The sequence below is a fragment of the Polaribacter sp. MED152 genome (assembly GCF_000152945.2).
Lineage (GTDB): Bacteria > Bacteroidota > Bacteroidia > Flavobacteriales > Flavobacteriaceae > Polaribacter.
Window position 1 is genome coordinate 1,946,886 of the sequence record NC_020830.1, and the last position, 57,061, is coordinate 2,003,946.

At 30.1% G+C, this 57,061-nt stretch carries 65 protein-coding genes (2 of these 65 only partly in view); 24 read left to right on the forward strand and 41 right to left on the reverse strand.

Annotation, left to right across the window (positions count from 1 at the left end; all coding sequences use genetic code 11):
- The 18 genes from MED152_RS08540 to gdhA form a co-directional block, all read right to left on the reverse strand.
- Positions 1–349 carry the 5' portion of an AraC family transcriptional regulator gene (locus MED152_RS08540; RefSeq protein ID WP_015481464.1) on the reverse strand. The gene continues 524 nt to the left of window position 1, outside the view, so the window shows 349 of its 873 coding nt (coding positions 1–349); the start codon lies at positions 347–349; its stop codon lies beyond the left edge, outside the window.
- Positions 350–385: 36 nt separating this feature from the next.
- Positions 386–835 (reverse strand): 3-oxoacyl-ACP synthase, encoded by a 450-nt coding sequence (locus MED152_RS08545; protein ID WP_015481465.1) that lies wholly within the window; start codon positions 833–835, stop codon positions 386–388.
- Complete coding sequence (locus tag MED152_RS08550; RefSeq protein WP_015481466.1) at positions 835–1,389, reverse strand: 4'-phosphopantetheinyl transferase superfamily protein; 555 nt, start codon at positions 1,387–1,389, stop codon at positions 835–837. Before MED152_RS08550 ends, MED152_RS08545 begins: the two co-directional genes overlap by 1 nt.
- Positions 1,386–1,640, reverse strand: coding sequence for an acyl carrier protein (locus tag MED152_RS08555; RefSeq protein WP_015481467.1), 255 nt, complete (start codon positions 1,638–1,640; stop codon positions 1,386–1,388). The genes MED152_RS08550 and MED152_RS08555 overlap by 4 nt, the downstream gene beginning before the upstream one ends.
- A gap of 9 nt (positions 1,641–1,649) precedes the next feature.
- Positions 1,650–2,921 (reverse strand): beta-ketoacyl synthase, encoded by a 1,272-nt coding sequence (locus MED152_RS08560; RefSeq protein WP_015481468.1) that lies wholly within the window; start codon positions 2,919–2,921, stop codon positions 1,650–1,652.
- Position 2,922: 1 nt separating this feature from the next.
- Complete coding sequence (locus tag MED152_RS08565) at positions 2,923–3,363, reverse strand: 3-hydroxyacyl-ACP dehydratase FabZ family protein (protein ID WP_041383533.1); 441 nt, start codon at positions 3,361–3,363, stop codon at positions 2,923–2,925.
- A 1-nt stretch (position 3,364) separates the two neighbouring features.
- Positions 3,365–3,742: an ester cyclase gene (locus MED152_RS08570; protein WP_015481470.1), complete on the reverse strand. Its 378-nt coding sequence runs from the start codon at positions 3,740–3,742 to the stop codon at positions 3,365–3,367.
- A 3-nt stretch (positions 3,743–3,745) separates the two neighbouring features.
- Positions 3,746–4,543: an SDR family oxidoreductase gene (locus MED152_RS08575; protein WP_015481471.1), complete on the reverse strand. Its 798-nt coding sequence runs from the start codon at positions 4,541–4,543 to the stop codon at positions 3,746–3,748.
- A 55-nt stretch (positions 4,544–4,598) separates the two neighbouring features.
- Positions 4,599–5,651, reverse strand: coding sequence for a type III polyketide synthase (locus MED152_RS08580; RefSeq protein ID WP_015481472.1), 1,053 nt, complete (start codon positions 5,649–5,651; stop codon positions 4,599–4,601).
- Entirely contained in the window at positions 5,652–6,362 is a 711-nt protein-coding gene (locus MED152_RS08585; RefSeq protein ID WP_015481473.1) for a methyltransferase domain-containing protein, read from the reverse strand.
- Positions 6,362–7,498 carry an NAD(P)/FAD-dependent oxidoreductase gene (locus MED152_RS08590; RefSeq protein WP_015481474.1) on the reverse strand — a complete coding sequence of 379 codons (1,137 nt, stop codon included), beginning with the start codon at positions 7,496–7,498 and terminating at the stop codon, positions 6,362–6,364. Before MED152_RS08590 ends, MED152_RS08585 begins: the two co-directional genes overlap by 1 nt.
- Before the next feature lie 47 nt (positions 7,499–7,545).
- Positions 7,546–9,948, reverse strand: a complete 2,403-nt coding sequence (locus MED152_RS13410; protein WP_051058585.1) for a chondroitinase-B domain-containing protein — start codon at positions 9,946–9,948, stop codon at positions 7,546–7,548.
- Positions 9,949–10,023: 75 nt separating this feature from the next.
- Complete coding sequence (locus MED152_RS08600; RefSeq protein ID WP_015481476.1) at positions 10,024–11,133, reverse strand: FAD-binding oxidoreductase; 1,110 nt, start codon at positions 11,131–11,133, stop codon at positions 10,024–10,026.
- Positions 11,134–11,580: a GNAT family N-acetyltransferase gene (locus MED152_RS08605; protein ID WP_015481477.1), complete on the reverse strand. Its 447-nt coding sequence runs from the start codon at positions 11,578–11,580 to the stop codon at positions 11,134–11,136.
- A 56-nt stretch (positions 11,581–11,636) separates the two neighbouring features.
- Positions 11,637–12,719, reverse strand: a complete 1,083-nt coding sequence (dinB, locus tag MED152_RS08610; RefSeq protein WP_015481478.1) for a DNA polymerase IV — start codon at positions 12,717–12,719, stop codon at positions 11,637–11,639.
- A gap of 53 nt (positions 12,720–12,772) precedes the next feature.
- Positions 12,773–13,612 carry a S9 family peptidase gene (locus MED152_RS08615; RefSeq protein WP_015481479.1) on the reverse strand — a complete coding sequence of 280 codons (840 nt, stop codon included), beginning with the start codon at positions 13,610–13,612 and terminating at the stop codon, positions 12,773–12,775.
- A gap of 171 nt (positions 13,613–13,783) precedes the next feature.
- Positions 13,784–14,404, reverse strand: coding sequence for a LysE family translocator (locus MED152_RS08620; RefSeq protein WP_041383536.1), 621 nt, complete (start codon positions 14,402–14,404; stop codon positions 13,784–13,786).
- Positions 14,405–14,486: 82 nt separating this feature from the next.
- Entirely contained in the window at positions 14,487–15,830 is a 1,344-nt protein-coding gene (gene gdhA, locus MED152_RS08625) for an NADP-specific glutamate dehydrogenase (RefSeq protein ID WP_041383949.1), read from the reverse strand.
- A 209-nt stretch (positions 15,831–16,039) separates the two neighbouring features.
- Here gdhA and pheS point away from each other — a divergent pair, with 209 nt between their 5' ends.
- Positions 16,040–17,059: a phenylalanine--tRNA ligase subunit alpha gene (gene pheS, locus MED152_RS08630; protein ID WP_041383951.1), complete on the forward strand. Its 1,020-nt coding sequence runs from the start codon at positions 16,040–16,042 to the stop codon at positions 17,057–17,059.
- A 20-nt stretch (positions 17,060–17,079) separates the two neighbouring features.
- The gene (locus MED152_RS08635) at positions 17,080–17,475 is read left to right on the forward strand and encodes a hypothetical protein (protein WP_015481483.1); all 396 of its coding nucleotides are present in this window, start codon (positions 17,080–17,082) and stop codon (positions 17,473–17,475) included.
- A gap of 1 nt (position 17,476) precedes the next feature.
- Here MED152_RS08635 and MED152_RS08640 read toward each other — a convergent pair whose 3' ends face one another.
- On the reverse strand, positions 17,477–18,952 hold the full coding sequence (locus MED152_RS08640; protein WP_015481484.1) for a Na+/H+ antiporter NhaC family protein: 1,476 nt from the start codon (positions 18,950–18,952) through the stop codon (positions 17,477–17,479).
- A 76-nt stretch (positions 18,953–19,028) separates the two neighbouring features.
- Here MED152_RS08640 and glpK point away from each other — a divergent pair, with 76 nt between their 5' ends.
- Genes glpK through MED152_RS08655 form a run of 3 tightly spaced genes read left to right on the forward strand, consistent with a single transcriptional unit; the run spans position 19,029 to position 22,727 of the window.
- A complete protein-coding gene (gene glpK / locus MED152_RS08645) occupies positions 19,029–20,513 on the forward strand; it encodes a glycerol kinase GlpK (protein ID WP_015481485.1) in 1,485 nt (494 codons plus the stop codon).
- 21 nt (positions 20,514–20,534) lie between these two features.
- A complete protein-coding gene (locus MED152_RS08650; RefSeq protein ID WP_015481486.1) occupies positions 20,535–21,077 on the forward strand; it encodes a pyridoxamine 5'-phosphate oxidase family protein in 543 nt (180 codons plus the stop codon).
- Positions 21,078–21,080: 3 nt separating this feature from the next.
- A complete protein-coding gene (locus tag MED152_RS08655) occupies positions 21,081–22,727 on the forward strand; it encodes a glycerol-3-phosphate dehydrogenase/oxidase (protein WP_015481487.1) in 1,647 nt (548 codons plus the stop codon).
- On the opposite strand, the gene MED152_RS08660 is transcribed toward MED152_RS08655, so the two are convergent.
- The gene (locus tag MED152_RS08660) at positions 22,728–23,432 is read right to left on the reverse strand and encodes a TIGR04283 family arsenosugar biosynthesis glycosyltransferase (RefSeq protein WP_015481488.1); all 705 of its coding nucleotides are present in this window, start codon (positions 23,430–23,432) and stop codon (positions 22,728–22,730) included.
- Positions 23,433–23,454: 22 nt separating this feature from the next.
- On the opposite strand from MED152_RS08660, the gene MED152_RS08665 reads away from it, so the two are divergent.
- Entirely contained in the window at positions 23,455–24,219 is a 765-nt protein-coding gene (locus MED152_RS08665; protein WP_015481489.1) for a DUF547 domain-containing protein, read from the forward strand.
- On the opposite strand, the gene MED152_RS08670 is transcribed toward MED152_RS08665, so the two are convergent.
- Genes MED152_RS08670 through MED152_RS08680 form a run of 3 tightly spaced genes read right to left on the reverse strand, consistent with a single transcriptional unit; the run spans position 24,216 to position 27,186 of the window.
- On the reverse strand, positions 24,216–25,484 hold the full coding sequence (locus tag MED152_RS08670) for an MFS transporter (RefSeq protein WP_015481490.1): 1,269 nt from the start codon (positions 25,482–25,484) through the stop codon (positions 24,216–24,218). The genes MED152_RS08665 and MED152_RS08670 overlap by 4 nt on opposite strands.
- 3 nt (positions 25,485–25,487) lie before the next feature.
- Positions 25,488–26,147 (reverse strand): hypothetical protein, encoded by a 660-nt coding sequence (locus MED152_RS08675; protein WP_015481491.1) that lies wholly within the window; start codon positions 26,145–26,147, stop codon positions 25,488–25,490.
- A 43-nt stretch (positions 26,148–26,190) separates the two neighbouring features.
- Positions 26,191–27,186, reverse strand: a complete 996-nt coding sequence (locus MED152_RS08680) for an NAD(P)H-dependent glycerol-3-phosphate dehydrogenase (RefSeq protein ID WP_015481492.1) — start codon at positions 27,184–27,186, stop codon at positions 26,191–26,193.
- Positions 27,187–27,277: 91 nt separating this feature from the next.
- Here MED152_RS08680 and MED152_RS08685 point away from each other — a divergent pair, with 91 nt between their 5' ends.
- A complete protein-coding gene (locus tag MED152_RS08685; RefSeq protein WP_015481493.1) occupies positions 27,278–28,141 on the forward strand; it encodes an alpha/beta hydrolase in 864 nt (287 codons plus the stop codon).
- Between the two features lie 5 nt (positions 28,142–28,146).
- The gene (gene dut, locus MED152_RS08690; RefSeq protein ID WP_015481494.1) at positions 28,147–28,578 is read left to right on the forward strand and encodes a dUTP diphosphatase; all 432 of its coding nucleotides are present in this window, start codon (positions 28,147–28,149) and stop codon (positions 28,576–28,578) included.
- Between the two features lie 7 nt (positions 28,579–28,585).
- On the opposite strand, the gene MED152_RS08695 is transcribed toward dut, so the two are convergent.
- Both MED152_RS08695 and recA read right to left on the reverse strand, forming a co-directional pair.
- Complete coding sequence (locus tag MED152_RS08695; protein WP_015481495.1) at positions 28,586–29,122, reverse strand: GNAT family N-acetyltransferase; 537 nt, start codon at positions 29,120–29,122, stop codon at positions 28,586–28,588.
- A gap of 73 nt (positions 29,123–29,195) precedes the next feature.
- Positions 29,196–30,203, reverse strand: coding sequence for a recombinase RecA (gene recA / locus MED152_RS08700; RefSeq protein ID WP_015481496.1), 1,008 nt, complete (start codon positions 30,201–30,203; stop codon positions 29,196–29,198).
- Positions 30,204–30,315: 112 nt separating this feature from the next.
- Between recA and MED152_RS08705 the strand changes: the two genes are divergently transcribed.
- Positions 30,316–31,107: an aldose 1-epimerase gene (locus MED152_RS08705; RefSeq protein WP_015481497.1), complete on the forward strand. Its 792-nt coding sequence runs from the start codon at positions 30,316–30,318 to the stop codon at positions 31,105–31,107.
- A gap of 4 nt (positions 31,108–31,111) precedes the next feature.
- Positions 31,112–31,681, forward strand: a complete 570-nt coding sequence (locus MED152_RS08710; protein ID WP_015481498.1) for a pseudouridine synthase — start codon at positions 31,112–31,114, stop codon at positions 31,679–31,681.
- Here the strand turns inward: MED152_RS08710 and MED152_RS08715 are convergent.
- From MED152_RS08715 to MED152_RS08725, 4 genes are all read right to left on the reverse strand, one after another.
- Entirely contained in the window at positions 31,678–32,118 is a 441-nt protein-coding gene (locus tag MED152_RS08715; protein WP_015481499.1) for a GNAT family N-acetyltransferase, read from the reverse strand. The two genes, MED152_RS08710 and MED152_RS08715, sit on opposite strands and share 4 nt — an antisense overlap.
- Positions 32,118–32,552, reverse strand: coding sequence for a ribose 5-phosphate isomerase B (gene rpiB, locus MED152_RS08720; RefSeq protein WP_015481500.1), 435 nt, complete (start codon positions 32,550–32,552; stop codon positions 32,118–32,120). Before rpiB ends, MED152_RS08715 begins: the two co-directional genes overlap by 1 nt.
- A 574-nt stretch (positions 32,553–33,126) precedes the next feature.
- Complete coding sequence (locus tag MED152_RS13735; protein ID WP_015481501.1) at positions 33,127–33,300, reverse strand: hypothetical protein; 174 nt, start codon at positions 33,298–33,300, stop codon at positions 33,127–33,129.
- Positions 33,301–33,378: 78 nt separating this feature from the next.
- Positions 33,379–34,314, reverse strand: coding sequence for a diacylglycerol kinase family protein (locus MED152_RS08725; protein WP_015481502.1), 936 nt, complete (start codon positions 34,312–34,314; stop codon positions 33,379–33,381).
- Between the two features lie 112 nt (positions 34,315–34,426).
- Here MED152_RS08725 and rnr point away from each other — a divergent pair, with 112 nt between their 5' ends.
- From rnr to tatA, 4 genes are all read left to right on the forward strand, one after another.
- Positions 34,427–36,646: a ribonuclease R gene (gene rnr / locus MED152_RS08730; RefSeq protein ID WP_015481503.1), complete on the forward strand. Its 2,220-nt coding sequence runs from the start codon at positions 34,427–34,429 to the stop codon at positions 36,644–36,646.
- A gap of 9 nt (positions 36,647–36,655) precedes the next feature.
- Positions 36,656–36,979: a YbjQ family protein gene (locus MED152_RS08735; RefSeq protein WP_015481504.1), complete on the forward strand. Its 324-nt coding sequence runs from the start codon at positions 36,656–36,658 to the stop codon at positions 36,977–36,979.
- Between the two features lie 89 nt (positions 36,980–37,068).
- Positions 37,069–37,758, forward strand: coding sequence for a head GIN domain-containing protein (locus tag MED152_RS08740; protein ID WP_015481505.1), 690 nt, complete (start codon positions 37,069–37,071; stop codon positions 37,756–37,758).
- A 42-nt stretch (positions 37,759–37,800) separates the two neighbouring features.
- Positions 37,801–37,989: a twin-arginine translocase TatA/TatE family subunit gene (gene tatA, locus MED152_RS08745; protein WP_015481506.1), complete on the forward strand. Its 189-nt coding sequence runs from the start codon at positions 37,801–37,803 to the stop codon at positions 37,987–37,989.
- Between the two features lie 180 nt (positions 37,990–38,169).
- Here the strand turns inward: tatA and MED152_RS08750 are convergent, their stop codons facing one another.
- The 5 genes from MED152_RS08750 to MED152_RS08770 all read right to left on the reverse strand — a co-directional run bounded on the left by MED152_RS08750 (position 38,170) and on the right by MED152_RS08770 (position 43,141).
- Positions 38,170–39,051: a LytTR family DNA-binding domain-containing protein gene (locus MED152_RS08750; protein WP_015481507.1), complete on the reverse strand. Its 882-nt coding sequence runs from the start codon at positions 39,049–39,051 to the stop codon at positions 38,170–38,172.
- Positions 39,052–39,074: 23 nt separating this feature from the next.
- The gene (locus MED152_RS08755) at positions 39,075–40,001 is read right to left on the reverse strand and encodes an SPFH domain-containing protein (protein ID WP_015481508.1); all 927 of its coding nucleotides are present in this window, start codon (positions 39,999–40,001) and stop codon (positions 39,075–39,077) included.
- Positions 40,002–40,152: 151 nt separating this feature from the next.
- Positions 40,153–40,701 carry a hypothetical protein gene (locus MED152_RS08760; protein ID WP_015481509.1) on the reverse strand — a complete coding sequence of 183 codons (549 nt, stop codon included), beginning with the start codon at positions 40,699–40,701 and terminating at the stop codon, positions 40,153–40,155.
- A complete protein-coding gene (gene gltX, locus MED152_RS08765) occupies positions 40,701–42,224 on the reverse strand; it encodes a glutamate--tRNA ligase (RefSeq protein WP_015481510.1) in 1,524 nt (507 codons plus the stop codon). Before gltX ends, MED152_RS08760 begins: the two co-directional genes overlap by 1 nt.
- Before the next feature lie 77 nt (positions 42,225–42,301).
- A complete protein-coding gene (locus tag MED152_RS08770; protein ID WP_015481511.1) occupies positions 42,302–43,141 on the reverse strand; it encodes a hypothetical protein in 840 nt (279 codons plus the stop codon).
- Between the two features lie 111 nt (positions 43,142–43,252).
- Between MED152_RS08770 and MED152_RS08775 the strand changes: the two genes are divergently transcribed.
- Genes MED152_RS08775 through MED152_RS08790 form a run of 4 tightly spaced genes read left to right on the forward strand, consistent with a single transcriptional unit; the run spans position 43,253 to position 49,869 of the window.
- Positions 43,253–46,621, forward strand: a complete 3,369-nt coding sequence (locus tag MED152_RS08775) for a DUF4175 family protein (RefSeq protein WP_015481512.1) — start codon at positions 43,253–43,255, stop codon at positions 46,619–46,621.
- 3 nt (positions 46,622–46,624) lie between these two features.
- Positions 46,625–47,038, forward strand: coding sequence for an rRNA maturation RNase YbeY (gene ybeY / locus MED152_RS08780; protein ID WP_015481513.1), 414 nt, complete (start codon positions 46,625–46,627; stop codon positions 47,036–47,038).
- 44 nt (positions 47,039–47,082) lie between these two features.
- Positions 47,083–48,960, forward strand: a complete 1,878-nt coding sequence (mnmG, locus tag MED152_RS08785; protein ID WP_015481514.1) for a tRNA uridine-5-carboxymethylaminomethyl(34) synthesis enzyme MnmG — start codon at positions 47,083–47,085, stop codon at positions 48,958–48,960.
- A 48-nt stretch (positions 48,961–49,008) separates the two neighbouring features.
- On the forward strand, positions 49,009–49,869 hold the full coding sequence (locus MED152_RS08790) for a class I SAM-dependent methyltransferase (RefSeq protein WP_015481515.1): 861 nt from the start codon (positions 49,009–49,011) through the stop codon (positions 49,867–49,869).
- A gap of 141 nt (positions 49,870–50,010) precedes the next feature.
- On the opposite strand, the gene MED152_RS08795 is transcribed toward MED152_RS08790, so the two are convergent.
- The 5 genes from MED152_RS08795 to panB form a co-directional block, all read right to left on the reverse strand.
- Positions 50,011–50,409: a DoxX family membrane protein gene (locus tag MED152_RS08795; RefSeq protein ID WP_015481516.1), complete on the reverse strand. Its 399-nt coding sequence runs from the start codon at positions 50,407–50,409 to the stop codon at positions 50,011–50,013.
- Between the two features lie 17 nt (positions 50,410–50,426).
- Positions 50,427–50,813 carry a VOC family protein gene (locus tag MED152_RS08800; RefSeq protein WP_015481517.1) on the reverse strand — a complete coding sequence of 129 codons (387 nt, stop codon included), beginning with the start codon at positions 50,811–50,813 and terminating at the stop codon, positions 50,427–50,429.
- 2 nt (positions 50,814–50,815) lie between these two features.
- Positions 50,816–51,274: a DUF1801 domain-containing protein gene (locus MED152_RS08805; protein ID WP_015481518.1), complete on the reverse strand. Its 459-nt coding sequence runs from the start codon at positions 51,272–51,274 to the stop codon at positions 50,816–50,818.
- Positions 51,275–51,307: 33 nt separating this feature from the next.
- Positions 51,308–52,246, reverse strand: coding sequence for a 2-hydroxyacid dehydrogenase (locus MED152_RS08810; RefSeq protein ID WP_015481519.1), 939 nt, complete (start codon positions 52,244–52,246; stop codon positions 51,308–51,310).
- 224 nt (positions 52,247–52,470) lie between these two features.
- Entirely contained in the window at positions 52,471–53,289 is an 819-nt protein-coding gene (panB, locus tag MED152_RS08820) for a 3-methyl-2-oxobutanoate hydroxymethyltransferase (RefSeq protein ID WP_015481520.1), read from the reverse strand.
- Between the two features lie 123 nt (positions 53,290–53,412).
- Between panB and MED152_RS08825 the strand changes: the two genes are divergently transcribed.
- From MED152_RS08825 to MED152_RS08840, 4 genes are all read left to right on the forward strand, one after another.
- Positions 53,413–53,892 carry a nuclear transport factor 2 family protein gene (locus MED152_RS08825; protein WP_041383956.1) on the forward strand — a complete coding sequence of 160 codons (480 nt, stop codon included), beginning with the start codon at positions 53,413–53,415 and terminating at the stop codon, positions 53,890–53,892.
- A gap of 30 nt (positions 53,893–53,922) precedes the next feature.
- Positions 53,923–54,489 carry a sigma-70 family RNA polymerase sigma factor gene (locus tag MED152_RS08830; protein WP_015481522.1) on the forward strand — a complete coding sequence of 189 codons (567 nt, stop codon included), beginning with the start codon at positions 53,923–53,925 and terminating at the stop codon, positions 54,487–54,489.
- 3 nt (positions 54,490–54,492) lie between these two features.
- Entirely contained in the window at positions 54,493–54,756 is a 264-nt protein-coding gene (locus MED152_RS08835) for a hypothetical protein (RefSeq protein ID WP_015481523.1), read from the forward strand.
- A 105-nt stretch (positions 54,757–54,861) separates the two neighbouring features.
- On the forward strand, positions 54,862–55,506 hold the full coding sequence (locus MED152_RS08840; RefSeq protein ID WP_015481524.1) for an O-methyltransferase: 645 nt from the start codon (positions 54,862–54,864) through the stop codon (positions 55,504–55,506).
- Positions 55,507–55,509: 3 nt separating this feature from the next.
- Here MED152_RS08840 and MED152_RS08845 read toward each other — a convergent pair whose 3' ends face one another.
- Entirely contained in the window at positions 55,510–55,794 is a 285-nt protein-coding gene (locus MED152_RS08845; RefSeq protein WP_015481525.1) for a twin-arginine translocase TatA/TatE family subunit, read from the reverse strand.
- Between the two features lie 249 nt (positions 55,795–56,043).
- Here MED152_RS08845 and MED152_RS08850 point away from each other — a divergent pair, with 249 nt between their 5' ends.
- Both MED152_RS08850 and MED152_RS08855 read left to right on the forward strand, forming a co-directional pair.
- A complete protein-coding gene (locus tag MED152_RS08850) occupies positions 56,044–56,541 on the forward strand; it encodes a hypothetical protein (RefSeq protein WP_015481526.1) in 498 nt (165 codons plus the stop codon).
- An 89-nt stretch (positions 56,542–56,630) separates the two neighbouring features.
- Complete coding sequence (locus tag MED152_RS08855; RefSeq protein WP_148284808.1) at positions 56,631–56,867, forward strand: hypothetical protein; 237 nt, start codon at positions 56,631–56,633, stop codon at positions 56,865–56,867.
- A 3-nt stretch (positions 56,868–56,870) separates the two neighbouring features.
- Here the strand turns inward: MED152_RS08855 and MED152_RS08860 are convergent, their stop codons facing one another.
- Positions 56,871–57,061 carry the end of an RNA methyltransferase gene (locus MED152_RS08860; RefSeq protein ID WP_015481528.1) on the reverse strand. Its footprint extends 268 nt past the window's final position, so the window shows 191 of its 459 coding nt (coding positions 269–459); its start codon lies beyond the right edge, outside the window; it ends in the stop codon at positions 56,871–56,873.

The window sequence follows — 57,061 nt, forward strand, 5'->3', positions numbered from 1 at the left end:
CATTAAACGCTTGTATAGATTGTGCAACCTCAGCATCATTTAAATACCTGTTTAAGAAATCTTCTTTAAAAAATATTAAGTACCCTTTAGCATCACTTTTATAAAAACGATGCACTTGATTTCTTCTAATGGCTAAAAGTGTCCCTTTAGAATATTCGTAATCTGTATAATCTATATTGTGTTTTCCTTTACCCTCTGTAATTAACAATAATGTATAGTAATTTAGACTATGAAAGGTAGTCATCGTTTCTAATGGAGGATGCTTAAAAAGCTCTTGTAATCTTGCTGTACAAAAGTTTGGCTCAGTATGTACAGCACAATATTTATTAGGTAATTGTGTAATTGGCATAGTTGGGGGAGTTTACTATTAGTATAAAAGTACAAATTATTTAATAAATACTATTTCTACAGTTTTATTGTTAAAAGAAAAATTCTCTTTTTCAGCTTTTCCAAGCAACATTTTACCAATAGGTGATGAAACCGAAATTGCAAAATAATCTTCTTTATCTACAGAAATTTTACCTGCAGAAATGCTTAAGAAATAGTTTCCAATATTGGTAAAAACTAAGCTACCTAAATGTGCAATTTTGGTGGATTTATAAATGTCAATTTTAGATAAAATAGTATTCATTTCAGAAATACCTGCTAATTGCTGACTCGCTTTTTCCATTTCTAATTGCAACATGGCTCTACCTGTTTCATGCTTATCTCCTGCAGAACTTTTTGCTTCAGAAGTTAACGCTTTTTGGTTTGATGATATGGTTTCTTGTACAGTTCGTAACCTTTTGTTTACAAACGTTTTGCAAGATTCTAAAAGTTGTTCTTTAAGTTGCATTATAGATGAAGTATTGCATAAGCACCATAATTTCCATGATGAGCAGTAGAAATAGAGATTGGCAGTTTTTTGTTCAATTTTGTAAGATAAGGTATCCCTATTTCATTTTTATTGATGCTAATATCATCAGTAAAATTAGCCAATAAGCTTTGATTAGTTATTGTTGATTGTTGGCGTTCATCAGCAATAAAAAATGATTTCTGAATAAGGTTTTTAGACCCTTTTTGCGCAACCCAAGAATGTATGTAATCTTTAGTAATATTGTAGTTTATTCTAAATTCTACATCTAAAAAATTAACCAAGCCTTCATTTTTGGAGGTGATACAACAATTAAATTTTTTAGGCGCAAAAAAGCGTTTAGTATTACTTTTTAAATACGATTTGTAGGCAGCTTCTTTCATGCTCCAAAAAAGCCAAACCAACTCAAATGGTTTTTCTGAATTTCGAATTGCTTTTATTTCAGAAGCTGAAAACTGTTTATTTAAAAACCCTTTACGTTGCCAATTGCTTTGCTTTTTTGCAAGCTTTAGATCTACGATATCATTCCCTATCATTTTGCGGCTAGCTTGGCCTCTATAATTTCGATTGCAGCTTTTACAGATAGCATTTTTTCCATAGAATCATTATCTATTTCAATATCAAATTCATCCTCTACATCTAAAACAACATCAACTAAATTGGCCGAATTTATTTTTAAATCTTTAATAAAATCTGTGTTCTCAGATAAATTGTTAAAAGCAGCTTCATCTTGCACGTAAGGCTTTACAATTTCTTTCAATTTTGCAATAAGTACTTCTTTTGTCATGGATTAAAATCAAGAATATTTTTTAAAGATAACACAAGCATTTACATCCCCAAAACCAAAACTTGCTTTTGCTACAATATTTAGTTCTTTGTTTATAAATTTTGTGGGTATTTTTTCTGTGGATATTAAATCGGATATTTCAGGATGCACATCTTCACAATTGATATTTGGAAACACAAATTGATTTTTAATTTGTAAAACGGAAGCCACAGATTCTATGGCTCCAGAAGCAGCTAAACAATGCCCAATTTGTGACTTTAATGAGTTGATGAAAGGAAAATCTTGCCCTTTTCTTTGCAATGCTTTGGTCCAATTTTCTATTTCTAAACTATCTTTACTTGTGGCAGTTAAATGCCCATTTATGACATTGATATCCTTTGCAGAAATAGATGCATCTGTTAGAGCATCTTCTATACATTTTTGAACGGCATCTGCATTTGGTGCAGTTAAAGTACCACCATTTCTTTGCCCTCCAGAATTAATATTACCACCTAAAACCTCTGCATAAATGGGTGCATTTCTTTCTAAAGCACTCTCTAATGATTCTAAAACTAAAGCTCCTGCTCCACTTCCTGGTACAAAACCAGAAGCTGTTTCACTCATGGGTCTAGAGCCATTTTCTGGAGTTTCATTGTGCTTATAGGTCATCACTCTCATCGCATCAAAACCTCCCCAAGAATACAAAGAACTGTCACTTGAACTACCTACTAACATTCGTTTTGCTTTGCCTGTTTTAATGCGTTCAAAACCCATTAATAAAGCTTCTGTACCTGTAGTACAAGCAGATGAATTAGTAGTTACTTGGTTGCCAAAACCTAAAATTCCACCTAAATAAGCCGAAATTCCACTTGCCATAGTTTGCACAACAGAAGTGCTTCCTAGTCGTCTAACTTTATGCTCATCAATTTTGTAAATAGATTCTCTAAATTTCTCAATACCCGAAGTTCCAGTTCCAAAAATAAGTCCAGAATCATAATCTAAATAGGTATTTTCATCCACTAAAAAACCTGCATCTTTCCATGCATCAATTGCAGCCATACAACCATATAAAATAGAGGTACTGTTAAAGCCTCTTAATTGTAAAGCAGTTAAATATTCTAGCTTTTGTTCTTCTGTAACTTTGGGAATACCACCTATACAACAAGAAAAACCTTTTTCTTTTAAGTGCGGATGAAACTCTATACCAGACTTACCACTTTTAATAGCTTCTGTAAATTGGCCTATACCAACTCCATTTGGAGCTACAACTCCTAAACCAGTAATTACAACTCTGTTATTCATCTTATTTTGCTATTATCATTCCTGCTATAGTACCTCTACAAATCAGCTCATTCTTGTCATTAAACATTTTAACTTTGCATTTCAATTTACTAAATCTAAAATATTCTTTTTCTGAAATTACAGTAACTTTCTCATTAGGTAAAACTGGTAAAAAGAAATCAATTTGATTTGAAGTTAGTGCAATTTTTGGTTTTTTCTCTGATGAAATTTTATCTTTTAACAAGTAAATTCCTAAACAAACTACACCAATTTGAGCCATAGTTTCAGTAAGAATTACACCTGGAGTAATGGGATTATCTTTAAAATGACCTTCGTAAAAAGATTCATTTTTTTGAAATGTGTAATTTCCTGAAATTCCATTTTCTGAGATTTCAATAAGCTCATCAACAAACAAGAACGGTTTTTGATAGGGTAATAATTCTATTATTTCTTTAAATTTCACACTAATACATGGTATTTGGATTTGCTGATTTTTTTGGTATTTGCTGTATAGCATCCCAATGTTCGCAGATTTTACCTTTATCATCAAATCTGAAAAAATCCATTGTTACATATTCATCATTTTCTGGCCAAGTTTGATGCGTATGTAGCGCAACCAAATCGCCTTCTGCAATGCATCTTACAAACTCAATAGATTTTTTAGGATACTCTTGTTGCATTCTATAAAAATAATTGATAAACCCTTCTATACCATCTGCAACATCTGGATTATGCTGTATATATTCATCTCCAACAAATTTTTCCACAGCTAATTTTGGGTTACCTAAATATGCTATTTTGTAAAAAGCTATTGCATTTTTCTTGTTTTCTTCTAAACTCATAATCTAATTTAAACTTTCTCCTCCATCAACTTTAAGAGTAGTACCATTAATCCAAGAAGCTTCATCTTTGCACAATAAATACACCACATTTGCAATATTTTCAGGTGTTGTTAGCTGTTGAAACGGATTTCGTTTTAACGTGTGTGCTTTAATTTCATCACTATTTGGAATTCTATTTAATGAAGCAGTATTTGTAACTCCTGCTTGTATGCAATTGGCTCTAATACCAAACTTTGCAAATTCTAAAGCAATGTTTCTAGAAATAGCTTCTAATGCCACTTTAGCAGCAGAAACTGCAGCGTAATTTTGCCAAGGCTTGGTATTACCTTCACTTGTAAAACTGATGATTCTTGCGTCTTCTGCAAACAATTTTTTATCAAAAATGGCTTTAAACCAATCCCATAAGCTAATAGCCATAGCATTTATGGTGATTTGAAAATCATCATTCTGTAAAGTTTGACTGTCTTCTGAAACCATAGGCTTTAAATTGCCTTTTGCTATAGAATGAACCAAAGTTTTCACCCTACCATTTTCACCTAGTTTATCTTGTAAATTTGCTAAAACAAGATCTCTTTTATCTGTATTTAAAGCATCGATATTAAAACTTAAGAATTGAACATTCTCATTTTTTATTTCTTGAAATTGATTTTCAATCTCTTCTTTTTGAGACCTTGAATTTCTATGAACAACGCAAATATGTATACCGTGTTTTGCTAGTTTTTTGGCTGTAGCTAAACCTAAACCACTAGAGCCTCCTAAAACTAACGCCCATTCGTTTTTATGTTCAAATTCTCTATTCATTTTATTTATTTTATGAGATGCTTAAACAAGTTCAACATGACAAAAATATCTTTTGTCACCATTCTAACAATATTCTTTGTGCTGAAAATCCTGGGCCAAAACTTAGCATAATTCCACGTTCGCCTTTTGCTGGATTTCTGTCCATGAATCTTTCTAAAACATATAAAACAGTAGCACTAGACATGTTACCATACAAACGTAAAACTTCTTTTGTATCGTTTATATTTTTGCCTAAAACACCAAATAATTCTTCTACTGTTTGTACAATTTTTTTTCCTCCAGGATGAAAAATTAAGTGATCTATATTTTGAATCGTTAGGTTATTTCTTTCTAAAAAAGGATTTATAATTTTAGGAAAATGATCTGCAATTTTTTGAGGTACCTCTTTGTCTAAAATCATTTGTAAACCAGAATTTACGAGTTTAAAACCCATCATATGTGTAGCATCATAAAAATGATACATGGCTTCATCTACAATTTTAGGGCCTTTATCTTCATCATAAGAAGATAAAATTACTGCTGATGCTCCATCACCAAAAATTGCAGCACTTACAATGTTAGTCATGGAATAATCTTCTAACTGAAATGTTGCTGTAGGTGCTTCTACTGCAACTACTGCAGCCCTCTTATTTGGGTTAGATTTTAGAAAGTTCTTAGCATAAATAATACCAGAAACACCAGCTGCACAACCCATTTCTGTAACAGGTAAACGCACAACATCCTGTTTCATTTCTAGAGAATTAATCAAATAAGCATCCATAGAAGGTATCATAATACCAGTGCAACTTACAGTAATAATGTAATCTAAATCTGTAGCTTTTAAATTGGCTTTTTCTAATGATTTTTTTAAAGATTGCTCTGCTAATTTTACAACTTCTCTAGCATAAATATTATTTTTTTCTTCAAAAGAAGTGGCTGTAAACACTTCTTCTGGATCCATAATTGAATATCTTTTGTCTACTGCTGCACCTTCAAAAAGTTTAATTACTTTTCGCTGAAAACGCGTGTCTTGATCTTGCATCCATAGTTTTACAAAGGGAATAATATCTTTGGTTTCTCTATAATATTTTGGAAGTTGCTTTGCAACCGAAGTTATTTTTACTGCCATTTATCTTTTTAAAATCCACAAATAACGAAAAGCCCATTTCCAACTAATATTAGGTTTTACGTTAATTTTATGAGACATTTTTACTAAATCTTTTCTCTTAAAACCTCTTAGAACTGAGGTTAAACCATCTTCAATAATCATTTTATTGCTAATGAAAATTGATAACAACATAAATAAATAATAGGCTAATTTATGTCTGTGTAAATCATTTACAACTACCCCAATCTTTGTTTGATTTAAGGTATTATTTAAAAAAGAAATTAACTCCTTTTCTTTAAAGTGATGTAAAAACAAGGTTGCTAAAACAACATCGAACTTTTCAGCTTTAAAATCATCAGAAAAAATATCTTGAGTTTCAAAAGTTAGTTCTGGATATGCTGCAGATAATTCATTGGCATATGCAATTGCTGTTGGGTTTGCGTCTACACCAATCAATCTAAATTTAAAACTATGTGTTCTACCAAATTTTGCAACATCTCTTAAAATATCTCCATGGCCACAACCAATATCTACAATGGTTATTTCTTGCTCTTTTGAATGATTTTCTAAAATCTTTTTTAAGCCATTAATAGTTACTTTATTGCCTCCTAACCATCTGTTTATATTTTCTAATTTATCTAAAGTATCGCGTAATAAATCACCTCCAATAGAAAAATCGTCCATCAATTCTTCTTTGTTTGTTCTTTGTTTTGTACTGATAAAAAAGTCCATTATAATTTTATTGGTTTTCCATGAGTTTGCTTAATAATAATAGGTAATAAAAACGGAATTTTTCTTACCACTTGTAATAAAAAATTAGCCATTTTATCATTTCTAAACAACATTGCAATAAAATGACCTGCTTTTAAACGCCATTTAAATTGTTTATTCCACTTTGAAATATACTCGTTTTCTAATTGTTTTCTTGATAAAATTTGCCCATCTAAATAATTTAGAATGAGTTTAGATGCAATTTGTGCAGATTGTATGGCCATACTCATGCCATTGCCACACAAAGGATGAATCATTCCTGCAGAATCACCACTCATAATCATATGGTTTTCTACTGGATTCTTAGTTTCGAAAGAAATTTGACTAATAGATAAAGGCTCATCAAAAATTGGTGTTGATTGTTTAAAAATAGCTCTTAAAAATTCGTTCTTAAACACTTCATTTTCTTGAAAATCAGCAATATTTTTATACTTTTTAAAAGAGGAAAAGTTAGTTATATAACATAGGTTAATCACGTCTTTTTCTACTTTAGAAACGCCACAATAACCACCTTTAAAATTATGCAGTGCCACTTTATTTGCATCGAATTTACCCTTTACATGAATTTTAACACCTAAATAAGGTGATTTCTTTTTAATAAAATCGCGTTCTAATTTTACATCTAATAAAGAACGCTTGCCAAAAGCACCAATGGCAATTTTACTGTAAAAATTCTCACTATTCTTAGTTTGAACCTCAAATATATCGTTATTAAAACGAGTTGATACAACAGTATCTTGGAGTATTATTACTCCATTTTCTTTTGCTTTTTCAGATAATATATAATCTAGCTGATAACGTGAAATTCCAAAACCTCCTAAAGGCAATTTTGCAGAAACAAGCTTGTTATTGGTTGTAGATAGCTGAAAATTATTGATTTTAACTGCCCCAAAATCAAAAGGGTTGATTCCTAAAAAAGACAAATAAGGCAATACTTCATTAGAAATATATTCACCACAAACCTTATGTTTTGGATAGCTGTTTTTTTCTATCAACAAAACTGATTTCCCAAATTTTGAAAGATGAATAGCATTGCATAGGCCTGCTAAACCACCACCAATTATAATTGTATCAAAATTTTCTGGGGTTTGTTTCATTCCTCTAATTTAATCAATAAGAAGAAAAAATGCTTGCTATTCCAGTATTATTCTTTGATAAATTTGGTAGAAATTGAATTTCGTTTGATAAAATATATGCCTTTGGCTAATGGTGTTACATTTAAAGTTCCTTGATTTGAAGTAATTTTTTTACTTAGAATTCTTTTACCCTTTATATCAAAAACCTCTATTGTTCCGATTTCTTTATTCGCCGTAATTTGTAACAAATTCGAGGTTGGGTTTGGATAATATTGAACCTGATTATCGACCAAATTAATGTCTTCCAATGAAAGTGAAGCACAAGAATCATTACCAAAAATTTGAACCTCTTCATAACTATTCCAACCACTACCTTCTGAGTTGCCATAACCAAAAATTCGAATAAATTGTACTTCTTGAAAAGGTGAAAAATCGAAATCTTCAAAACCTACTGTGGTTCCTGAACTTGTAAGTATCCCTGTAACATCTGTAAAATTTGTACCATCAACAGAAGTTGCAATTTTAAAAGAAGATGTTCTTGAATCGCCTTTATGAAAGTAAATTTTTACACTAGTTACTGTTTTTTTACAATATAAATTATAGGTCAAATATGCAGAACCATTAGATGAATTTGCAGACCATCTTGTAGAATCATCTCCATCTAAAGTGTTTTCTGGAATATTAATTCCACCTTCTTGTGTACCAACACCTGTAACTGTAATCCCTGTAAGTACAACAGCATCATTTGCACTAAAAGTACCATCAGATTGTGAGACATTAATTGTTTGATTTAAAGTACCACCAACTTCAGAAATGGTGATAATTGCAGATCTTATTGAACCAGTTGTATTATTTGTTGTGGTAGCTGCAACCGTTTGTGAATTGACACCATCACTAACGTTTAAAGATAACCAATCTGCATTTTCTGAAATGGTCCAATTTACATTCGCACTTACGTCAAAATTTAGATTTCCTCCAGAAATTGAAAAATTCAATTCATTTGTAGAAGTATTTAAAAATGGTGAAGGAGAAGATAAAAAGCCAATTTTTACACCAACATCATCTGCTATATATGGTAATTTAGATCCATTAGCACCAAACTCTTCTGCACCAGCATCAACAATGGCGTCTCTTGTACCACCCAAAACGTCTTCAGTTACAAATGAATAAGCGCCAATACTTGCATCAATAGGAGCACTACCAGCTTTTATCCTATGAAAATTACCATCATCAACCATATCTGAATTAGACAAATTGGTTAAGTTGCCTTCAGAAACAAAATTCCCTGATGGAGTTGTATTAATTTGATATGCATTTATACTTGTATTGTACATAATATTATTGGCAACCGTTAAATTAACTGGTTCTTCTGTACCTCCTAAAGAGGTTCCAATTCTTATAGCATAATCACAGTTTACAAAGGTGTTATTTACAACTTGAGCATTTTTTACCTGATAATACTGGTTTAATGCTGAGTTTGTAACACCATTCATTACATTTATACCACCTGTTACATTAGAAGATGAGCCAGTTGGTTTAAAAGAGTTAATACCTTCTATGTAATTGTTATATACCTTATGATCTTCTCCAATAATTCTTATACCTCCTGTAAATGAGTTATTATTTGCAAAGAAATAATTGTTAAAAACTTCACAGCCATTTCCATGCCTTAAGGTTAACGTTCCTTGATAATCTCTAAAAGTATTGTTGTAATATTTGTTTTTTCCGCTCTTGTTAGATATAATTTCTACCTCTCCAGACCAATTGTAGAAATAATTATCATAAACTTCTGAATAGGAATCTGATAAAGAAGTGGTACTAGTTCCAATTCGAATAGCATCTTGATCATTTAACCCGTTAATATCATTATCTACAGGTACTCTATCTGCAAAATAATTATGATGAATTTTTAAATAATCTTCATTTGAATTACTTCTATTGTCATTTATAATACTGCCAACACCATATTTACCAATAAAAGAATTGTGCGAAATTTCGTTGTACTGACCATCAATGATGTAAACCCATTTAAACTTTAATGTTTTTTGAGCATCTGTGCCATTATAAGCATCAATCTTATTGTTTGTTACTGTACAATTGTCACATTGATTTAATTCAAAAACGGGTTCAATTGTATTTCCATTTTCTATTAAATTTGATGGATTTTGGAAGATTAAACCAGAAACTGTAATGTAAGTTCCTCTCATGTAAACACGAGAATTACCTGTTAAAAAAACAGAACCTGGATTCTGAGCTTTAACAACAATAGGTGAAGAGTTGGTTCCGTTTTTATTAATATTTACAAATACATTGTTGTAACTACCATCTTTTAAAATAATTTCTGAACCTGCATTGGCATTAGAAATTGCAGTTTCCAACTCAGCATTTGTAGAAACCAATTGCGCATTTATTGAAATTGACCAAAATAGAGAAAGAAAAATTATAGGAAAAAACTTTTTATTTGATATCATATACATACAAATTAAATTGGTTAACCAATTTTAGGTTTGTAAATATAGATATTTTAAATTGGAAACATTCTGCATTTAATCAAGTAGTTCTGCTAATTCTTTACCTATTAAACTACCTATTGCAACACCCATTCCTCCTAAACGAATACCACAGAAAACATGGTTAGATATTTGTTTAACTATAGCCTTTTTTTGATTTCCAACACCCATAATTCCACTCCATCTATGTTCTATTTCAAAAGCTGTATTTGGCAAAATAGTTTCTTTTAAAATTTTTTCAAGTTCATTTTGAATAATTTTGGTTTTACCAAACTCTGTTGTTTCTTCTGTTTTAAAATCTAAATTTCTACCTCCACCAAAAAGAATTCTATTATTAATATTTCTAAAATAATAATAGCCTTTGTCTAAATGAAAAGTACCCTGAATATGTAAATTTTGAATTGGCTTTGTAATCAGTACTTGTGCTCTGGCTGGCTTTATATTTTCTTGTATTAATTTATTAGAAAATCCGTTAGTAGCAAATAGCAATTTATTTGTGTAAAAATCTAATCTGTTGGTTTTTACAATAACATTAGTGGAGTTTTCTTTATAATCTTCAACACAAATAGAATTTAAAATTTTAACACCTAGTTTTTGTGCTTTTAGCAGCATTTGAGACATCATTTTACCTGTGTCTAATTGACCTTCAAAATTGTTTACAATGTACTTTGAATATATATTTTGAAACTTAAAAGTATTATCACAAGTTGTAAAAACATCAGCTTTAAAAATCGGTTGTAACAGCGCGTTTATTTTATCTTTTTGGGTTATACACTTTTCAAAAAAACCTTCAGAATCGGATAATTCAAAGCCCTTTTTTTGCTGAAAGTCAATTGCATTATCGCCTAAATTTTCTCTTAAAAATTGCAATCCTTTCCAACGTTTATAAACCAAATTATAAACCTCTTCTTTTGTATGAGAACTTAAATCATCTATTAATTCAGATAGGCTACCAAAACAAGCAAAACCAGCATTTTTAGTACTTGCTCCTTGAGGTAAAGTGCCTTTTTCTAAAACTAAAATTTTAGCATTTGGGTGCTTTCTTTTTAAGGAAATTGCGCAATTTAAACCCACAATTCCACTACCAACAATTGTAAAATCGATGTTAGAAAACCATTCTTTTAACTCCCAATAACTATAATTCATCTACAATACTTTTTTAAAGCAAATACTATTTTTCATATTCGCATATTGCCCGTAATTAGGTATTAATTTGTATTTACATTTATGATAAAATCTTACAGCCTCTACTTGTCTTTTACCTGTTTCTAAAATACAATTTTTGTAGCCCAATTCTTTTGCCCAATCTTCTAACTCTTGCAAAATTTCTTTTGCAAAACCTTTTCCTCTAGCTTCTGGAATTACAAACATTCTTTTTACTTCTAAAGAATTTTCATTGAAATATTTAATAGCTCCACAACCTACAGGTTGCTCTTTGTAATAAGCAATAACCACATATTTAATTACATCAATATTATTAAATTGATTGTAAAAATCATGCTCATCTTGATCTGTAATTTTTAAATAAGCATCTAACTCTTTTACCAAGTTGATAAAATCTTTATGTTCTGAATTGGTTCTTACTATTTTCATATTACTTTTTATACAGTGCAGAATCAAGTTCAGCATTAATAAAAACAAGTGTTAGATTAAAAATCAAATTGCAATTGCACCCAAACTGGCTCTTGTATATTATTGTTCAAATTACTGAAAGACAACCCTAAAAGACGTACCGAATTTTCTAATTTTTCTTGATAAAGCAACTCTTTTACAACAGGAAAAAACTCTTTTTTCTTACTTATAAATTGCCCAACAGTTTTACTTCTGGTTTGTTGTGTAAAATCTGAATACTTAATTTTTAAAGTAATCGTTTTACCTTTTGTATTGCTCTTATGCATACGTTTCTCAATCTCATCTGCTATATCATTCAACTTATCTAACATGTAAATTTCTGATGAAATATTTTCCCTAAAAGTTCTTTCTGCACCCACAGATTTACGTATTCTGTTGGGTTTTACCTCACTTTTATGTATACCTCTAACTATGTTGTAATAATGTAACCCAGATTTACCAAACAACTGCGTTAACTCTTCTAAAGATCTTTTTTTTAAATCATTACCAACAAAAATACCTAGGTTGTACATTTTTGCAGCTGTAACTTTACCAACACCATAAAACTTATTTACAGGAAGTTCTTCTAAAAACTGAATAACTTCTTCTGGATGAATGGTTTTTTGACCATTTGGCTTGTTGATATCTGAAGCTACTTTTGCAATAAATTTATTGATAGAAATACCTGCTGAAGCTCTTAAACCAGTTTTATCGTAAATTTTTTGACGAATTTCTCTAGCAATTTCATTTGCAGACGGATTGTTTTTTTTGTTGTTGGTAACATCTAAATAAGCTTCATCTAAAGACAGTGGCTCTACCAAATCTGTATATTCAAAAAAGATTTCTCTAATTTGAGCAGACAGCTCTTTATATCTTGCAAAATCTGATTTCACAAAAATAATATGAGGGCATTTTTGCTTTGCAAGCACATTGCTCATGGCAGATTTAACACCAAACTTTCTTGCTTCGTAACTTGCTGCAGAAACTACACCTCTATCACCTCCACCACCAACAGCTATAGCTTTACCTCTTAATTCTGGGTTATCTAATTCAGCTACAGATGCATAATAAGCATCCATGTCTACATGAATTATTTTTCGAAAAGGAGGTTGCAATATCATACCTCTAATTTACGAAGTTCACTCTAAAAATTACCAATTAGAAAAAGCATTTTCTATGTTAAAAAATCAATACTTAATTGTGTTACTTCTGCGAGCTCTTTAGAAAGCTCTTCCTTTTGCCAAGGATGAGAAACATTAAAAACATGGTTGGCATTGTTTATAATTTTTAAATCACTATTGGGTTTCCAGCTATGAATTTGATGTGCTTCTTTAATATCTATAGAACTATCTTGATCACCATGAATAATTAATAATGGAATCTTTAAATTTCGAACCCCCTGTTGAATATTTAATCGAGACTCATTGGCTTTAAAGTTTTCATAAAATTGATAAAAGTGTGGCATTTGTTGCTTGGTTCTGCCATTAAGAACATATTTTACGCCCTCTTTTTTCCACTTTTTTAAATCGCCAATAGTAGAACTTCTAGAGCCAAAATCTGATACAGCAGCAAGTGTAATTACTCGTTTTACTCTATGATCTTCATTGGCCTTAAGTAATACAATTCCTCCACCTCTACTATGACCAATAATGGTAATATCATCTAAATTTACTTCATTATTGTAATTAGAGTTTGTAGAAATCCAATCTAAAATACTTTCTAAATCGTCTAACTCTTTGGTGTAGTTGTTATTTCCAAAAGCCTCCAAATCTGGAAAATCGATTGGGTTTTCTGGAGTACCTCCATTATGTGAAAAGTTGAATTTTATAAAAAAGAAACCTGCTTTTGCAAAAGTTTCCGCCATTAAATTCCAAGCTCCCCAATCTTTAAAACCTTTATATCCATGACAAAAAATAACTACTTTTTTAGGTTGATTCGTTTTCTGATAAAAAACATCTGTTACTATTGGTTTGCTGTGTTTACCATCAACAATAAGATTTTTTTCTACAATCATAATTGTACTTTTTAAAATAAATATAAAGCATTTAAAATAACTATAAATCCTATTAAAATGAAGTATAATACTTCTTTTCTACTACTATTAATACTAATTTTAACTACAGTTAAGTTTAGCATGCTAGGCATAATACTTCTTAAAATGAAGTAGATTATAAAACTATAATGGTTAGGACAATAAATATATGGCATTCCCAATGGCTAAAATACCTGTTAATGCACCTAAAATAAAATCCATTTTACTGGCTATATAAGTAAGTTTGTGTTCAATTCTTTTTGATAGAATTGCATATAAAGTATACAACGTAAAAGACCCAATTGTAGAACCTATAGAAAAGTACAATGCATTATACATGTTGTACTCAAAATAATCGATCCCAATTAAAATAGAAATAAATGTAAAATAAAAAGGAATAGCCATTGTGTTTAATGATGACATTAAAATACCATGCAAATAAGCTTTAGATTTTGGTATTTCACCCGATTTCTTTTTTTCTTTTTTAGAAAAATAAATTCTGAAAAAATTGATAGAAAGTAAAAACAAGATACCTGTTCCTATTTTTTGAATTAAGGTGATATACTCTGAGTTTTCCATTAAAACACTAGACAAATAAGCGCCAATATTTGCTTGAAAAAACAATACAGTTGCATAACCACCAATTAAGTATAAAGCAGACTTTACCCCATTTCTTAAACTGAATTTAACTACAGTTAGGTTTAAAAAGCTTGGAGTTATACTACCCATAGAAGCAATTATAAATCCAAAGAAAATACAGGATAGAATGTTCATATTTAAAATTATATACACAAATAAACAAAAAAACGCATCAAGTAATTGATGCGTTTCATAATATTAATAACTCTTATCGTTTTTAGATAACACCTTGCGCTAACATTGCATCTGCTACTTTTACGAAACCTGCAATATTTGCTCCTTTAATGTAATCTATAGATCCATCTTCTTGCTCTCCATATTCCACACAAGAATCATGAATATCTTCCATAATATCTTTTAATCTGCTATCTACCTCTTCTCTAGACCAAGAAATTCTTAGTGAGTTTTGAGACATTTCTAAACCAGAAGTTGCAACACCACCAGCATTAGAAGCTTTACCAGGAGCAAATAAAATTTTAGATTTTGTAAACTCATGAATTGCTTCTGGTGTAGAAGGCATATTTGCACCTTCAGAAACACACATACATCCGTTTTCGATTAATGTTTTTGCTTCATCTCCATTCAATTCATTTTGAGTTGCACAAGGTAATGCAATGTCGCATTTTACAGACCAAGGTCTTTCTCCTTCTACGTATTTAGCATCTGGATATTTATCTACATACTCACTAATTCTACCACGTTTTTCATTTTTAATATACATTACGTGTTTTAGTTTTTCTGTATCAATACCAGCTTCATCAAAAATATATCCTCCAGAATCAGATAAAGTTAAAATTGTAGCACCTAATTCAATGGCTTTTTCTGCAGCATATTGTGCAACGTTTCCAGAACCAGAAATAACTACTTTTTTACCTTCAAAAGAATCTCCTTTGCGCTTTAACATATTGTCTGCAAAGTATACGTTACCATACCCTGTTGCTTCTGGTCTAATTAAAGAACCTCCCCAAGATTGTCCTTTACCAGTTAAAACACCTGTAAATTCGTTCTTTAGTTTTTTATACATACCAAACATAAACCCAATTTCTCTTGCACCTACACCAATATCTCCTGCAGGAACATCTGTATTAGGGCCAATATGTCTGAATAATTCGCTCATAAAAGCGTGGCAAAAACGCATAATTTCATTATCTGATTTTCCCTTAGGATCAAAATCAGAACCACCTTTTCCACCACCCATAGGTAATGTAGTTAATGAGTTTTTAAACACTTGTTCAAAGGCTAAAAACTTTAATATACTTGCGTTTACAGTTGGGTGAAAACGTAACCCACCTTTATAAGGTCCAATAGCAGAATTCATTTGAATTCTATATCCTCTATTTACTTGTATTTCTCCATCATCATCTACCCAAGAAACTCTAAATGATATTAAACGCTCAGGCTCTACCATTCTAAGTAAAATATTTTTACCATGATAAATATCATGATTTACAATATATGGTATTACAGTTTCTGCTACTTCTTGAACAGCTTGTAAGAATTCTGGCTCATGGTTATTTCTTGATTTAACCATATCCATAAACTCATTTATTTTTAACTCTATATTATTAGACATAATTATTTATGAATTTTATAAAAATTTAACGCCACAAAGATAGTTAATTTCTTTATTCGCAAATGCAAAAAAAAATATTAACTATTTGTTAATGTATTGATTTCAATCGATTTCGTTGGGTATTGTTCTTTTCTTGACTTTTATAATATTAAACTCTTTAAAAAAGTTTAAATTTGCGCTATCAATTTTTGATGAGAATGTTAGATAAAGTAAAGGAATTAATTGGTGAAGTGCAATCTTTTAAGGCAACCACCAAAGACGAAGTTGAGTCATTTAGAATTAAATATTTAGGAAGCAAAGGTTTGTTAAAAGATCTTTTTTCTGAATTTAAAAATGTAGATGCTGAATTGCGTAAAGATTTTGGACAAGCATTAAACAACCTAAAAAAATCTGCAGAAAGCAAAGTTGCTGAACTAAATGATGCTTTAGAAAGTGCTGTTGAAGAAAAAGGCGTTTATGGAGATTTAACAAGACCATCTGAACCAATTGAGTTGGGTTCACGTCATCCAATATCATTGGTTAGAAATCAAATTATTGAAGTTTTTAATAGAATTGGTTTTACAGTTTCTGAAGGGCCAGAAATTGAAGACGATTGGCATAACTTTACTGCCTTAAATTTACCTGAATATCACCCTGCAAGAGATATGCAAGACACGTTCTTTATAGAACAAGATCCAGATATTTTACTACGTACACACACTTCCTCTGTGCAAGTGCGCTACATGGAAAATAATGAGCCACCTATTAGAACTATTTCTCCAGGAAGAGTATTCAGAAATGAAGATATTTCTGCTAGAGCACACTGTATTTTTCATCAAGTAGAAGGTTTGTATATTGATACTGATGTTTCTTTTGCAGATTTAAAACAAACGCTTTTATACTTTACAAAAGAGATGTTTGGGAAATCTAAAATTAGATTAAGACCTTCTTACTTTCCGTTTACAGAGCCAAGTGCAGAAGTTGATATTTATTGGGGATTAGAAACTGAAACCGATTACAGAATTACAAAAGGTACTGGTTGGTTAGAAATTATGGGTTGTGGAATGGTAGACCCAAATGTGTTGAAAAACGCAAACATAGATCCTACTAAATATTCTGGTTACGCGTTTGGAATGGGTATAGAACGTATTGCAATGTTGTTATATCAAATACCAGATATTAGAATGTTTTATGAAAACGATAAACGTTTCTTAGAGCAATTTAAGAGTATAATTTAATTCGTAAAAATTTTTAGCTTTTGAAAAAAGACATTCAAATACCAGAAGTAGAAGGTGTAGAAATGGCTGTGGTTTATGAATACAATGATATTTATAAGACCGATGATTGGAATGTATACATCATTAATAAGAAAGCTATTGATTTAGAAATGCTGGTAATTGTTTCTCAAGGTTTTTCTGAGACTAAAACCACTTCTTTACTGCGTAAAAAATTAGAAAAACTACCTGCAAACTCATTTGCTAAAATTGAATTGATTCAGCCTGAATTATTCAAATTAAATAATCGTTTTCAAGTTACTTTTTTTGAAGGAAATACTTTGTATGAAAAAACATTCATCTTCGAAGCGAACACCATTAAAGAAGGCGCTTTACGTATGATAGATGATCTTAATAAACGAGGAATTTTAGCTAAATAGGTTAACTCGTAAATCCAATTATTAAATATAAAATGGTGGTAATTGCACCACCCACTAAAGCATAAGGCAATTGTGTTTTTACGTGATCTATATGATCGCTTGCAGAAGCCATTGATGATATAATTGAAGTATCTGAAATTGGTGAACAATGGTCTCCAAAAATTCCACCTCCTAAAGTTGCAGCTACAACAATCGTAATATCTGCTCCATGAATATTAGCCATTGGCACAGAAATAGCTAACATAATAGCAAAGGTACCCCAAGAAGTTCCTGTAGAAAATGCAATAAAAGAACTCACCACAAAAACTACAGCTGGTAATAACTCTGGAGACAACCAACTTTCTGTAATATTGGCAACATAATTACCTGTATCTAACACTTTACAAGCATCACCAATAGCAAAAGCCAACAACATTAACAGAGCTAAAGGCATTAATTCGCTTATACCTTTAAGGGTTAAGTTTACAGCTTCTTTTGGCTTTAAAATACCTTGAATAAAATACATGGTAATTGCCACCAAAATTGCAGATATTACTGCATATAGCACAGAAGATGATCCTGAGCCCTCTCCAATAGCTTGTTTTATATGATCAAAAGTAGATGTGTAGTTTTCTACATTATTCCAGCCAGTATAAATCAAATTAATAGGCATCATAAAAACCATTACCAATAAAGGAACAATCATATTATAAGCTCTTGCAGGAATATTCTCTTTTGGTGGAAAAGATGTTACCTCATCAGAAACCATAGGTTTAGAACCTTCATTCATTAACAAACCTGTTTCTTTGGTTCTTTTTTCGGCTTTTTTCATCAATCCAAAATCTTTTCTAGATAAGATGATAAAGAATAAAATTCCGATTGCTAAAAGTGGATAAAAGTTATATTTGATAGAAGCAATCATTACAGAAAATGGTTTATCAATTCCCTGTGTTAATAACAAACCCATTATAAATGCACCCCAAGCATTAAAAGGTATTAATATAGATGATGGTGCAGAACTACTATCTGCAATGTAAGCTAGTTTTTCTCTTGGTATTTTTAATTTATCAAAAATAGGCCTGTATAAAGTACCTACAGTTAAAGAAGAAATACTTGTTTCTACAAAAAGCAACAATCCTGTAAAAGTTGCTAAAATTTGAACCATAATTCTGGCATAACCAGATTTCTTATTCTCTAGCTTTACCAGTCTTTTATTGATGATATTTATAAAACCTTCTACACCTCTTGAATATTGAATAAATACCAATAAAGAACCCACTAAAGCACTAAAAATGATGGTTCTTGTGTTTCCTTTAGATTGAAAAACATTAACCATTCCTTCAATCATAGCTAAAGTTCCTTCTAAAGGATTCCATCCTTTTACAATTAGCCAAGAAAACCAAATTCCAAAAAGCAAAGCGATATACACTTGCTTGGTTCTTAACGCTAAAATAATTGCAACAATTGGTGGTATCACAGACAAGAAACCATACTCCATAATAAAGAATTTATTTTGCTAAAGGTAATAATTTATATGAATGATATTTTGTAAATTTGAATTCATCTCTTCTTAAATGTCAAAAAAATATATTTTAGCTTTAGATCAAGGCACCACAAGTTCTAGATCTGTTATTGTTGATGAATTGGGTGAAATAATTGCCATTGAACAACAGGAGTTTAGACAAATTTTTCCAAAATCTGGTTGGGTAGAACATGATGCTTTAGAAATTCTAGAAACACAATTAATTACTCTGAAAAAAGTAATTAAAACAGCTAAAATTAACGTTAAGGATATTGTTGGTTTAGGTATTACCAATCAAAGAGAAACTACAGTTGTTTGGAATAAAACTACAGGAAAACCAATATATAATGCTATAGTTTGGCAAGATAAAAGAACTGCAGATTATTGCAAGGAATTAAAGAAAAGAGAGCTAGAAGAATATGTAAAAAGAAATACAGGTTTAGTTATCGATTCTTATTTTTCGGGTACCAAGATTCATTGGATTTTACAAAATGTAAAAGGTGCAAAAGAAGAAGCTGAAAAAGGTAATTTACTTTTTGGAACGATAGATACTTGGTTAGTTTGGAATTTAACCAATAAAAAAGTGCATGCAACAGATTATAGTAATGCCTCTAGAACCATGCTTTTTGATATTAAAAATCTATGTTGGGATGATAGTTTGTGCGATGAATTAGACATACCAAAAAGTATGTTGCCAAATGTAAAACCATCATCTTATCATTTTGGAGATTTTGAGTTCGAGAACCACACTATTCCTATTGCAGGTATTGCTGGAGACCAACAAGCAGCTTTATTTGGACAAGCATGCTTTAAAAAAGGAAATGCTAAAAACACTTATGGAACAGGCTGTTTTTTATTGATGAATACTGGTACAGAAATTCAATATTCTAAAAACGGATTATTAACTACAATTGCTTGGGGTTTAAATGGCAAGGTACACTATGCTCTAGAAGGTAGTGTTTTTGTGGCTGGCTCTGCAATTCAATGGTTAAGAGATGGTTTAGAAATTATAAAATCTGCAGAAGAAAGTGAATTATTTTCAGAAGAAGTAGATGAAGAAAATCCTGTAATTGTGGTCCCTGCTTTTGCAGGTTTAGGAGCACCTTATTGGGATATGTATGCAAGAGGAGCAATTTTTGGTTTAACTAGAGACACAGGAAAAAATCACTTAATTAAAGCCACTTTGCAATCTTTGGCCTATCAAACCAAAGATTTATTAATTGCAATGGAACATGATGCAGAAACCCAATTAACTGCGCTTAAAGTAGATGGTGGAGCATGTGCTAACAATGTTTTAATGCAATTTCAAGCAGATATTTTAAATACAGCTGTAGACAGACCAGAAAATACGGAAACAACAGTTATGGGTGCTGCATACTTAGCAGGTATTTGTGTTGGCCTATGGAAGCAAGAAGACATTGAAATTGATAAAAAAATTGATAAGGAGTTTGTACCTAGCTTTACCAAAGAAAAAAGAGATAGGTTATATAAAAAGTGGCTAAAAGCTGTAGAGCGTTCTAAAGATTGGCTAGATTAAACAAAGAAAACAACATTAAAAATGTCTAAATTTTATAAAAAAATTACTTCAAGGTTGCATAAGTTTATCGATCAGAAAAAGATATTTTTTGTAGCTACTGCTCCAACTTCTGGTAGAATAAATTTATCTCCAAAAGGTATGGATTCATTTAGAGTTCTCTCTGAAAATAGAGTTTTGTGGTTAAATGTAACTGGCAGTGGAAACGAAACTGCAGCTCATTTATTAGAAAATAACAGAATAACCATAATGTTTTGTTCTTTTGAAAAAGCGCCTAACATTTTGCGTTTGTATGGCTCAGGAAAAGAAATTAAAGAAGGTGATGCTTCTTGGAACGAACTTATTGAATTGTTTCCAGAAACTCCTGGTACTCGTCAAATATTCGATATTCATGTAGATAGTGCACAAACATCTTGTGGTATGTCTATACCTTATTACGAATATAAAGGTGAAAGAAACGATTTGAATAATTGGGCAGCAGAACAAGGCAAAGAAGGCATAAAACAATATTGGGAAGATAAAAACCAGACGAGTATAGATGGTTTACCAACAAAAATAATGGATTAAGATATGAGTAGTTTTTCTAATAACAACAGAGCAGAAATAACCAAAAACCTGCAATCTACAGCGTTTGATTTATTAATAATTGGTGGTGGAATTACTGGTGCAGGTATTGCCTTAGATGCTGCTTCTAGAGGCATGAAGGTTGCCCTTATAGAAAAAGGAGATTTTGCTTCTGGTACTTCTAGTAAATCAACAAAATTAATTCATGGTGGTTTACGCTATTTAAAACAATTCGATTTTTGGTTAGTGAAAGAAGTTGGTACAGAAAGGGCTATTGTACACAAATTAGCACCTCATCTAGTGGTACCAGAAAAAATGATTTTACCTTTAATAGAAGGTGGTACTTATGGTTCTTGGTTAACTTCTGTTGGTTTAAAAGTATATGATATTTTGGCTTCTGTAGAAGGTGATGATAAACGTAAAATGTTATCTGTAAAAAAGGCTTTAAAGAAAGAGCCTTTGCTACCTAAAAAAATCTTAAAAGGTGCTGGCTATTATGCAGAATATAGAACAGATGATGCCAGATTAACCATCGAAGTTTTAAAAACGGCTGCAGATTATAATGCTCAACTTATTAATTATACAGAAGCTACAGAATTCATCTATGAAAATGATAGAGTTGTTGGTGCTAATGTAACTGATGCAATTACTAACGAAAGTTATGCTATAAACGCTAAATATGTAGTTAATGCCTGTGGACCTTGGGTAGATGAATTACGCCAAATAAATAACTCTAAAATTGGTAAACAATTACATTTAACAAAAGGGGTACATTTGGTAGTAGATCATCATAAATTGCCTGTAAAACAATCTGTATATTTTGATGTTCCAGATGGTAGAATGATGTTTGCTATTCCTCGTGGAAAAGTTACTTATTTTGGAACAACAGACACCAATTATCAACAAGATAAAGACGATGTAAACACAAGTTTGGTAGATGCAACTTACTTAATATCTGCTGTGAATAATATGTTTCCAGATATAAATATAAGTTTAGATGATGTAGAATCTTCTTGGGCAGGCTTACGTCCATTAATTCATGAAGAAGGAAAATCAGCCTCAGAATTATCTAGAAAAGATGAAATCTTTGTGTCTGAAACAGAACTGATTTCTATTGCAGGAGGTAAACTTACTGGTTATCGTAAAATGGCAGAACGTATTGTAGATTTAATTGATAAAAAATACAAACGTCGATTTGAAAAATCTTTTGATGAAATTAAAACCAAAAACCTAATTCTTAAAGGTGGCGATTTTAAAAATTACGATGAAGTTAAAAGCTACTCAGATGCTATTTATAACAGAATTGCAGAGGTAGATTTTAATCAAAAAGATGCAGAATATTTAGTGCATAATTATGGCAAACAAACCGACTTAATTTTAAAGAAATTTGATGAACTATCAGATGAAGATCAGCAAGCAAAAATGATTAAAGCAGAGGTTTGGTTTAGTATAAATCATGAAATGGCTTGTACACCAACCGATTTTTTTATGCGCAGAACTGGTCGTTTGTTTTTTGATCCTAAAAGTGTAACAAAGTATAAAGAGTATGTTTTAGAATTGTTCACGTCTCATTTTTCTTGGGATGTAGACACAGCCAAAAAACATAAAAAAGAACTGGAGCATCATGTAAAAATGGCAACCACTTTTAATTAATTACACGCCTTCTCTAAGTAAACTTTTGTATGTTTTTCTAAGGTTATTTGGGTGAACCCCAAATTTGTATTTTAGAAAAACATAACCATTAATCAAATTAACTTTTAACCAAGAATTGTGCTTGTATTTTCTTGCACTAACAGTTGCTTTAGATTGTATAATTGTAAACGGAATTTTTTGTTTTCTAATTCTTGTCATCATTTCAAAATCTTCCATGATGCAAAACTCTTCATTATAGCCTTTTAATTCTTGAAATTGTTCTTTGGTAAAGAAATGGCATTGATCTCCACCACCAGCAAATAAGCCGTCTTTAGTAGTGAATTTGCTATTGAAGTTTAAGAACGCAGAATCATTATCAAACTGATAGGCAAAAAAACCAAAAGTATAGTTATTAGCAATTGCTTTTTCAATTTGCGTATAAAAATCTTCTGGCAACATAACATCTGCATGCAAAAAAAGTAAAACATCTCCTTTCGCCTTTTCTGCTGCAAAATTCATTTGAGCAGCTCTACCTTTTTTTTCGCTTCTTAAATATGTAACTTTACTAAAGTTTTTACACACACTAGAACTATCGTCTGTAGTTTCTGGCGAGTTAGAAATGATGATTTCTATAGAAAACTTGTTAGCTTGTTCACATAAAAACGACAATCTTTTTACAAGATTTTCTTGTTCATTATAAACAGGAATTATAACACTTAATAACATACTTAAACTTACGTAATTTTATATGAAAAAGTTTTTACTAACCATCGTTTTTTTCACTACGCTTTCTACTGTGTCACAAAATAAGATAATTTATAGTGATGTGGCTCAAGATTTACTTGAAAATATAATAGCTAAAAAATCTTACGAAAAACAAGTAAAAATTTTGGCAGAAAGCACGTTAGAAGATTTAACCTCTGAGCTTAAGACAGATACACAGAAACTCGCATTTTGGCTAAACGTTTACAATGGTTTTATACAAATTTCGCTGATGGATAATCCTAAAGAATATGAAGATAGAGGTGCTTTTTTTAAAAAACCACGTGTAAAAATTGCGGGCGAAATTTTATCTTTTGATGATATAGAGCATGATATTATGCGTAAATCTAGAGTTAAAATTAGCTGGGGTTATTTGCGTAAATATTTTCGTCCAAAGTGGGAACGTAAATTAAGAATTGATGGCGATTTAGAATGGCGTATTCATTTTGCTTTAAACTGTGGTGCAAAAAGTTGTCCTCCAGTTGCCATTTACTCAGCAGAAAACTTAAATAGCGAGTTAGATTTTATGACAACTAAATACTTAAATGAACAAACTACCTATAATTCAGAAACAAAAACAGCAACTTCAGTATCTTTATTTTCTTGGTTTAGAGCAGATTTTGGTGGCCTTTGTGGGGCAAGACAAATTCTAGCAGATTATAAGATTACACCAGAAAAACCTAAAAAATTAGCGTTTAAAAATTACGATTGGACTTTAAGTTTAGGAAATTTTAGAACAATTCCTAACTAGTCTTCTTTTTCATTTTCTTCGATATCTTCTGTAAGATCTAAATTTCTAATAGTTGGACTCACAACTGCTGTTGTGGCTACAGTTATAATTGTCATTGTTCCACCAAAAACTACAGCTGTAACTGGGCCTAAAATTTTTGCAGCCAAACCACTTTCAAAAGCACCTAACTCATTTGATGAACCTACAAACATAGAATTTACAGAGGATACTCTACCCCTCATTTCATCTGGAGTTTTTAACTGCAATATTGTTTGACGAATAACCATAGAAATACCATCTGCTGCACCACTTACAAACAAGGCTAACAAACTTACCCAGAAGATAGATGATAAACCAAAAGCAATAATACTAAGTCCGAATATGAAAACAGATATCAACATTTTTTTTCCTGTATTTTTATTGATAGGTATGTAAGTTGTTAATAGCATGGTTACAATACTACCAATAGAAATAGAAGCGTTTAATAAGCCAAAACCTTCTGGACCTACTTTTAAAATATCTTGAGCAAACACAGATAAAATAGCAACTGTACCACCAAATAAAACTGCAATCATATCTAAAGTTAAAGCTCCTAAAACTGCCTTATTGCTAAACACAAATTTTACACCTGCCTTTAAACTTTCTGTAATAGGTTCTCCTATCTTTTTATTTAAAATAGGCTTCTTTTTAATTAAAAAAGTAAAAATTAACGATAGAATTACTAGAATAAAAACCAATAATAAAGTGTTGTCAACATCTATCCAACTAATAAAAAAACCTCCACATAAAGCACCAGAAACTGAGGCTGTTTTCCAAGTACTAGTGCTCCAAGTTGCAGCATTATGATATATTTTTTTGGGTACTAATAACGCTACTAAAGAAAATATAGTTGGGCCAAAGAAAGAGCGTAAGAAACCACCAAAAAACACCAAACCATAAATACAATACAAAATAGAATTTGTAGACCATAGCTCTACAACTTGCTCAGAAGTTAATAAAAACAAACCTAAACTTATTAAAGAAAAAGCTGCTGTACATAAAGCTAATAAGTTTCTCTTTTCTTTTTGATCTACGATATGACCAGCAAACAAAGCCATAGAAAAAGCAGGAATAATTTCCATTAAACCAATAATACCTAATGAAAGAGGATCTTTAGTAATTGAATATACTTGCCATTCAATAACTATAAATTGCATGGACCATCCAAAAACTAAGAGAAATCTTACAAATAAAAATATATTAAATTCTCTAATTCTTAGAGCTGCATATGGGTCTTGCTTGGCCATCCTTTAGTTTAATTTCATATCCATTAAAATGGCAAATGTTTGGTTAATATCTTCTTCATTCACCACAATTGTCATTTCATTTGTGGTAGATATAATTTCTTGTAAAGAGATATCTGCCCAAGCCAATTGTTTTAAAATAAAGTAATAAATACCTGATTGTTCTAAATTTTCTTTTGGCAACTTTATAGTAATAGAAGCCAAATCTAACATACTGTTTGTAAGTGTTTCTTGATCGAAAATTTCTTCTACAAAAGGTCTTAAGTTTTTACTTGTAACAATATTTGTTTCGAAAATACCTTGAGAAACCGTTAAAAAATAGTCTGAACTTTCTGAAGATTTTGTAAGTATTTTAGCAATTTCTTTTAATAAAGAAGGTGTGTTTTTAAAGGTAAAATCACACAAGTCAGAACGTACAATTACATCACCCAAATCTAAAGCAAGTTTTTTAATATTTTTTCGAATACGTAATTCACTTGCAGGAGAAAGCCTATTAATAGCCATCATAACAGCACCTACTTTAACCTCTTTCTTTAAAACTTTAGAAACTTCTGGTAAAATAATTCTAGCCAAAGAAGAAACGTTTATTAACTTTTCATGCAAAGCTTCTTCTATAAAAGGTGTTTTTCTGATGGTGCTTTCAACAACTTCTTGTATTGTTTTCATAATAATTGTTTAATACATTACAATAATGTTCAAAATTAAACAATTAATCCAATTTATCAGTTAACTTTTTAAATTCTTTTTTAGGATTTTTATTTTCATACAAAATGCTGTAAACAGTATCTATAATTGGTGTTTTTGCTTTTTTATCTTGCTTAATTTTATAAGCACTTTTAGTAGCATAATAACCTTCTGCAATCATACTCATTTCGTGCTGAGCAGAAATTACAGTGTAGCCCTTACCAATCATATTACCAAACATTCTGTTTCTACTAAATACAGAATAACCAGTTACCAACAAATCGCCCAAGTATGCAGAGTTGTTTATGTTTCGTTTCATTTTGTGCACTTTTTTAATAAAGCGTTTCATTTCACGAATGGCATTACTCATAAGTACAGATTGAAAATTATCTCCATAACCCAAACCATGAGCAATACCTGCAGCCACAGCATAAATATTTTTAAGCATTGCAGCATATTCTGTACCAATAATATCATCAGAAATTTTAACTTTTATGTACCAACTTTGCAAAGCTTTAGCCATAAATGATGCTTTAGCCTCATCTATACAAGCAATAGTTAGGTAAGATAAACGCTCCATAGCTACTTCTTCTGCATGACAAGGTCCTGTAATTACACCAATGTTTTCTAAAGGAATATTAAACTTTTCGTTAAAATGTTCACCAATAATTAAGCCTGTTTCTGGCACAATACCTTTAATTGCAGAAAAAATGGTTTTACCTTCTAAAGACTCAGATAGTTTATTTAACTCGCTTGTTAAAAAGGCAGAAGGTACTGCAAAAATTAAAATACTATAGTTTTTAACGATGTAATTGATATCATCAGATAAATCTAAAAAGTTAGCATCTAATTCAGCCGAAGATAAATACTTTGGGTTATGATTGTTTTCTTTAATATGTGCAATAGAGTTGGTGTTTCTCATATACCAACCTATTTCACTTACATTCTCTGTGAGCATTTTAACAATTGCAGTTGCCCAACTTCCTCCACCAATAACAGCTATATTCTGTTCATTTACCATATTCATTAATTTGCTGGTCAAAAATAATAAAACTATTAGCTTATAAAAGAAAGGGGTCTCATTTATTATATTTGTTTAATAATCTACCTTTATGAACAAGTCCTTTTTTATTGTTTCAGTATTATTTCTTTTAACCATTGGTTGCAAGACTTCAGAGGTTAAAAAAGATGTTAAGACTGATGTAAAAAATGAGAAATCTACTAGAACAAATAATGTTCAAATCTTAGAAAAAGAATTTATTATTGATGGTTTAAATGAGAAATCTCATAAAGTTTGGGTGTATTTACCACCAAATTATACAACAACTTCAAAACGATTTCCTGTAATCTATATGCATGATGCTCAAAATTTATTTGATGCTGAAACTTCTTATGCAGGTGAATGGAATGTAGATGAGACCTTAAACAAATACTACCAAGATTCTAAGAAAGGATTTATTGTTGTTGGTATAGAGAATGGTGGAGATAAACGAATAGAAGAATACACACCTTGGCCAAATAAAAAATATGGTGGAGGAAAAGGCGCTATTTATATCGATTTTTTAGTGAATGATTTAAAACCTTTTATTGATAAAAATTACCGAACCAAAAGCAAAGCAAAACATACAGCAATAATTGGTAGCTCTTTAGGTGGTTTAATTTCTTTTTATGGCGGATTTAAATATCCTGATGTATTTGGTAAAATAGGTGCATTGTCTACTTCTTTCTGGTTTTCTAACAACATATATGCTTTTGCTTCTAGAAATAGTGCTGTGAAAAACACAAAATTATATATGTTAATTGGTGAAAAAGAAGGTGGTTCTATGGTTGCTGATACAGAAAAAATGGAAAAATTATTAATAGAGAAAGGTTTCCCAAAAGACAATTTAACTACCAAAATAGTTTCTGATGGTAAGCACACAGAATCCTTTTGGCGAGACGAATTTTTAGAAACAATATTATTCTTATACAACTAACTTTTATGAACGTACAAATTATTAACAAATCTAAACATGCAACTCCTAATTATGAAACTGAAGGAGCTGCTGGTATGGATTTAAGAGCAAACATAGATGCAGCAATCACGTTAAAACCATTAGAAAGAGCAATAATTAAAACTGGTTTATTCATTGCTTTACCTATAGGTTTTGAAGCTCAAGTAAGACCTAGAAGTGGTTTAGCTGCAAAAAAGGGTATTACTGTTTTAAATTCTCCAGGTACTGTAGATGCAGATTATAGAGGTGAAATTGGTGTTATTTTAGTGAATTTATCTAATGAAGATTTTGTGATAAATGATGGTGAAAGAATAGCTCAATTAGTTATTGCTAAACACGAGCGCGTAAACTGGCAAGAAGTTAACGTTTTAGATGATACTGAACGTGGTTCAGGAGGTTTTGGTAGCACAGGAGTATAAAAATAAATTAAAGCTTTTTATAAAGCTGACTCATTTTTTTAACCTCATCGAACATCAAATCAAAAGGTAAAAATATATGTGAATGGTATTGATAGCCTAGCTTTTTATAGAATTGAAAGGCCTGTTGTTTAGCATCCATAGCATCTAGCCAAATTGCATTGTACTTTTTGGCGATAGCTTGTTTTTCTAACCATAACATTAATAATTTTCCTACGCCTTTTCCTTGTACTTTTTCATCTAAATACAATCGATGTAATTTTACTTGATTTTCTATTTGAAGGTTACTTAGGTTTTCATCCCAAACAATTCTAAAGTTGCCTACAATTTCATCGTCTACTAAAACAAAATAGTAATCAGCATTTAGTTGTTTAAGCTCTTTTAATATGTTGCTTTTAGAGTATTGCTGATGAATATACCAATTGCCCTTATCTGGCCAAAGAAAGCTGTAAGCTGCAGGATATATTTTACACATTAACTGATACAAAACTGCTATATCTTGCTCAGTAATTGGTTTTAGTGTTATATTTTTTGAAACTGATATCATCTTTATAAAAAAACTGCTATAGATTGATTACTTCTACAGCAGTTTTAATAATTGTTAGAACTTTTAAATAAACTTATTCTTGATTTTCAATAGCATCTTTTATTTTCATTTCTAACTCTTCCATCAACTCAGGATTGTCTTTTATTAAGCCTTTAACAGCATCTCTACCTTGCCCTAATTTGGTATCACCATAACTAAACCAAGATCCACTTTTCTTTACAATTCCCAACTCTACACCAATATCTAAAATTTCACCAACTTTAGAAATTCCTTGTCCATACATAATATCAAACTCTGCAATTTGGAAAGGTGGAGCTACTTTATTTTTTACAATTTTTACTTTTGTACTGTTACCAATAACTCTATCACCATCTTTAATTTGGGTTCTTCTTCTGATATCTAATCGAACTGAAGCATAGAATTTTAAAGCATTACCACCAGTTGTAGTTTCTGGGTTACCGAACATAACTCCAATTTTTTCTCTTAACTGGTTAATAAAAATAACTGTACAGTTTGTTTTAGAAATAGTACCTGTTAATTTACGTAAGGCTTGAGACATTAAACGTGCATGAAGACCCATTTTAGAGTCACCCATTTCACCTTCAATTTCAGATTTTGGTGTAAGTGCTGCAACAGAATCTATTACAACAATATCTATTGCACCAGATCTAATTAAATTGTCTGCAATTTCTAATGCTTGCTCTCCATGATCTGGCTGAGAAATAATTAAGTTATCTATATCTACACCTAAATTTTCTGCATAAAATTTGTCAAATGCATGCTCTGCATCAATAAAAGCTGCTATACCACCTGCTTTTTGTGCTTCTGCAATTGCGTGTATAGTTAACGTAGTTTTACCTGAAGATTCTGGCCCATATATTTCAATAACTCTTCCTCTTGGGTAACCTCCAACTCCTAATGCCAAGTCTAACCCTAAAGAACCAGATGAAATAGCATCTACATCTTCTGTTACTACATCTCCTAATTTCATTACAGAACCTTTACCATACGTTTTATCTAGCTTATCTAGAGTAAGTTGTAATGCTTTTAGTTTTGCTGCTTTTTCTTTATCTGCTGCCATAAATCTTGCTAATATTAATTTTAAAAATAGTGTCACAAGTTACGAAAAACTCTTCTCAATTACCTAACAAAATAAGTGCATTTTATGTTATTTTTACTAAAATTTAGTTAAGATGAAATCGATAATTGTTTTAGAAAATAGCAACAGTAAAGTAAGTATAGAAAATGGCGAATTAATTAGTTTTATTTTTAAAGGTGATGAGTATGTACACCAAAAAGGAAATAAAGGTTGGCGAAAATCCGATGATGAAATGTTTCCTGTAATTGGGCCTACCTCTATGAATAATTACAGAATGCATACCAAAAAAGGTGAGGCCATACAAGATCAGCATGGTTTACTTCGTGAATTAGACTATGAACTATTTTATGAAGATAATGCTTGCGTAAAATTTATAAAAAGTTACGCTGCTAATACTAAAATTAACAATGCAAAGTTTCCAGAAAAATCTACAGAACCGCTTTTGAATTGGCCTTTTGATTTTACCTTCGAAAAACACTTTACATTAAAAGAAGGTATGCTAGAAATAAATTTTATTATTAACTCAGAAGAAGGTATGCCTTACATGTTGGGTTATCATCCTGCATTTATGTTGTCTGACACTGGTAAAGAAATTTTAATTGCTAATGATAAAAATATCACATTAGAAAATATTTACGAAGCTGGGCATAATGCATTTCCTGTTTTAAATACAGATAAAATTGTTCTTAAAAATATAGATAGAAACGATTTAGAAATCACAACTACAGGTTTTGATAATTTTATGTTATGGACACAGGTTGATAACATGTTATGTATAGAACCAATTACACAATATACCTCTTATACAGATCAGAAGTTTTCTGAAGAAAACATGCGTCTTTCTAAAGGTATAAATGAATTTTCTGTGAAGGTAAAAGTTATTTAAGTTCATGAAAGAACATCGTCATTTTATACTTCATAAACCTTATGGTTATTTATCTCAGTTTATCACCAATCAAACTAAGAGAAAGAAAAAAATGTTAGGAGAATTGTATGATTTTCCTGAAGGAACAATGGCTATTGGACGTTTAGATTTTGCATCTGAAGGTTTACTTTTATTAACAACAGATGGTAAAGTATCTCAAGAAATTAGGAGCAGTAAATACGAAAAAGAGTATTATGTTCAGGTAGATGGTTTAATAACTCAAGAAGCTATAAACCAGCTTAAAAAAGGAGTAGAAATTGGTTTTGAAGGCAAAAAATACATAACAAAACCAGGAAAAGCGTCTATTATTAACAATCCTGAATTTCCTTTAAGAAGTCAGAAAATTAGAGATGACAGACATGGGCCAACAAGTTGGATTTCTGTAATTATAAGAGAAGGTAAATTTAGGCAAGTTCGAAAAATGACAGCTGCTGTTGGTTACCCAACTTTACGTTTAGTACGTATTAGAATTGGTACAATTACTATTGATGATTTAAAAAATGGTGAAGTTAAAGAAGTGAATCAATTACTTTAATCTCTATCCATTCTAATATGTGGTATACCATCTTCTAAATATTCATCATTTACTTGATAAAAACCATGCGACTCATAAAACTTCTTTAAATACTTTTGTGCTGAAATAGTGATTTTATCAACTTTATAATACTCTTTAATAGCTTTTAAAGAAGCTTTCATAATTTGATGACCATAGTTAAATTTTCTTTCAGTTTCTTTAACTAAGACTCTACCAATACTTGAGTTATCAAAATAATCTCCAGGCTTAAAAATACGTGTGTATGCAATTAAAACATCATTCTTATAACCTAAAACATGCAAAGCTTTTTGATCTTTAAAATCGATATCTTGATATACACAATCTTGTTCTACCACAAAAACTTCAGATCGTAATTGAAGAATACTGTACAACTCTGTAGTATTAAGTTCTGAAAAACTTTTTACTAAGGTATTCATTAGCCAGCACAAGAAATTTTGTTTACTCTATTTGCATGACGTCCACCTTCAAATTCAGTGTTTAAAAATACATCTACAAAACCAAGAGCTTGTTGTAAAGACACAAAACGTGCAGGAATAGTTAAAATATTAGCATCATTATGTTGTCTTGTTAAAGCAACCAACTCATTATTCCAACACAAAGCAGCTCTAATACCTTGATGTTTATTGGCTGTCATTTGTGCACCATTACCAGAACCACATAAAATAATACCTAATTCTGCTTTACCAGATTCAAGTGCATCTGCTGTTGGGTGAATAGCATCAGGATAATCCATAGAATTGTTAGTATCCGTTCCAAAATTTAGAACAGTATATCCTTTTTCCTCTAAATGTTTTATAATTTCGAACTTATATTCAGTTCCTGCGTGATCATTACCTATGGCAATTGTCATAATAAATTGATTTTATTGCGTTTAACAGGTGCAAAAATATAGAATTTAATGGTTATTAACAGTTACAAATTTTTAAAACTTATCAATTTTTAATAACTACTTATTTTTAAAGCTTTTATGTGTTTTAAGCGAATGTTAAGAACTTATCATTAAAAACTTGAAAGTTTTTTTGGTGTATTTAAATATTATTACAATACAAGGAGGTAAACCACATACGCAACTTTTATTATTGATTTTTGATAAAAGTTTATCAACATAAATTTTACAATTAATTTACATTAAATCTTCTATTAATTATGAGTAAAAGTATGTGAACTACTGTTTATAAGTTTTGTTAATAAGTGTATTTTTTAATTGATTTTTAAGAAGTTGGGTTACTTATAAAATGTCAATAGTTTTTAATAACTGATATTATAAAATTTAAATCTAAAATTTTATTGTAGCTATTCACATACTATTATAAACATCATTGTTTTTTAAAATTTTTAAAAAGAAAAAGTATAATACTATATAATGTTAATAAGTACAGAAATTTTAAAAATTAGAATTTCAAAAAATTAAAAATAAAGGAACCTTAAACTGTTTTGTTATTTGTTTTATGAATAGAAAGTGTGTCTTTTTGAACTTCTACAGTTTCTTTTGGAATCTCAGTTTTGTTAAGTGTAGTATTTACAAGGACAACAGTAATTAAAATGCCTGCTACAAAGATGAAAGAGAATAAAGCAATAATTTTACGTAGATTTTTCATGGTAATTGGTTGACCTTCATTAATAAAGACGTAAAAAATTGCGAATTGTTACATAAAATTTAAGATTTCTTTAACTTTTTAGGAATTCATCACAAAATTAATGGCCTTATTAACAATAGTAAAAGTTACTTTTTGAGTTCCAATTAATTCGCCATCAGCTTGTATGTAAGTATTTTTAGTATTTGATTCTATGGTAATTTTATTAGTTTTATTGGTAGATACTTCTTCTAATTTGTAAAGCGTTCCTTTAAATAACTTGTTGATATTTAGTAATATAGTGCTAAATTTTAGATTTTTTGCAATGGTAATATCAAACAAACCATCAGTAGTATTTACGTGATCTGTAAATTGCAAACCACCACCAGCATATTTACAAATACCTACAATTGTTAATAATGATTTAGTTTCTATACGCTTATCATTAAAAGAAATTTTAAATTTTGATTTTTTATACCTTATTAAACTACTTATGCCCGCTAATAAGTAACTAATAGCCCCGAACTTTTTAAAATTGTTTAGTTTATGAATTACATAACCATCAAAACCTAAACCAGCTACGTTTACAAAATAATTTAGTTTATTATCTTTAGTAGTACACAAGCCAATATCTTGTAAAATGACTGATTTGTTCTTTATAATTTTGATAGATTCTACTATAGAATTTGGAATGTTATAGGTTTTAACCCAATCATTTCCAGTACCAATTGGTATTACTCCAATAGTTATATCAGAAGTTTTTACGTATGTTTGCAGCATAATACCATTAACTACATGATGTAGAGTGCCATCTCCACCTACAGTAATTATTTTTCTAAATCCTTTTTGAATGGCTTGTTGCACCAACTCAATTTCATGTTTAGAAAATGTTGTGAAAGCAAAAGAGTAGCTAATATTATTTAGTGCTAATTGCGTTTTTATTTCTCTCCACTGTTTATTAAAAACCTTGTTTCCTGCAGTAGGATTTGCAATTACAAACCAAGAATTTTCATCATTTTTATTGATGAATTCAGACATAAAATATAAAATTAAAAAACTTCAAAATACAAAATTGAATTATAATAGTTTGTTAACCTAACTAAAGTGAATTAATTAGTATTTTGGTAATGATAATAATAGAATAAAATTAATGACAAGAAAGAAAAGAAAAATCTTTAAAAAGAAAGGAAAAGTCATCAAAGATTTAACAAGAAATATATTCAAAATACTGAATGAAGATAGTAGTAAGTTTTACAACTACAAACAAATAGCTGCAAAATTAAATGTATCAGATACTGATGGTAAAACTCAGATTTTAAAAAAATTAGCAGAATTAAAAGCGAATAAAAAAATTAAAGAGGTAGATAGAGGAAAGTTTCAAATTAATGAAGATAGAAAGTATTCTATTGGTACTTTAGATATTACATCTAATGGTAATGGTTATTTTGTAACTGATGATTATGAGAACGATATTTTTATACCAAATATTAACCTAGGTAAAGGTTTACATGGAGATGTTGTAAGAGCTTATGTTTACAAACGTAAAAGAAGTCATAAACTAGAAGCAGATGTTGTTGAGGTTATAGAAAGAGCAAAAACAGAATTTGTTGGTGTATTGCAAAAAAGTAAAAACTTTGGTTTTGTAATTTGTGATAACCATAAGATGTATGCAGATATTTTTATCTCTCAAAATAAAATGAATATTGCAGAACATGGAGACAAAGTACAAGCAACCATTTCTGATTGGCCAGAAAATTCTAAAAATCCGTTTGGAAAAATTACCACTGTTTTAGGAAAACCAGGAGATCATAATACAGAAATGCATTCTATTTTATTAGAATACGATTTACCTTATGAGTTTGAGCCAGAAGTAGAAAAAGAGGCGCAAGAATTACCTATAGAAATTACAGACAAAGAAATTGCGAAACGTAGAGATATGCGAAACGATTTAACGTTTACCATAGATCCTAAAGATGCAAAAGATTTTGATGATGCTTTATCTTTCACAAAATTAGAAAACGGTAATTATGAAATAGGAATTCATATTGCAGACGTTTCTCACTATTTACAGCCTAAAACTATTTTAGATGATGAAGCTTACGATAGAGCAACCTCTGTTTATTTAGTAGATAGAGTTGTACCTATGTTACCAGAAATGTTAAGTAATGGTGTTTGTTCATTAAGACCAAATGAAGAGAAGTTAACTTTTTCTGCAGTGTTTGAAATTAATGAGAAAGCACAAATTAAAAAACAATGGTTTGGTAGAACTGTTACTTATTCAGATCAACGATTTGCTTATGAAGAAGCACAATATATTATAGAAAATTGTAAACTATCAGATGATGTACAACCTTTTACAATGCCAGAAAATGTTTCTATTACAGATAGCGCTTACGAAGTAAAAGCAGAAGTAGTAGAAGCAACTTTACAATTAGATAAATTGGCTAAAATTCTTCGTAAAAAAAGAATGAAACAAGGTGCCATTTCTTTTGATAGAGTAGAGGTAAAATTTAATTTAGATGAAGAAGCAAATCCTGTAGGTGTTTTCTTTAAAAGCTCTAAAGATGCTAATAAATTAATTGAAGAATTTATGTTATTAGCTAATAGAAAAGTGGCAGAATATATTGGTAGCAAACAAGGTAAACCTTCTAATAAAACATTTATTTACAGAGTTCATGATGAGCCAGATGTAGAAAAATTAGCATCATTACAAAACATCATAAGTAAATTTGGATATAAGATTAATACAGAAACTAAAGAATCTACATCTGAATCTTTAAATCAGTTATTAAATGATGTGCAAGGTAAAGCAGAATCTAACATGATTGAGACTTTAGCTATTAGATCTATGTCTAAGGCAGTGTATACTACACAGAATATTGGTCATTATGGTTTGGCTTTTGATTATTATAGTCATTTTACATCACCTATTAGACGTTATCCAGATGTAATGACACATAGATTGCTTCAACTTTATTTAGATGGTGGAGAAAGCCCAAAAGCAGATCCTTATGAAGAAAAATGTAAACACTCTTCTAAAAGAGAAGAATTAGCCTCTAAAGCAGAGCGTTCATCTATAAAATACATGCAAGTAAAATACATGCAAGATCACAAAGACGAAGTTTTTGAAGGTGTAATTACAGGTGTTACAGAATGGGGTATATATGTAGAAATTACCAAAAATAAATGTGAAGGAATGGTTAGAATTAGAGATATAAAAAGTGATTATTATATTTTTGATGAAGATCAGTACGCAATTGTTGGGCAGTCTACAAAACACATGTACCAATTAGGAGATGATGTTAAAGTGCAAGTGAAAAAGACAGATTTAGAACGCAAACATTTAGACTTTAACTTAATAGAAGATTAAATTAAAACCATGATATTAACCACAACAAACAACATAGAAAATTTTAAAATTGTAGATTATTTAGGCATTGTAACAGGTACAGCTTACGATTCTAGTTATTCTTCTAATGGCAAGAAAATGTCTTTTACAGATATGTTTAGCATGTCTAAATACAGAGAAATGTATACTTTAGGTTTAGAAAGTATTAAAGAAAAGGCGTTTCAAGATTTAAGAGAGAATGCTGTAAAACTTGGTGCAAATGCAGTAGTTGGTATACAGTTAGATGTAGAACCTTTAGCAAATTCTGCTACATTATTGGTTTCTATAACAGGTACAGCAGTTAAGGTGCAATAAATAGGGTATCATCACAATATAATTTGTTATTTCTCATTATATAATTTATATATTGCTCTTTTAATTTAAGAGGATTCAAACTTTAAAAAATGAAGAAATACATTTGTTTATTCATACTGTGTTGTGGTTTTACTGTTTTTAGTCAAACTACAATTACAAAGAACTTAGGAGATTATACTACATTAAAAGTTTATAATGGTATTGAGTTAGAGTTGATAAAATCAACAGAATCTAAACTAGTAATTACAGGTAATAAATCTGAAATGGTTACTGTAAAAAATGTAGATAATATATTAAAAATTACACTACCATTTTCTATTAAACCAGAAAATAATAGTGCTAATGGTCAGGTTTTAGTTAAACTTTATTACATGAATCCTATTGCAGTAATAGATGCAAACGAAGGTGCAGCCATTACAGGTAAGGAAGTTAAACAAGAAAAATTAGAAGTAAACTCGCAAGAAAGAGCTTTTATCAATTTGGTTTTAGATGTAAAACATTTAGAAGTAAGAGCTTCATCTGGAGGAATAATTAAACTTTCTGGTACTGTCAAAAATCAAGATGTAAATGTAGATCTATATGGTATTTACAATGGTTATGCACTGTTAGCAACTTCAAATAGTACTGTAAATGCTGGTACAGGAGCAAAAGCAGAAATTTCTGCAGGAGAAACTTTAAAGGCGAAAGTTAGTTTTGGTGGCTCTATTTTTTATAAAGGAAATCCTGAGGTGTTAAAAGATAAAAAAGTGGTGGGTGGTATCATTCAAAAAAGAAATTAATAAAAAGCTTTTTGTATCTTTGCAATAATAAAATATAACTGAATGATGAGTTTACATACTTTTTTAGCAATACCTGGAGGTTACTCAATAATTTTAATTGTTGTAGTAGTTTTATTACTTTTTGGAGGTAAAAAAATACCTGAATTAATGAAAGGTTTAGGTGGTGGTATTAAGGAGTTTAAAAAAGCTTCTAAAGATGATAATGAAGAAAAATTAGAAGAAAAGAAATAAACCTCTTTTTTTTATTTCATAAACTAAAAAAGCTCTATTCATACGAATAGAGCTTTTCTTTTGTTAATTAAAATCCCCCAATTTTAATTTGGGTAAATATAGTATACTATCCTCTATGATAGTATAATTTGTTTTCAATTGGTAAATTTTAGGTGTTTTTGGGATAAATGGGAAGCCATTTTATCCAATTAACCCCATAAGAGCCTTTTTACTAAAGTTTCTAGATACTGGTATTTGATGATCTATAAGTTTAGATTCTAATAAATTACCCCTTGCATTACCTTTAATTTCATTAATGTATTTTGTATTTACAATATAAGATTTATGACATCTAATAATGTTAGGATACTCTTCTAAGTTCTCTTTAATTTTGGTTAACGTAACTCTAAGTATTTTTTCTTTGAGCTCGTTTTTATTATTTTTTAAAAAGAAGCTGGCATAATTTCCTTGTGATGTTATGTAAACTAAATCTTCTATAAAGAAAGCTAGACTTTCTTTTTTATTGCCAGATTTAAGAATTACTTTATTTGGTAATACAGGTTTTTTTTCTTCTATTTTTTGCGTTTTAATGGTAGTAATTTCTTCAGCTTTTTTCTGTCTACGAAGTCTAACCATTTTTTCATTGAAGAAAACACCTAAAAGAATGGGTATTACACCAACCAAAAACGTATAATATATAAACATCAAGTACGTTATATGTTGAATGTCTTTTTCGACCTTAAACCATTTACCATAATACCAAAGTACAGAACCAACTAGAAATAACCCTAAAGCAATTAATACAATACTTTTACCAACAGTCCAATTATCTTCTTTAAAATACTTTTTAAATAGTAATGGTGGTATAGCTAAAGTTAAAAAACTACATGTAAATGTTATTAGACCAATGCTAAAGGTATATTCCAATAAATATTCTTTAAAACTATATAAGGTAAAAGGTCTAAAAACGTATAGAAATAGAAACACAAATAATCCAAAAACTAAACTTACTTTAAATTTAAATTTAGTTGATGGATTATAGTAATAAGGTGTTGCAAGCCAAGTTTTAAGATTTGCAATCATATTTATTAATTATTACAAACTTGTTATTCTTTTAACTTTTTAGGTTTTGCATTTTTCATAGCCTCACCTATTTGATTACTAGCTGTAAAACTAGCAACCATATCATTTAACATTTGACTACCTGCTTGTGGTGAGTTAGGTAACAATATTAAATTACTATTGGTTTCTTGTCCTATAGATTGTAAAGTATCATAATGTTGAGTAACAACAATTAGAGCAGATGCCTCTTGACTGTTAATACCAACTTTATTTAATACTTCTACAGATTCTTCTAAACCTCTTGCAATTTCTCTTCTTTGATCTGCAATACCTTGTCCTTGTAAACGCTTGCTTTCTGCTTCTGCTTTTGCACGTTCTACAATTAAAATACGTTGTGCATCACCTTCAAATTGTGCAGCTGTTTTTTCTCTGTCTGCAGCATTAATTCTGTTCATGGCAGCTTTTACCTGAGCATCTGGATCAATATCTGTAACTAAAGTTTTTATGATATCAAATCCGTAATCAGACATGTATTCTTTTAATTCTCTTTTTACAGCAATGGCAATGTCGTCTTTTTTAACAAAAACATCATCTAGTTTCATTTTTGGTACTTCTGCTCTAACTACATCAAATACAAAAGAGGTTATTTGCTCATGAGGATAATCTAACTTATAAAAAGCATCATAGACTTTTTCTCTAATAACCATGTATTGTACAGAAACTTTTAGTTTCACAAATACATCATCTAACGTTTTAGTTTCAATAATTACATCTAATTGCTGAATTTTTAAACTTACTCTACCAGCAACTTTATCTACTAAAGGAATTTTTAGTTGTAAACCAGATTGTCTTATTGAATTAAATCGTCCAAAACGTTCTATAATTGCTGCTGTTTGTTGCTTTACTAAGAAGAAGGAAGCAAAGAAAATTATAAATATAAATACTACTAGAATAATTAATAATGGATTCATAGGTCGGTTTTTTTTAAGAGTTTATAAAGTGATATGTAAATATACTGATTTTAGGCAGTTATTTATTGGACGCAAATATTTTTAAATTGTTACATTTTTTAAAATGAAGAGCAATAAAAAACCCTGAATATCAATTATTCAGGGTTTTTAATTATTCTTTTTTCTCTTCGTCTTTTGGAAAAACTTTGTACATTTTTCGATTGTACTTAATCCATTTTTTATACTGTTTTTCAGATAAAATTTCTTTGATTGATTTATCTAAAGCCCTGTCTTTTGTTCTTAATGTTTCAGAAATTGGCGTTAAATTCTCTACCATTTTCTTCTGTACTTTTGTTCTATCTGAAAAATCTCCATTTTTTTGAGCATTTTTCTGAAAGTTCTCCATCATTTCTTTAGTACTTCTAAGGGTAAAGCTATTAATTCGTCTAATATCCTTAATTTCTTTATTGTACTTGGTTAACAAGGTTTTGAACTTTTTACCTTCTTCTGATGATAATTTAATACTCGATTTTTTTGCTGCTTTTTCAATATCATAAATTACAATACCTAAGTATTTTTCTACTTGAAAATTAGGTTCTGGAGCTTTTCTAGGAGTTTGATTCATCTGATTTTGACGACTATTTCTCATTCCACCTCTGTTTAGCTGACTATGAGCCAAAAAGCTTGTTAACAACGTAAGTATTAAAAGATATTTTTTCATTATGATAATTTTTCGATTGCGTTTTCTATTCTGTGTATCGTTTCTTCTTTGCCAATCATTGCTATAATATCGAACAAATGAGGGCCTGCTAATTTACCAACTAAACTTAAACGTAAAGGTTGCATTACTTTACCAAAACCAATTTCCTTGCCAGAAATCCATTCTTTGATAATTTTTTCTGTGTTTTCAGAAGAAAAGTCTTCAATATCTTCAACAACTGAATTTAATTCTTGCATTAATTCAGAGGTACCTTCTTTCCAATTTTTCTTACTTGCTTTAGCATCATACTCTTTAGGAGTTTGAAAGAAAAAATGAGATAGTTCCCAAAAATCTGCAACAAAAACAGCTCTTTCTTTAATAGCAGCAACTACTTTTTGCACGTAATCAACGTCTTTTGTAATTCCTTTTTCAGCTAATATAGCTAAATACAATTCAGTTAGTTCAGCATTATCTTTCTGTTGCATGTACTGTTGTTGGAACCATTTTGTTTTATCAGGATTAAATTTGGCTCCAGATTTACTAACTCTCTTTAAATCGAATTCTTTAATCAATTCTTCTAAAGAAAAGATTTCTTGTTCTGTTCCAGGATTCCAACCTAAGAAAGCTAACATGTTTACTACAGCTTCAGAAAAATAACCATCTTCTTTATAACCACGTGAAACATCGTTTGTTTCTTCGTTAGTATAAGCTAATGGAAAAACAGGAAAACCTAATTTATCTCCATCTCTTTTACTCAATTTACCTTTACCAACAGGTTTTAAAATTAATGGTAAATGTGCAAATTTTGGAGCTTGCCAATCAAAAGCTCTGTATAACAAAACGTGTAAAGCCATAGATGGTAACCATTCTTCACCACGAATTACATGGCTAATTTCCATTAAATGATCATCTACAATATTGGCTAAATGATAGGTTGGCATTCCATCACTTTTAAATAGGATTTTATCGTCTAAAGTATTTGTATCAATAGATATTTTACCACGAATTTCATCTTCCATTTCTAAAGTTTCATCTTGTGGACTTTTAAAACGAATTACGTAATTCTCTCCAGAATTTATTTTTTCTTGTACAACTTCATCAGACAAAACCAAAGAATTTACCAAACGCCCTTTCTCACGATTGTGCCAATTGTAAATAAAGGTTTTACCTTCTGCTTCATGTCCTTTTCTGTGTGCATCTAATTGTTCTGAAGTATCAAAAGCATAATAAGCCCAACCTTTTTCAAGAAGAATATCTGCATATTTTTTATACAAATGTTTACGTTCAGATTGTCTGTAAGGGCCAAATTTTTCGTTTTTATTGATGCCTTCATCATTAGGAATATTACACCAATTTAAAGCATCAATAATATATTGTTCTGCATTGGCTACATACCTATTTTGGTCTGTATCTTCTATTCTTAAAACAAAAGTTCCATTGTGTTTTTTAGCAAATAAATAGTTATATAAAGCTGTTCTTACACCTCCAATATGTAAAGGTCCTGTTGGGCTTGGTGCAAAACGCACACGAACATTAGATTCCATTTTCTTAAATTTAAAATGCAAAGATACTTTTTCTAAAAAGAGAATAGAAATAAGAGAAACAAAGAATTTTGATTTTCTTAGAAAGTATTAAAAATACCAAATGAAATAGCTGCTTTTTTAGGAACATTATTACCAGATAATGCAGACCCAAAACCGGCAGTTAAGCCAAAATCGCAAAACTGTAAAATGCCTTTAAGGCCATAGGCTACATATTCTTGATCGTTAACATATAAATTGTTGGCTGCATTGTTGGCAGGGAAAGTAATATCACCATTATTTAAAGACTGAGAAATATCTACAAAACCAATTAGCCATATGTTCTGCGTTAGTTTTCTACCAATTTCACCACCAATTTTTAAATTTGAACTGTAATTATTGGTTCTAATATCTGCACCAACAAAAGATTGAAAATAGTTTTTACCAAAACTTGTACCTGCTAAAAACATAGGTGTAAAGGTATAAGCATCGTAACCAGTTCTTATAGCCGAATTTTCAAAATAAGAACTTGTGTTAATTTCCATATTTAATTGGCCAGATAATACCCATTTTTTCTTACTAAAATTGTGCTTTAATCCTAAGGTGATATTACCAAAAGTAGTTTCACTAAAACTCTCAGAACAATCTCCTTGACATAAAATTGCAGGATCTACATAATTGTTGATATCTATTGATTTTAAAGGAATGTTTACCAACAAACTTGTACTGTTGCTTAAACCATATTCGCCATAAAACTGATAAGTTCTGTCTGTTATAGTACCAGACACATTAAAATCTGGATCGCCAAATAATTCTGAATAATCAGAAATAGAAGAATAAGATAGGTTGGTAAAAAATTGTCCTTTTTCTTTTGTCCAAGGGCTTTGTGCAGTTGCTTGAAGTGTTATAAAAAGGGCAATTAATAAATATATAGGTTTCATAAGGTATAGTTTATGATGTTTTAGTTGTACTATATTAGAATTACTTACAAGGTGTTTTAACAATTATTTGATGGTGAATCTTATCAAAAATAGTATTTTTATTTATTGATTATGAGCCATTTCCAAAACATACAAAAAAAGTTACATCAATTTACTCGTAAATTTTATACAAATGAGTTGATAAAAGGAAGCATTTTATTTGCTTCACTTGGTTTCTTGTACCTGTTTTTTATTCTTTTTATAGAATATTTTTTATGGTTAAAACCAACTGCAAGAACAGTTCTTTTTTATATATTTATTCTTGTAGAATTATTTCTTTTAATAAAATTTATTTTTATACCTATTGCCAAATTAATTGGGCTTAGAAAAGGTATTTCCTTACAAGATTCTTCAAAAATTATTGGGGCTCATTTTCCTGAAGTAGAAGATAAACTTTTGAACGTTTTACAACTACAAGAGAATAATGAACAATCAGATTTAATTTTGGCAAGTATCAATCAAAAATCTGAAGAATTAAACCCAATACCTTTTACAAAAGCAATTGATTTTAAAAGCAATGCAAAGTATTTAAAGTATGCTATAATTCCTGTTTTAATATTTTTAATTAGCTTATTTACAGGTAATTCAATAAGTTTAGGTAAAAGTTTAGAGCGTGTTGTAAATCATAGAACAGCCTACAATCCTCCTGCACCATTTGCTTTTAATTTTATCAATCAAAGTTTACAAGTTATTCAAGGGGAATCTATCACAATCCAGTTTAGAACTATTGGAAATACAGTGCCAAATGAAGGTAAAATAGTTTATGATAATCAAAGTTATTACTTAACCTCAAATGGTAATGCCACTTTTTCTTACAGCTTTTCAAATGTTCAAAAAACAGTCGATTTTTATGTAGAAGCGAATGGTGTGCAATCTCAATTTTATCAAATTCAGGTTATTGGTACTCCAACAATTAACAACATTAGTTTAGATTTGAATTACCCTAAATATTTAGGGCAGAAAAATAAAACAATTCAAAATTCTGGAAATTTAATTGTTCCTGAAGGAACCTCAATTACTTGGAACGCACAAACAAGCAAGACTACTAGTCTAACTTTCATAAATAACGCAGAACGATTTGCTTTCGATGAAACATCAAATAATAACTTCCAGTATCAAAAGCGAATTTTATCGCCTTTAAATTATCAGATTACATCATCTAATAGGGATTTAGTCGATTTTGAAAAGTTGCAGTTTTCTGTAGCTGTTGTAAAAGATGAATATCCAATAATTTCTGTGAGTTCAAATATTGACAGTATTTCACGTGGAACAGCGCAATTTGCAGGTCAAATTTCTGATGATTATGGTATAAGAAAATTGCAATTGGTATATTATAATGAAGATACTCCAGAGCTTAAAAAAGAGTATTCAATTCCTGTTACAAGCCAAACTATTCAAACATTTTTTTATGATTTTCCTAAAGGAATTAATTTGCAGGAAGGTATTAATTATGAAATGTATTTTAAGGTTTTTGATAATGATGGAGTGAGAGGTAGTAAATTTGCTAAAAGCAAAGTATTTAGTTATAGACAAAAAACATCCGAAGAAATAGAAGAAGAATTATTTCAAGAACAAAGAAATACCATTAATGATCTAGAAAATGCAGTTCAAAATCAGAAAAAGCAACAACAGCAATTAGAAGAAATTCAACAAGACCTACAAAATAAAAAAAGCATAAATTGGAATGATAAAAAGAAAGTAGAGAGTTTTATAAAGCGTCAAGAGCAGTATAAGAAAATGATGCAAAGACAAACAGATCAACTTCAAGAAAATTTAGATGAAAAGAAAGAGAATGAGCCTTCTTTACAAGAAAAGAAAGATGATTTAAAAGAACGAATAAATGAGTTGAAACAACTTACTAAGCAACAAAAGTTGTTAGAGGAAATTCAGAAAATGGCAGACAAGTTAAACAAAGAAGATTTAGTACAAAAAGCCAAAGAATTAGCACAGCAAAACAAACAGCAACAGCGTAGTTTAGAGAAAACATTAGAAATGGTGAAGCGTTTTTATGTAGAGCAAAAAACCATGCAGATTGCTAATAAAATAGATGAACTTTCTAAAGAACAAGAATCACTAGAGAAAAATGAGAATAATCTAGAAAAGCAACAAGAGGTTTCTAAAAAATTCGATGATATTCAAAAGGATTTAGAAGAACTCAAAAAGGATAATGAGAAATTAAAAAAACCTATGGATTTGCCAGAGGTAGAAAATGAAGAGAAGCAAATTGATGAAGAATTAAAGAAGGCTGAAGATTTAATTGAAAGCAAACAATCCCCTAAAGCAAAAATTAGTCAAAAAAAGGCATCTGAGAAGATGAAAGAAATGAGTGCAAAAATGCAGAAGTCTATGATGGATATGCAATCGGATGCTATGGAAGAAAACATGGAAGATTTGCGAAAAATTTTAGAAAACCTGGTCATTTTTTCTTTTCAGCAAGAACAACTTATGGATAAGTTTAGTGAGAGTTCTACTTCGAGTCCAGATTTTGGAAAAGATTTAAAGAAACAAAATGAAATTAGAACTTATTTCGAGCATATAGATGATAGTTTGTATGTATTAGCAATGCGTGTTCCAAAAATTTCGACTAAAATTCAAAACGATTTATCTTCTGCACATTACAATTTAGAACAGTCTTTAGAAAATTTCTCTGAAAACAGATTTAATAATGGTTTGGCAAATCAGCAGTATGTGATGACTGCTACAAATAATTTAGCAGACTATTTGAGTAATATCTTAAATAGCATGCAGAATAATATGTCTATGAAAATGGGCAAAGGTAAAAAGAGTGGTAAACCAGGTTTTAGCTTGCCAGATTTAATTCAGAAACAAAAAGGTTTGTCTGATAAGATGGAAAAGGGTATGAAGAAAGGAGAGAAGAAAGGTGATGGAAAAAAAGGCAGCAAGCCAGATAAAAACGGAAAGCCTGGTGATAAAGGTAAAGAAGGTAAAGAAGGAGATAAGGGTAATAACCAAGGAAAGAATGGTGAAGGTGAAGGTAATGCTAATGATGATTTGGATGGTGAGTTGTATGAAATTTTTAAACAACAAACTCAGTTAAGGCAAGAATTGCAAAATGCCATTAAGGAAAGTGAAAATGGTAAACCTGGTGGAAATGGTACAGCAAAAAAGGCTTTGAAAACAATGGAACAGCTAGAGAATGAAATCTTAGAAAAAGGTTTTAATTCGAATACACTCCAAAAAATGCAGAATTTAAATTATGAGCTATTAAAATTAGATAAGGCAGCTTTAGAGCAAGGAAAAGATAAAAAGCGTAAGTCGAATGCAAATAGCATAGAAAACCAAAGAAATAGAGTAAAAGCATTAAAATTTAAAAAGCAGTTCTACAATCAAATAGAGATATTAAATAGACAATCATTACCTTTGCAGCAAAATTATAAAAAGAAGGTGAGAGCTTATTTCTCAGAAGCTAAGAAAATATAATTAATGATTGAATTTAATTACGAAACAGATTTTATTTTAGAAGATGAAACATCTTTAAAAAATTGGATTAATGCTGTTGCTTCACAACAAGAATTTGAGGTAGGAGAGATCAATTATATTTTTTGTGATGATGCGTATTTACATAAATTAAATGTTAAGTTTTTAAATCATGATACACTTACAGATATTATCAGTTTCGATAATTCTTTAGGTAAATTATTAAATGGTGATATTTTTATTTCTGTAGAAAGAGTTAAAGATAATGCAGATGATTTTAAAGTTTCTTTTCATGAAGAGTTACATAGAGTTATGATTCATGGTATTTTACATTACATGGGTTATAAAGATAAGTCTGAGGATGAAAAGAAAGAAATGAGAAAACAGGAAAACCTTGCGATTTTAAAATTAAGTAATTGAATATCAATAATATAAGATGTAAGTTTCACGTGGAACTATAAGATATGAGTTTATTTTCAAGAACATATGACGTTATTGTAGTTGGTGGTGGTCATGCAGGTAGTGAAGCTGCTGCTGCTGCTGCAAACATGGGTGCACACACCTTATTGATTACAATGAATTTGCAAAATATTGCTCAAATGAGTTGTAATCCAGCAATGGGTGGAATTGCCAAAGGTCAAATAATTAGAGAGATTGATGCTTTAGGTGGTTATAGTGGAATTGTTACTGATAAGACAGCGATTCAATTCAAGATGCTTAACAAATCTAAAGGACCTGCAATGTGGAGTCCAAGAGCTCAGTCAGACAGAATGCAGTTTGCTGAATGTTGGAGAACCATGTTAGAGCAAACTGAAAATGTAGATTTTTATCAAGATTCTGTGAATGGTTTAGTGTTTGATGGTAATAAAATTATTGGTGTGAAAACAGCTTTAGGTTTAGAGATCAATGCTAAAACAGTAATTATAACTGCTGGTACATTTTTAAATGGTTTAATTCATATAGGTGATAAAAGTTTTGGAGGAGGTAGAGCAGGTGAAGCTGCTTCTAGAGGAATAACTGAAGATTTAGTGGCTAAAGGTTTTGAGGCTGGAAGAATGAAAACAGGAACACCTCCTAGAGTAGATGGTAGGTCTTTAGACTATTCTAAAATGACTGAACAACCAGGAGATGAAATCACAGAAAAGTTTTCTTATTTACCCACAACTACTGCTTTAAAAAAACAACGTTCTTGCTGGCTAACTTATACAAATCCAGAAGTACATAATTTGTTACGAGAAGGCTTTGATAGATCACCAATGTTTAATGGTAGAATTCAATCTTCAGGACCAAGATATTGCCCATCAGTTGAAGATAAAGTAGATCGTTTTGCAACTAAAGAAAGACATCAGATTTTTGTAGAGCCAGAAGGATGGTCTACTATTGAAATGTATGTAAATGGTTTTTCAACTTCTTTACCAGAAGATATTCAAGATAAAGCAATTCGTGCTGTAGCTGGTTTTGAAAACGTAAAGTTTTTGAGATATGGTTATGCTATTGAATATGACTTTTTTCAACCAACTCAGCTGAAACATTCTTTAGAAACTAAGTTGATTGAAAACTTATTTTTTGCTGGTCAAATTAATGGTACAACTGGTTATGAAGAAGCAGCAGCTCAAGGATTAATGGCTGGTGTAAATGCGGCTTTAAAAGTACAAGGTAAAGATCCATTTACATTAAAACGTGATGAGGCATATATTGCTGTTTTAATTGATGATTTAATCACAAAAGGAACAGAAGAGCCATATAGAATGTTTACTTCTAGAGCTGAATATAGAACGCTGTTAAGACAAGACAATGCAGACTTAAGATTAACACCTAAGGGATTTGAGCTTGGTTTAGCTTCTAAAGAACGTATGGATCGAGTTTTAGAGAAGCAACGAAAAACAGATTTGTTAATTCAGTTTTTAGAGAAAACTAGTGTTAAAAAGGAAGAGGTTAATCCAATATTAGAGGCTAAAAATTTAGCACTAATTAATCAATCTATGAAGCTTTTTAAAATTGCTGCTAGACCGCAATTAGATTTTTCTGATTTTGAATCTGTGGAAAAGTTAAGTGCTTTTATAGAAGAGAATGATATAGATAAAGAGATAATAGAACAGGCAGAAATTCACCTTAAATATTCTGGTTATATCAACAAAGAAAAGAACAATGCTGATAAGTTAAATCGTTTAGAGAATGTAAAAATTCCTGCATCATTTAATTATCAAAAACTACAATCTTTATCTTTTGAAGCTCGCGAAAAATTAACCAAGATTCAACCAACGTCTATTTCTCAAGCTAGCAGAATAAGTGGAGTTTCACCTAGTGATATTTCTGTTTTGTTGGTGTATATGGGTAGGTAGAATTCTTTCAAAAATTTAAAATGTTCCACGAGGAACAATCAACTTTCTATGTCAGATAAAATCGATTTTTATAAGGATCTTCAGCCTTTTTTAACTTGTAAAGATTATACAGTTTCTGCTGAGTTGTATCAGGTAAAATTGAATAAAGAGTTTGATATGCTTGTAACAACTCCTGTTCCAAAAAACTTGGGTGAGTATTACAAAAGTGAAGATTATATTTCGCACACAGATGCAAAAGATTCTTTGTTTGATAAAGTATATCAATCTGTAAAAAATATTACTTTAAAGAAAAAATTAAAGTTGATTAACTCTTTCAATTGTGCATCTAAAACCATATTAGATGTGGGTGCAGGTACAGGTGATTTTTTAAAAGTTTGTCAAAATAATTCTTGGGAAGTTTTTGGCACGGAACCTGATTTGGATGCAAGAACAATTGCGAAAAATAAAGGGATTAATTTACAAGAAAATTTAGCAAAATTTGGCTCTCAAAAATTTGATGTAATTACTCTTTGGCATGTTTTAGAACATGTAGAAAATTTACAAGAGTATATTAAATCTTTAAAAGAATTATTAAAAGTTGATGGCAAAATAATCGTTGCTGTACCCAATTATAAAAGTTTTGATGCTACATCTTACAACCAATTTTGGGCAGCTTTTGATGTACCTAGACATTTATGGCATTTTTCTCAAAAATCCATTTCTAAATTATTTAATAAAGAAAAGATGGTTGTAGAAAAAATACTACCTATGAAATTTGATTCTTTTTATGTTTCATTATTAAGTGAAAAATACAAACATGGAAAAATGAAACCTTTTTCAGCTTTTAGAAAAGGTTTGCAATCAAATTTAAAAGCTAAAAGGACTGGAGAGTATTCTTCTTTGATTTATATCATCAAAGAAGCTAAATAATCAATTTTAGAATGTTTTAATTCCTTTTTATTAATGTACTAATGAAAATGTATTAGATAATTTTAAAAAGCTCTTAAAACGGATGTTTTAAAAGCTTTTTAAATAGGAATTATTTATAGTTAAATTGTAATATTATAAGTTTTAGTAATTTAATAGGTATACACCTAAAAGTGTAACTAAAAAATAGACTGCTAGGCTCATTGCTCCTGCATAATCTTTTGCCAAACGTTGGCCTATTAGTAAAAATATTAAAGCTATTGCACAAAGCTCTGTGCCTAAAAGTGCAATTTCTTTTGCTCCAGAAGTATACAATTGATATACACCAAATACCATCAGCAAACCTGCAATTATTTCTAGTACTAAAATAATTGCTAGTAATAATGGAACACTGTTTTTTAAAGGAGAGTTTTTAAAATGCTCTTTTATAAAGGATACATTTCCATTCCAATCTACTAATTTGTCTATACCAGATTGTAAAAAGGTTACTATTAAAAAAAGTAGTACTAAAACTTCTGTGGGGTAGTTTGATAAAAAATTCATGTAGTTAAGTTTTATAATTATTTAAAAGCGGCATCTATAGGTTCCCAAAGTTCAATTTTATTGCCTTCGTTGTCTAAAATCCAACCAAATTTTCCATATTCAAATTCTTGCATTTCACCTACTATGGTAACTCCTTCTTTTTCTAACTCCGCTAAAAGTTCAACTAAATTTTCAACTCTATAGTTAAACATAAAATCCTTTTTAGAAGGTTCAAAATAACTAGTGTCTTTTGTAAAAGGACTCCATTGTGTAGAGCAATCATTGCCTTCTTTATTTTGCCACCAAAAGGTAGAACCATAATCATCAGTGTTAAAACCTAAATGTTTTTTATACCATTCTTTAGCTGCTTTTGGATCATCACTTTTAAAGAATAAACCACCAATTCCTGTAACTCTATTTTTCATAATTACTTTTTCTTTATATTATTTTCGTAAATCGAAATCCATTCTTCTACACTCATTTTAGTACAAAGTTCTGCAATTAATTCATAGGGTATTTCTTCAATTTTTTTGAATCGTATACAACTTTTACCCATATCTAACTTACGTTTGCAATGTTTAGGATATGCTTCTACAAACCAATCTAATAGTTCTTTTTTAGCATAAATACCTGAATGATAAAGGTTTATAGAGTTTTTCTGTGAGGCTATGTTTATGAAAGGTAAAGGTGTATTGGGTTGACAGTGATAACCTTCTGGATAGGTGTTTAATGAAACATAATAACCAATCATTTTATATAACATTCCTTCTTCAAAACCTTTTGGTAGATTTTCTGAAATTGTTTTTTGTAATTGTTTAAACGCTGGCTGTCTTTCTTCTGGAATTTGTGCTACGTATTCTTCAGGTGAGTCTGCTTCGTAAGTCATACTACTTATTGGTTGATTGTTGAATGCCTTAAGTTAATAAAAATTATCTTTTATTTTGTCTACGATTGTTTGTGCCAATTTTTCTTTGCTTTCAATAGTCCAACCTGCAACATGTGGAGATAAGATTACATTGTTTGCTTGTATTAAATACTGAAACGCTTTGGGCATATTATTATCTAAAAACAAATTTTCAAAAGATGATTTTTCATACTCTAAAACATCTAAACCTGCACCTAATATTTTACCAGATTTTAAAGCAGATACTAAATCTTTTGTTACTACAGATGTTCCACGTGCAGTATTTATCAGCCAGAAATTTTTCTTAAAATTATTGATAAATTCATGATTTATCATGTTTTTGGTAAGTTCAGTTTGAGGGGTGTGCAAACTTAACACATCACTTCTTTCTTGCAATTCTTGCAACGTTACTTGAGTGCAATTTTTATCACCTACATTTGGTTTTAAATCGTAACAAAGTACATCAACATCAAAACCTCTTAATTTTTTAGCAAAGGACTTCCCCATATTTCCATAGCCAATTAAGCCTACAGTTTTACCATCTAATTCTAATCCTCTATTTTCTTCACGTAACCATTTTCCTTGTCTAACCTCTAAATCTGCCTTTATCATTTTATTGAATAAGGCAAGCAACAACCCTAAAGAATGTTCACCAACAGCATTTCTGTTACCTTCAGGGGCAGCAATTAGCTTTATATTTTTGGAATTGGCATAATCGCAATCTATATTTTCTAAACCAGCTCCTACTCTACCAATAAATTTTAGGTTTTTAGCTTTATCTAAAAATGGCTTATCAATTTTAAATCGACTGCGAATAATAAAGCCATCATATTTATGAATTTTAGCTTCTACTTCGCTTTTTGTGGAGGTATAATCTTCATCATTTGTAAAACCTAAATCATTTAATTGTTGAATAAGTAATGGATGGTTACTGTCTAAATGCAGTATTTTCATAACGTTACTTTTTGTTGATTAACCTATGCTCTAGTTCTTTTATTCGTTCATTTTTAGTTTTCAATTCCAATTTATAATAGTATAAACTGGAGATTAAATAAACTACAACAGAAGCTTGCCTTAGGCTACTATTTTCAGAAAACTGAACATCAAAAAATGTATCTAGAAGATAGAGAATTGCAAAAGCTATTAAAGAAATGTAAGAAGTACTCTTTAAAATAAGTTTAATATTGTTCCTCTTCATTTGGAAAATCTTTACTTTTTACATCAGCAATATATTGTTGAAATGCTCCTGTCATTTCTTTATATAAATCTAAATATCTACGTAAAAACCTTGGGTTGAATTCATGTGTCATACCAACCATATCATGAGTCACCAAAACTTGACCATCTACTCCATTTCCTGCTCCAATTCCGATTACCGGAATTGAAATTGCTTCAGCTACTTTTTGTGCTAATTTTGCTGGTACTTTTTCTAAAACCAAAGCAAAACAGCCAATTCTTTCAAGCATTAGTGCATCTTCCATTAATTTTTCTGCTTCCTCCTCTTCTTTTGCTCTTACAGTATAAGTACCAAATTTATATATTGATTGTGGTGTTAAACCTAAATGACCCATAACAGGAATACCTGCGTTCAAAATTCGTTTTATAGATTCTTTAATCTCTTTTCCACCTTCTAATTTTATAGAATGTCCTCCACTCTCTTTCATAATTCTAATTGCTGAACGTAAAGCTTCTTTTGGGTCTGATTGATAACTACCAAAAGGTAAATCTACAACCACTAAAGATCTTTCTATGGCTCTAACTACAGAGCTTGCATGATAAATCATTTGATCTAAAGTAATAGGCAACGTAGTTTCATGACCAGCCATTACATTTGAGGCAGAATCACCAACCAATAATACATCTACACCTGCATTATCTAATATTTTAGCCATGGTATAATCATATGCAGTTAACATAGAGATTTTCTCTCCATTGGCTTTCATTTCAACTAAAGATTTTACAGTAACTCTCTTGTACTGTTTTTTTGCTACAGACATAATGCGTTTTTTTGACGATGGTAAAAGTAAGAAATAATCACAGATTTTTAGTGTCTTAATACTTTCTATAATTTTATTGATATGCTTTTTTTAAGTAGATTTATAGATTCTAAATTTATTGATATGCAAAAAAGTATTGTATTTATTATTGTTTTGGTATTCTCAATTACATTAAATGCCCAAGATAATTCAGCACAGAATGATGTAAAATTAGTTATTGATACCTTTTTTGAAGGTTTACATAAAGGAGATAGTACTTTAATGGCCTCTACCCTTCATAAAGACATAAAAATACAAACTACATCTAGCATGAGAGGGCCTAATGTATTGCTGCAAACAGACTCTAGAACTAAATTACTTACTGCAATAGCAAATAAAAATCCAGAACATGTGTACTTAGAAAAGTTACTTTCTTATGATATAAAAATTGACGGAAATATTGCTTCTGTTTGGACACCTTATGAGTTTTATTTTAACTCTAACTTTAGTCATTGTGGCGCAAATTCTTTTCAACTTTTTAAAGATAATTCCAAGTGGAAAATTATTTATTTGGTAGATATGAGAAGAAGAAATAACTGCCAAGCTTTAATAGAAAAAAAATAAGTTATATTTGATTTTTTCCTGAAAATAAGAATGTTACAAAACAAAAATACTTTAAACCCCAATAACTGGATAGACGAATATGCAGACTATCTATTTAATTATGCTGTTGTGCGCGTTAACAATAGCGATTTAGCAAAAGATTTGGTACAAGACACTTTTTTTGCAGGATTAAAATCTGCAAAGAATTTTCAAGGTAAAGCTTCAGAAAGAACTTGGCTGGTGTCTATTTTAAAACGAAAAGTAATAGATCATTATAGAAAAATCAACTCTAAAAAAGGCCAGGCAGAAGTTCGAATGAACTTTTATAATGATGGTGAAAATGAGGGAAATTGGCTCGAGGAAAGAGTACCACAAGATTGGAACAATGCTTCAGAAAAAGCTATTGAAAACGAAGAACTTAAAAGTCAAATAGATGCATGCATAGATAATTTACCAGAAAAATATGCTATGGTGTTTAGAATGAAAACAATACAGGAATTCGAAACAGAAGAAATCTGTAAGGAGTTAGAAATAACTGCGTCCAATTTATGGGTAATTATCCATAGAGCTAGAACGCAATTAAGAAAATGTATGGAAGATAACTGGTTTAATAATTAAGAGATGTTTAAAAGATTAAATATAACTTGTGATGAAGCCACAAAAATTTGTGACAAAAATCAATATGGAGAGGCTACACTTTTAGAAAAGATAAAATTAAACCTTCATTTTTTGCGCTGTGAAATTTGTAAACTTTACACAAAACAAAACTTACTACTTAGTGTTTTTTATAAGAAAAAAGCAGAGGGTTGTAAAAAAATCAATCATTGTTTAACTTCTGAAGAAAAAGAGGTTTTAAAGCAAAAACTAAAAGAGGTTAAGGCCTAAATAATTGCAGTGCACGTCACTGTTTTTTTAATAACAACTAAAATAGAAACGGATTTTTATAGAAATATAAAGTCCGTTTTTTTTACTTTTGATAAAAATTTAAGCATGCATTTTCTACCAGAAAAATTAGATGATTATGTTGTGAATCATTCACAACAAGAACCTCAAATTCTTAAAGAATTAAGTAGAGAAACTTGGCAAAAAGTATTGAATCCTAGAATGTTAAGTGGTGCTTATCAAGGTAGGTTGCTTTCTATTTTATCTAAATTAATAAACCCGAAACATATTTTAGAAATAGGTACTTACACAGGGTATTCTGCACTATGTTTGGCAGAAGGTTTGCAAAAAGAAGGTACTATTATTACTTTAGATAAAAACGAAGAGTTAGAAACCCTTCAAAACAAATACTTCGAAAAATCGGGTTATAGAAATCAAATTGTACAAAAAGTAGGTAATGCTTTAGAAATTATACCTACAATTTCAGAAAAGTTCGATTTGGTTTTTATTGATGCAGATAAATCAAACTACTCAAATTACTTTCATTTAATCATTGATAAAATGAAACCAGGAGGAATTATTTTATCTGATAATGTTTTATGGAGTGGTAAAGTAATTAAAGAATTAGATCCAAAAGACAATGATACTAAAGAATTATTGGCTTATAATACGTTATTAAATACAGATGATAGAATAGAAACTGTGCTTTTGCCCATAAGAGATGGCCTTACAATAAGCAGGGTTAAGCAGTAATTTTTATCGATTTCTTTTAATTGGGCCAGTAAAATCGTCTAACTTATCTTTAACCCCATTTACCTCTTTAGTGATGTCTTTGGTAACATCAATATCTAAATCGTTTAATTTAGCACTTTCGTTAATTTCTTTTTTGATGTCATTAGTAGCGTCTTTTACTTGACGAATTCCTTTACCTAAACCTCTGGCTATTTCAGGAATTTTATCTGCACCAAAGACCATAACTACAATTAACATAATTACAAAAACCTCTGGAGTACCAATAAACAGAAAATGTGTGCTTAACATGCTGCAAAGATAAAGTTAATTCTAATAAATAATTTGCTCAATTGGTCAAAATTTTAGTTTTTAACGCTTATTTAATATTCTGATAGTTAAATAATTGTAAATTCTTTAATTTTTAAAACACTGTAAGTCAATGAATTAAAATTAAAATAAAAGTAAATCTTTCCAAAATGGAATATTTTTTTAAAGTTCGTTCGGTTTTAATGAAAATTATTATTTAACTTTGTTGCTTTAACCCTTAAACCCCTTAAGATGAAACCCCTAAGAAAAGTTGCAGCGCTAGCTGTAGTACTTGTTGGTATATTTGCTTTTAGTAAAGCAGAAATGTCTTCAACAAAACCAAGCCTTAATTTAGATACCATTAACGTTATTGAAACCTTATCCAAACAACAGTTTGAGTGTAGGCCTACGTCTGATTTTATGTTTTACGTAGAAACAGATCTTGTTAAAAAGATTCGTGGTGCAAACAACGTAAATGCCAAGGTTTATATTTTAGATAAGGTATCTGGTAGAAAAGCTTTATTGGCAGATGAAAACATTCAAATTAAAAAGTTTGAAGGTGCTATTGAGTTAAAAGATCATAGTGCAACTAATAATTTTAAAAGTTCATTAATTAAAAATGGCGATTTAATTATTGGTAATGCAAATGCAGCTCCTTATAGTTTTGATGAGTTAATTCAATACGAATCTATTTATAATAGTTACTTAAACTCAACCAACAAATTACTTAGATTAAAGAGGTCTATCTAACAATATATATTACCCCTAAAACCCCTTAGAATCTAAAACCTAAGAGCAATTTTTTTGCTTTTAGGTTTTATTTTTTTATGTTTATACCAATGATAGATTTAAGTGTAAAAGAAATATATACAATAGTGGGTTTACTAATGTTAATATTAGCAGTATTTACCTATTCCCATAACAAAAAACTTACGTTAGTCTTTGGTATTTCAGGCGCTTATTTGGTGCTAAATTACTTTCTACCTAAAAACTTATTTTTTGATATTGTTTCTTTTGTGGTGCTAATTACTCCTTTTGTTTATGCTAGAGTTTATAAGAAGAGCCTTCTAGATTAAATGCTATTGGAAATTTAATTTAGCTTGCCTATCATACATAACAATACTACCAGCTACAGCCACATTTAAACTTAATTCAGATTTAAATTTTACAAGATGATGCGCTTTTTCTATAGCCAATTTAGGTATACCATGATCTTCTGCTCCTAGTAAATAAACACAACGTTTGGGGTGTGTAAACGTTTCTAATTGAA

Excerpts from the sequence above, each read along its gene's own strand:
- MED152_RS08545 (WP_015481465.1), bottom strand. The coding sequence starts at position 835 with ATGCAACTTAAAGAACAACTTTTAGAATCTTGCAAAACGTTTGTAAAC.
- MED152_RS08550 (WP_015481466.1), bottom strand. The coding sequence starts at position 1,389 with ATGATAGGGAATGATATCGTAGATCTAAAGCTTGCAAAAAAGCAAAGC.
- MED152_RS08555 (WP_015481467.1), bottom strand. The coding sequence starts at position 1,640 with ATGACAAAAGAAGTACTTATTGCAAAATTGAAAGAAATTGTAAAGCCT.
- MED152_RS08560 (WP_015481468.1), bottom strand. The coding sequence starts at position 2,921 with ATGAATAACAGAGTTGTAATTACTGGTTTAGGAGTTGTAGCTCCAAAT.
- MED152_RS08570 (WP_015481470.1), bottom strand. The coding sequence starts at position 3,742 with ATGAGTTTAGAAGAAAACAAGAAAAATGCAATAGCTTTTTACAAAATA.
- MED152_RS08575 (WP_015481471.1), bottom strand. The coding sequence starts at position 4,543 with ATGAATAGAGAATTTGAACATAAAAACGAATGGGCGTTAGTTTTAGGA.
- MED152_RS08580 (WP_015481472.1), bottom strand. The coding sequence starts at position 5,651 with ATGGCAGTAAAAATAACTTCGGTTGCAAAGCAACTTCCAAAATATTAT.
- MED152_RS08585 (WP_015481473.1), bottom strand. The coding sequence starts at position 6,362 with ATGGACTTTTTTATCAGTACAAAACAAAGAACAAACAAAGAAGAATTG.
- MED152_RS08590 (WP_015481474.1), bottom strand. The coding sequence starts at position 7,498 with ATGAAACAAACCCCAGAAAATTTTGATACAATTATAATTGGTGGTGGT.
- MED152_RS13410 (WP_051058585.1), bottom strand. The coding sequence starts at position 9,948 with ATGATATCAAATAAAAAGTTTTTTCCTATAATTTTTCTTTCTCTATTT.
- MED152_RS08600 (WP_015481476.1), bottom strand. The coding sequence starts at position 11,133 with ATGAATTATAGTTATTGGGAGTTAAAAGAATGGTTTTCTAACATCGAT.
- MED152_RS08605 (WP_015481477.1), bottom strand. The coding sequence starts at position 11,580 with ATGAAAATAGTAAGAACCAATTCAGAACATAAAGATTTTATCAACTTG.
- dinB (WP_015481478.1), bottom strand. The coding sequence starts at position 12,719 with ATGATATTGCAACCTCCTTTTCGAAAAATAATTCATGTAGACATGGAT.
- MED152_RS08615 (WP_015481479.1), bottom strand. The coding sequence starts at position 13,612 with ATGATTGTAGAAAAAAATCTTATTGTTGATGGTAAACACAGCAAACCA.
- MED152_RS08620 (WP_041383536.1), bottom strand. The coding sequence starts at position 14,404 with ATGAACATTCTATCCTGTATTTTCTTTGGATTTATAATTGCTTCTATG.
- pheS (WP_041383951.1), top strand. The coding sequence starts at position 16,040 with ATGTTAGATAAAGTAAAGGAATTAATTGGTGAAGTGCAATCTTTTAAG.
- MED152_RS08640 (WP_015481484.1), bottom strand. The coding sequence starts at position 18,952 with ATGGAGTATGGTTTCTTGTCTGTGATACCACCAATTGTTGCAATTATT.
- glpK (WP_015481485.1), top strand. The coding sequence starts at position 19,029 with ATGTCAAAAAAATATATTTTAGCTTTAGATCAAGGCACCACAAGTTCT.
- MED152_RS08650 (WP_015481486.1), top strand. The coding sequence starts at position 20,535 with ATGTCTAAATTTTATAAAAAAATTACTTCAAGGTTGCATAAGTTTATC.
- MED152_RS08655 (WP_015481487.1), top strand. The coding sequence starts at position 21,081 with ATGAGTAGTTTTTCTAATAACAACAGAGCAGAAATAACCAAAAACCTG.
- MED152_RS08660 (WP_015481488.1), bottom strand. The coding sequence starts at position 23,432 with ATGTTATTAAGTGTTATAATTCCTGTTTATAATGAACAAGAAAATCTT.
- MED152_RS08665 (WP_015481489.1), top strand. The coding sequence starts at position 23,455 with ATGAAAAAGTTTTTACTAACCATCGTTTTTTTCACTACGCTTTCTACT.
- MED152_RS08670 (WP_015481490.1), bottom strand. The coding sequence starts at position 25,484 with ATGGCCAAGCAAGACCCATATGCAGCTCTAAGAATTAGAGAATTTAAT.
- MED152_RS08675 (WP_015481491.1), bottom strand. The coding sequence starts at position 26,147 with ATGAAAACAATACAAGAAGTTGTTGAAAGCACCATCAGAAAAACACCT.
- MED152_RS08680 (WP_015481492.1), bottom strand. The coding sequence starts at position 27,186 with ATGGTAAATGAACAGAATATAGCTGTTATTGGTGGAGGAAGTTGGGCA.
- MED152_RS08685 (WP_015481493.1), top strand. The coding sequence starts at position 27,278 with ATGAACAAGTCCTTTTTTATTGTTTCAGTATTATTTCTTTTAACCATT.
- dut (WP_015481494.1), top strand. The coding sequence starts at position 28,147 with ATGAACGTACAAATTATTAACAAATCTAAACATGCAACTCCTAATTAT.
- MED152_RS08695 (WP_015481495.1), bottom strand. The coding sequence starts at position 29,122 with ATGATATCAGTTTCAAAAAATATAACACTAAAACCAATTACTGAGCAA.
- recA (WP_015481496.1), bottom strand. The coding sequence starts at position 30,203 with ATGGCAGCAGATAAAGAAAAAGCAGCAAAACTAAAAGCATTACAACTT.
- MED152_RS08705 (WP_015481497.1), top strand. The coding sequence starts at position 30,316 with ATGAAATCGATAATTGTTTTAGAAAATAGCAACAGTAAAGTAAGTATA.
- MED152_RS08710 (WP_015481498.1), top strand. The coding sequence starts at position 31,112 with ATGAAAGAACATCGTCATTTTATACTTCATAAACCTTATGGTTATTTA.
- MED152_RS08715 (WP_015481499.1), bottom strand. The coding sequence starts at position 32,118 with ATGAATACCTTAGTAAAAAGTTTTTCAGAACTTAATACTACAGAGTTG.
- rpiB (WP_015481500.1), bottom strand. The coding sequence starts at position 32,552 with ATGACAATTGCCATAGGTAATGATCACGCAGGAACTGAATATAAGTTC.
- MED152_RS13735 (WP_015481501.1), bottom strand. The coding sequence starts at position 33,300 with ATGAAAAATCTACGTAAAATTATTGCTTTATTCTCTTTCATCTTTGTA.
- MED152_RS08725 (WP_015481502.1), bottom strand. The coding sequence starts at position 34,314 with ATGTCTGAATTCATCAATAAAAATGATGAAAATTCTTGGTTTGTAATT.
- rnr (WP_015481503.1), top strand. The coding sequence starts at position 34,427 with ATGACAAGAAAGAAAAGAAAAATCTTTAAAAAGAAAGGAAAAGTCATC.
- MED152_RS08735 (WP_015481504.1), top strand. The coding sequence starts at position 36,656 with ATGATATTAACCACAACAAACAACATAGAAAATTTTAAAATTGTAGAT.
- MED152_RS08740 (WP_015481505.1), top strand. The coding sequence starts at position 37,069 with ATGAAGAAATACATTTGTTTATTCATACTGTGTTGTGGTTTTACTGTT.
- tatA (WP_015481506.1), top strand. The coding sequence starts at position 37,801 with ATGATGAGTTTACATACTTTTTTAGCAATACCTGGAGGTTACTCAATA.
- MED152_RS08750 (WP_015481507.1), bottom strand. The coding sequence starts at position 39,051 with ATGATTGCAAATCTTAAAACTTGGCTTGCAACACCTTATTACTATAAT.
- MED152_RS08755 (WP_015481508.1), bottom strand. The coding sequence starts at position 40,001 with ATGAATCCATTATTAATTATTCTAGTAGTATTTATATTTATAATTTTC.
- MED152_RS08760 (WP_015481509.1), bottom strand. The coding sequence starts at position 40,701 with ATGAAAAAATATCTTTTAATACTTACGTTGTTAACAAGCTTTTTGGCT.
- gltX (WP_015481510.1), bottom strand. The coding sequence starts at position 42,224 with ATGGAATCTAATGTTCGTGTGCGTTTTGCACCAAGCCCAACAGGACCT.
- MED152_RS08770 (WP_015481511.1), bottom strand. The coding sequence starts at position 43,141 with ATGAAACCTATATATTTATTAATTGCCCTTTTTATAACACTTCAAGCA.
- MED152_RS08775 (WP_015481512.1), top strand. The coding sequence starts at position 43,253 with ATGAGCCATTTCCAAAACATACAAAAAAAGTTACATCAATTTACTCGT.
- ybeY (WP_015481513.1), top strand. The coding sequence starts at position 46,625 with ATGATTGAATTTAATTACGAAACAGATTTTATTTTAGAAGATGAAACA.
- mnmG (WP_015481514.1), top strand. The coding sequence starts at position 47,083 with ATGAGTTTATTTTCAAGAACATATGACGTTATTGTAGTTGGTGGTGGT.
- MED152_RS08790 (WP_015481515.1), top strand. The coding sequence starts at position 49,009 with ATGTCAGATAAAATCGATTTTTATAAGGATCTTCAGCCTTTTTTAACT.
- MED152_RS08795 (WP_015481516.1), bottom strand. The coding sequence starts at position 50,409 with ATGAATTTTTTATCAAACTACCCCACAGAAGTTTTAGTACTACTTTTT.
- MED152_RS08800 (WP_015481517.1), bottom strand. The coding sequence starts at position 50,813 with ATGAAAAATAGAGTTACAGGAATTGGTGGTTTATTCTTTAAAAGTGAT.
- MED152_RS08805 (WP_015481518.1), bottom strand. The coding sequence starts at position 51,274 with ATGACTTACGAAGCAGACTCACCTGAAGAATACGTAGCACAAATTCCA.
- MED152_RS08810 (WP_015481519.1), bottom strand. The coding sequence starts at position 52,246 with ATGAAAATACTGCATTTAGACAGTAACCATCCATTACTTATTCAACAA.
- panB (WP_015481520.1), bottom strand. The coding sequence starts at position 53,289 with ATGTCTGTAGCAAAAAAACAGTACAAGAGAGTTACTGTAAAATCTTTA.
- MED152_RS08825 (WP_041383956.1), top strand. The coding sequence starts at position 53,413 with ATGCAAAAAAGTATTGTATTTATTATTGTTTTGGTATTCTCAATTACA.
- MED152_RS08830 (WP_015481522.1), top strand. The coding sequence starts at position 53,923 with ATGTTACAAAACAAAAATACTTTAAACCCCAATAACTGGATAGACGAA.
- MED152_RS08835 (WP_015481523.1), top strand. The coding sequence starts at position 54,493 with ATGTTTAAAAGATTAAATATAACTTGTGATGAAGCCACAAAAATTTGT.
- MED152_RS08840 (WP_015481524.1), top strand. The coding sequence starts at position 54,862 with ATGCATTTTCTACCAGAAAAATTAGATGATTATGTTGTGAATCATTCA.
- MED152_RS08845 (WP_015481525.1), bottom strand. The coding sequence starts at position 55,794 with ATGTTAAGCACACATTTTCTGTTTATTGGTACTCCAGAGGTTTTTGTA.
- MED152_RS08850 (WP_015481526.1), top strand. The coding sequence starts at position 56,044 with ATGAAACCCCTAAGAAAAGTTGCAGCGCTAGCTGTAGTACTTGTTGGT.
- MED152_RS08855 (WP_148284808.1), top strand. The coding sequence starts at position 56,631 with ATGATAGATTTAAGTGTAAAAGAAATATATACAATAGTGGGTTTACTA.